Source organism: Acinetobacter halotolerans (assembly GCF_004208515.1).
GTDB classification, from domain to species: Bacteria; Pseudomonadota; Gammaproteobacteria; order Pseudomonadales; family Moraxellaceae; genus Acinetobacter; species Acinetobacter halotolerans.
The window spans coordinates 57,672-115,342 of sequence record NZ_SGIM01000003.1; the positions used below are offsets into that span (position 1 = coordinate 57,672).

Below are 57,671 nucleotides of genomic sequence, written 5' to 3' on the forward strand. Positions count from 1 at the left end.
ATATGCGGGCGGCTTATCCGCCAGAGTAATAAGACAAACGTTAAAACAATACCAATGATAAGTCCTGTCGAAATATCAATGCAGGTCACACCTAGAAAAGTCACCCACATCGCCAAACCATCAGCTTTTGAATAACGCCATGTGTCAATGAAAGGTGTCAGCGTCACAAGTTTCCATATTGAAACAAAAATGGTGGCAGCTAGAACGGCTAAAGGTAGATTTTCAAATAGACCCGTAAAGTATAAGCTTACGAGGATCATTAATAATGAAGAAAGAACACCTGAGATCGGTGTTTTTGCACCGGCATCTGCATTGACCACCGTTCTAGATAAACTGCCAGAAACCGCAAATCCTGAATTTATGCCTGCTGCAATATTTGCTAATCCTAATGCGATCAGCTCTTGGTTACTGTTTAAATCATCACGCTTTTGTAATGCTGTTGCTTGAGCAATTGCCAATGACTCAATAAAGCTAATCATTGCAATCATAAAAGCACTAGGTAGTAGTTGCTGAATTAAAGTCCAGTTCCATGTTGGAAAACTCAGGCTAGGTAAAGCTGAGGGAATGGCACCAACAGTTTTAATACCGTGGTGGTCTATCCCTAAAGCGGAAATAAATACAATGGATAAAAGTAATAGGAGTAGGGGAATAATTTTATTTATAAAATGGGATTGAATAAATTTAGGGAGTAAGACCAGTATGCCAATCGCTATGATTCCAAATCCAAGGTTTGTAAAACTAATGTTCTGGAGGTTTTGAGATAGGCTTACGAAGAATTCAGGAATATTGTTGGCTTGTAAGGGAATATCGAGTAAAAACTTGAATTGACCAAGTGCGATTAACAATGCGGATGCAATGATAAAGCTTTGAATAACTGGGTGGCTAATCAGCTGAATTAAAAAACCAAAACGAAAAACACCTAAAATGAGTGATATCACACCCACTAAGACAGCCAAAAGACAGGCAGCTTCTATATAGGCAGCTGAACCCACTGGGAATAGTGGATTTAAGGCTGCAAAAACCATCATAGAAATAATGGCAACAGGACCAATGGACAGCGTGGAGCTACTACCGGTAAAGGCATAGACAATCATAGGGAGTATACTTGCGTATATTCCCATGATTGGGGGTAAGCCCGCCAACATGGCATAGGCCATACCTTGAGGAACAAGCATCGCCAAAACAATTAAAGCAGCTGTTAAATCAGACCTAAAACTGGGGAGCTGATAGTTGCGTAACCATTTTCTTGCAGGAAATAGTACAGTGAGGCCTTGATTTAACTTTTTCATGTCTAACATTTTAAAGCATAAATTCGTATATATTATGCAGAAAAAATGCTAAAGAAACGAGTGTTTGTTCTCTTATGAGGGCTCTGTTTCAGAACAGTAATGCTCATACAATGTATTCAAGATGATATTTAGCTTTGGATCAAGAATTGAATAATAAATTTGTTTCCCGTCACGACGCGTAGAAACAACGTTACTTTTGCGTAGCATCATTAATTGTTGTGAAAGTGTCGGTTGAACGATGTTTGTGAGTTCAGCTATTTGTGTGACATTGAGTTCTTTTTGGGTCAAATGACACAAAATAATTAACCGATCGGTATTTGCTAGAGATTTAAGTACATTAACAACGCTACCTGCAGACGCTCTCATCGCCTCAATTTCAAGATTTTTTTGCATACTCTACCTGCTACCAGAAAACCGAACCAAGTATAAGATGGGTATTTAAAAGAATTGTTGTAAAACTGAATAATCACAATGGTTTTTAATGACATCGAATATCAGAAAAATTGATAACCATAAGCAATAATGATAATGTATTAACTATTTTTGTAATAAATGCAAACTGATTAACATTTGGTGTGGTGAGGGGTGAATAAAGCTATAAATTTATATTAATAAGCTATGATTTTTAAATTTTACTTCACAATAAAATTAAGTGGTTAATATAACTAATGAATATTAAAAAAATTAAAAAAATGGTTGTGCTTTGAATAAAAGTCTATAGAATTGCGGCTAGGACAGAATAATCTGTCTGCATAAAAAGGAACGGAAGTGTGAAAGCACAACCGCCAGAGGGTAATAATACTTATTATTTATTTACACTTAGACGCAAGCGTGAGCTAGAAAAAAAATTATAAATCACGCTTTATTTTTTTGGTCAATTACTTCATCACAATAGATAAAAAAAATCCCTTTATGTCTAAAGGGATCAGTTCGTTATACCTTTTTCTTAATAATTCATGCCCACTTTGTATTTTTCCTAGCAGGATAAACAAGAGGGTTCTATAAAAAATTTATTTAGGCAAGTGTCTGTTCAAAGCTGATCAGGTGTTCTACGCGCTTCCAATACTCGTTCATTTCAACCGAGTGCTTATTTACGTGTGCTTGAATCGTCATACCATCTAAGATACTAACAATCAAAGTTGCTAGGTGGATTGGCGTAGGAATACCTATATTTTGTAGTAAATCTTGCACTAAGGCAGTTAACCAAATTTTATATTGAGTTGCAGGTTCTAAAGTTGAAGGGTAGATTTTTATAACTTCTTCAAGCGCTTTTTGAAACATGCAACCATTAAAATCTTCGGTGTTAAACCATGCTGAGTACCATTCAAAAATTCTTTTCAACTGCCCCATATGATCATTTGGATCGCACTCAGTTAAAGCACTGTTTAGCGAAGCTTGTAGATTTTGGTTGCGTTGAATGAGACATTCTTGAATCAGTTTTTCCTTGGATGGAAAATATTTATAGAAAGTCATTTTTGCAACGTTTGACTCGCTGATAATTCGATCGACTCCAACCGAGTTGTAGCTATGCGAGTTAAATAGTCGTAATGCTGTGCTAATAATATCTTCTTTTTTTGACATATAACGCCTCGAGTTTGCTCTTCGCCAAGAGCATTTTTTGCATTTCATTATGCAATTTTGGCAAATATTTTACATGGTATTTGAGAAATATCATAGGGGTAAATAGCAATATTTATTTACTTGATTTTTAAATTAGCTCCCCATGTTCTCAGTTAAAATCAGCAGTATGAGTTTATATTTGTAATAAAAATCCGTTATAAAAATATTTGTAGTTATTAATCAGTATAAACTGCTTTGCGACAAACCTGATTTGAATAATCCTGTTGTTTTGACATTATCGTCATTTGACAAGTTTTTAAGTAATTAAAATTGATAATCATTTTCATATGATTGGTTGGGATTTTGATGGATGGAATGGTCAATTATCAATAAATAATAACTGACCAAATTTTATTTAAGTGGTTATTTAGGTTGTTGTTTCGGTAGGCTTGCAATGAGTCGAGCAAAGTTTTTGGAAAGTGTAGATGATTGTGTTGGTGTATATACTGAGCGTTGAATCATTCCTTTATCGGTTTCAATGGATAGCTCAACGTTTTTCGCGCTTCTCAATTCATAAAGAAACGAGCTTGGGAGAACAAAAGTATTGGCTGAGTGTTTAGGAATAAGCTTATTTATATATTTCTGTTGAGTTTTCTCAGTAGGACGGTAGTTAATTGACTTGCCATCAATTAAGAAAGTCATACCTGTTATATCGTAATATTGATAAGTACTTGTCAACGCAACATCAACTTTTAGCTGCTCTTTTTGTTGTTTATCCCATTCGACAATCACATTCGGGCAGATTTCATTACTCTTACAAATTAATGAACCTGCTGTAGCCAAATGGTCAAGAGTGGCCGTTGTTGTTGGCGAATTCTGCAAACTTGTACAACCAGCTGCCATTACAGCAATACTAAGTAAACACAGTGTTTTTTTCATATTTAAGTTCTCTAGTTGATTCTAAGTCTAGACGTTTATTAATGTGATGCTGAACCAAGAAATTCAAATGGTTTCGCTATTTTGAATTGATTGGTCGCATCACCGGCAAAGGTATTTTGCTGGTCTTTTCCAAGATCAAGTTTACGTGTAACACCATCTTTAAAATTGATTTTCTTTAAATCAATCCAAAAAACATTCGGGGATACAGCTGATTCAAAGAAATAAAGTTGTTGTTTGTGATCCGCAACTGTTCTCCAACGTGTTGATGAGATATTGGGTTCTTCGGCTGTATTTAAACCAAATGGTACGGATGCATTGCGAATAACGCTAAATACTGAGGCGATCGCTTCTTTCGGATTATTGTTTTTAGGAATGGCATTGATGTAAAAAGAGGCGCGTGCAAAGCGATCTGCGGCTCTATTGGTGCCTGGTAACATCACGGTGCCACCAATTTGCTGCCAGTAGGTGTTAAGTGCAAGTTGTTGATCAAAGGTTGGAGAATTCGTCATGACTTGATATTTTTTACTATGGTGAATGACCTGTTTGCCATTGATGTATTCAATGATTGCACTATCACCAGTTTTATCAGAAAGAGATAAGTGTAGTGTTGCTAAGCGTTGTTCACCGGGTACATTATCGGTAATGATGATAAAAGGTTCTTTTTCTAAGGCACGAACAGCTTCAGCAACAGTTGCATAATTATCAAGTACGTACTGTGCCCATGCTGAAATACTTAAATGGGGTTTGTTTGATTTTTTTGAGTCTGGATATTGAGACTCAACTAACCAAAGCACATTCGCGACAAGACCAACTTCGTTCATTCCATCTGTGGTGGAAACATCATAACCTGAAGCGATTACGCTGCCATATTTTGATTTCCATTTTAATGATTTTGGACCTGCATTACTATCTCGATCTGCGCCACTGGGCATGATCCATAGATTGCTACCGACATCGACTTTCCAGTCCATAGAGCGAGCAGTGATGACATGATTGTCATTGCCCAAATACACAGCTCTCGTGCAAGCTTGAACAGTTTGTAAGAATATAGAAGAAGCGATAAATGAACAGAATAATGTTTTTTTAAACATGTTTTGGCTCCGTTTTAAGTCAAAAATTTATTTAGAAGAAAGATATATTTTTAAATTATTAATAAGTAGTTTATAAATTTTTTATTGGTATTCAATCATTAAAATGTAATTGTTATAAAAATAATCACTTTGATATTTCCAAGTATAATTAAACAACTGTAGAGAAAAGATTAATTTAATATATTTTCACATATCAGCATTAATTAACTTGGAAGTATCAGTAAAAAGGATTAGTTCGGTGGTAATAACATCACAATCGCATTATTTAGCAGTTGAGCGATATCTTCTAACATTTCAGGTGCATTGAATTGCTCATCGAATATTAAGCTTTGCCCGTCAGCGATTTGCTTTAGGTGTCGTTCAAAAGCCGTTGATACACAGACGTTTTCACCGTTTGCCCAAAAGTCGAGAGATTCACCTAGTTGTCTATAAAGCAGTCTCGATGCTGGTTCAAGGATTAACTGGAATCCTGTCCCAATGATTTCAGTTAAATCATTGGCTTCAATTTCCTCTGGTTCTGGAATATTGTTTGGATAGTTCGATTCACTCATATAAGACATGATCGCTGCATCGAACTCAGGTGCTTGAGTGAGATAATCAAGTAGTTGTGTTTTTAAGTATGAAAACTCGGTACTGTTTACTTCACCCACTTGTGCTACCTGTTGGCGGGGAATATCCAGTAATGGTTTTTTGAGTATTTCATTTTCAGCAAACTTATCGCTGACTTGATCAATCATCTCTGATAGGTTTGGCATACGGAAGCCGAAAGAGAAGGTTAAACAATCATCTTCTGCGACCCCATAATGCGAAAGACCAGGTGGTACATATAATAAATCACCTGGAGCAAGCACTTCATCAAAATGAATATCCATTTCAGCTAATAATTTTAAAGGCTGGTCAGGAACAAAAGCTGTAGATTCATCACACATTTGACCGAGTTGCCAGCGGCGATGACCATGGCCTTGCACCAAGAAGACATCATAAAAATCAAAATGCTTACCGACTGAACCACCTTGTGGTGCATAAGACACCATGATGTCATCCCGACGCCATTGGGGAATAAAAGGAAATTTTTTCCAGAGTTCAGCGATATCAAATGAATAGTGATCAACCGCTTGAACCAATAATGTCCATAGATTCGGTAATTTTTGAAAATCACCTTTGGTGAGCGGAGAAGACTTTACATGCCATTCATTTGGATTTTTATTCTTTTGACGAATCAGGCGAGCAGTGACATCTTCTTCCAAAGCAAGTTCTTTCACATCGTCTGGCTCTAATAAGCCTATAATTTCAGGCATTGCGTTACGCACCAGCAAAGGTTTTTTTTGCCAATATTCTGTTAGAAATTGTTCTGCGGTGATACCGCCTAAAACCGTTAAAGATTGTTGAGACATAGGGAGCAAGCCAAAATATATAAATTTGTTGCGTATTGTCTATGGAGTTGAATATTGGCGCAAGTGTTCCGCGATGTAATCAGTATTGAAATAAATAATACGGGAATGTATTTAATCTTGATCAATTAGAAGCAGATTCGTTTACAGTCCTTTCAAAAAAACAGTATGCTTAGGATGCAAAAAGGGAGCATACATGTATCAAGTACTGGCAAGAAAATACCGTCCACGTAATTTCAATGAGTTAGTGGGGCAAAACCATGTTTCTCGTGCTTTAACGAGCGCATTAGAACGTGGACGTTTGCACCATGCTTACTTGTTTACAGGGACGCGTGGAGTCGGGAAGACGACGATTGCCCGTATTTTAGCCAAGTGTTTGAATTGTGAGACTGGGGTAACCTCAACGCCATGCGAAGTTTGCGCAACGTGTAAAGCTGTTAACGAAGGTCGCTTTATTGATTTAATCGAAATTGATGCTGCATCACGCACCAAGGTTGAGGACACACGAGAACTTCTTGATAATGTTCCTTATGCTCCCACTCAAGGACGGTTTAAGGTTTATCTGATCGATGAGGTTCATATGCTTTCAACGCATTCATTTAATGCGTTGTTAAAGACATTGGAAGAACCACCTGAACATGTAAAGTTTTTATTTGCGACCACGGATCCTCAGAAATTACCGATTACTGTAATTTCTCGTTGTTTGCAGTTCACCTTGCGTCCTCTGGCTGTTGATGAAATAACCACGCATCTCACTGAAATTTTAAAGAAAGAGCATATTGATGCTGATCAAGATGCTATTTGGCAAATTGCTGAATCTGCACAAGGCTCAGTGCGTGATGCGCTTTCCTTAACAGATCAAGCGATTGCGTATGGTCAGGGTGCTGTTCACCACCAAGATGTTAAAGACATGCTTGGATTGATTGACCGTACGATTATTTATGATTTGATTTTAGCGATTCATCAAAACCAACAAGCCCGAGTCAGCCAACTGCTTTTACAATTTAGACAACAAGCTTTAGATGTGTCTTTGGTCCTAGATCAGTTGGTTTCAACATTGCATGAATTGGCTTTGTTGCAGTATTTGCCAGATCTTGCATTGAAATACAGCGAAGAAATCAATCAAAAAATTCTGCAACTCTCAAAATTGGTTTCAGCTCAAGATTTGCAACTTTATTATCAAATCGCATGTAAAGGGCGTGCTGAACTGCAACTGGCGGTAACGCAAGAGCAAGGCTTTGAAATGTGCGTCTTACGTTTGCTCGCATTTAGACCTTTATCTGTGAGTGAGATCACGGTTGTTGAGGCAAACCCACATCATGTTGAGCTATCCCGAAAAGATGTGGTTTCGGCTGAAACAATCTCATCAGATACTCAGCAGTTGTCACAAGGTACTGTAGTTGAAGAGCCGCTTGCCGTTCAGCAAGAAATGGTTAGCGTTGAACCTGAACCTGAACCTGAACCTGAACCTGAACCTGAACCAATCGTGCAGGAAAATCGTGAGGTCATGGTTTTTGATGCAGCGGATGGGCAGCTTATCGGATTAGACAGTGTCTCAGATCAACAGGATTGTCAGTTGGATGTAGCTGCATCTGATGAAGTTCTCGTTTTCCCTGTAGAGTCAAAAGCGCAGACTGATCAAACTGTACATCAAGATATTGAACAGAATCGTTTACAGGTCGAGCCTGAGTTATTCGATGAAGTTGTTGCGGTCGAGCAAATAACGGCACAACCGGCCGAGATTTCGACAGATATTCAACAAGCTGCTGTTGAAGCAACGGATTTGATGCCACAAGACATTCTAAAACTTCATGAACAGGTGCTAGAGGGTGAGTGGAATTTGGAGAAGTGGGAGTATTGGTTTAGAACCAGTCAGCTTTCTCCAGCCGTTCAGGAGTTAGCCCAGCATGGAGTCATGCAAGGTGAGATAAATGGTGTATCAACTTTTCATATCCCTCAAGAATATGAAGGAATGCTATCGCAGTTACAACATGGTTTAGAGGATGCACTCAACTCACAATGGCCAAATACCCAGTTCAATGTGCAGTATGGTGAAGTGCACTCTAATACACCTTTGGCAATACAAAACAAGCGTAAAGAAAAAGCCTTTAATCGAGCAGTGGAATTATTGCAACAAGAACCAACTCTCAAAAGCTTGATCGAGACTTTTGATGCAGAACTACACAATATTCAATTGAAGTCCTGAGCGAGGACAAAGCAACGCTTTGTCCGAGCGCAAGACGAGAGCAAGGCTCGAGTGGCGGAATTAAACTTAGCTTTGGCCGAGCGCAAGACTCGAGTGGCGGAACTAAACTTAGCTTTGCCCGAGCGCAAGACGAGAGCAAGGCTCGAGTGGCGGAACTAAACTTAAAGCAACGCTTTAGTCTGTTAGCAGATATGCGGTAAGGACATCTCGCATTTGTTTGGGAATTGTCGTGCTTTTTCGATTTATACGATCTACAAAGACATGAACAAAATGTCCCTGTGCGGCGGCTTGCTGTTGGCCTTGTTTAAAAATCGCCAGTTCATAACGTAACGATGAATTGCCAATTTTTCCAATTGCTACACCCACTTCAATGGTTTCTGGAAATGATAGTTCTTGTAAAAAACTACAAGCTGAATCCACCACCAGACCGATCACGTCGCTGTGATGAATATCAAAACCTGTTTTTTGAATGAGCAATGAGTTAGCTGCGGTATCAAAATAACTATAGTAGGTCACATTATTGACATGGCCATAAATATCGTTGTCTGCCCAGCGAGTTTGTATATCCAAAAAGAATTTGAATTGCTCACGGTTTTTTAAAATCGGTTTACTCATGCATAAATCGCCTGATAAATCTGTAAAGCATCTTGTTCGGTCATTGCTCTTGGATTATTTTGCAATAATCGCGTTTGAAGCATGGCATCCTTCGCCAGTTGTGGCAATTTTGCTTCTGCAATATCTAAGTCTTTTAATTTAAGCGTTAGACCACTTTGATCTAAATGATTTTGCATATGATCAATAAAAAGATCACATAATCCATCCGTACAGCCTGTACTGCGTGGATCGAGCAACTGCATTAGCTCGGCGTAATAATGTTTAGCTTTTGGCACATTGAACTTTAATACTTCAACCAGCACCAAAGCATTGGTATGTCCATGTGAAAGATGGAAATGTCCACCCAGAGGATAAGCAAGAGCATGCACAGCGCCGACAGGTGCATTCGCAAAAGCTTGACCTGCCAACATGGATCCGATCAGCATATTTTGACGAGCATCTAAGTCGGCGCCATTTTTGAGTACTTTGGCTAAATTTTGATTGAGTAATTGAAGTGCATTCTTCGCTAATATATCGGCATAAAAGTTTTTTTTGATATTTGAGGTATAGGCTTCAATCGCATGTACCATCGCATCGATACCCGTTGCTGCTGTGATGTGCGCAGGCAGCCCTTCTGTAAATGTGGCATCTAAAATGGCAACATCAGCATATAAAATGGGAGATACAACACCCATTTTGGTTGTCGCACCTGTCGTGACGATTGAAATCGGCGTGACTTCAGAGCCTGTTCCAGCAGTCGTTGGAACTAAAATAAGCGGCAAGCGAGGGGCTTTCGCCTGATTTACACCATAGATTTCACTGAGGTGCTGTTGTTGCTTTGGGTGTGCGAGTAAAGCAATGATTTTAGCGACATCCATTGAACTGCCACCACCAAAACCGATAATCACATCAATCTTTTCTTGTTTAGCAAAATCAACTGCTTCTAATACGATATGTTCTGGTGGATCGGCTTGGATATCAGAGTAAATGATATAGTCGAGAGAGATTTGATTGAATATTTGTATGATAGGCTGATGTAGTTGATGTTGGATCATACCCGCATCTGTCACTAAAAGCGCTTTGTGATAATTATGTTGTGTTAAAACATGTTTAAGTTCTTGTATCGAACCTAGTCCCGTAATAATGTTCGGAACAGTTTGAAATTGAAATAGATTCATAGATACATCCTTATACTTGAACTTTATTTACATTTTATAAATCAATTGCGCGCTAAGCTAAAATATTTTCTCCCACAATCATAGGTGAAATGTTAATAAACCCTAATAAATACAACATTTTTATATAAAGTGACTATAGGTTTCATTGCTTAAATAAATTACCATAAGACGCTGTTAAAATGTGTAGCGTTGAGGTGATTATGCCGTCCCAAATGCCCTATAAGGTGTTATGTGTCTGTTTAGGAAATATTTGTCGCTCACCCACAGCTGAAGCGATTCTCAGACATTATTGTGATGCGCATGGTTTAGCGGTGTTGGTCGATTCAGCTGGAACAAGTAATTATCACCCCAGTAAAGCGCCAGATGCTCGTAGTCAGCAACATGCCATACAGCGCGGCTATGATCTGTCCACACAAAGAGCCAGACAATTGCGATTAGAAGACTTCATTGAGTTTGATCTTATTTTAGCAATGGATCATGAAAACTTTAATGATATTCAATCACTCATGACTAAAGCCGTTCGACAATTTGGGGCTGATCAAATCCGTGCAAAAATAGCATTGATGAGTGAACACGATCCGTTATTTACCCAACAAGCTGTTCCTGACCCTTATTACGGTGGGGCTGATGGTTTTGACCGAGTGCTTGATCAATGTGAGTCGAGTAGCCAAGCATGGGTGAATATTTTTAAACAGCAAATCAAAGCAGGGTAATAGGATCTCACTCAACATGTATGTACAACAGCAAGTTCAGCTTAAACATTTAAATACCTTAAACCTGAATGCGATCGCTTCACACTATGTTCAAATTCATCAGCCGCATGATGTCATTGAAGCTTTGGTATTTGCTGAACAACAAGGTTTAAATGTTTTGGTTTTATCTGGTGGCAGTAATTTATTGTTGCCGCAGCAACTTCAAGCGTTGGTAGTGCACCTCAATATTCAAGGCATTGATCTGCTTGCTGAAGATGAAAATACAGTGACTGTGAAGGTTGGCGCAGGTCAGGTGTGGCATGATTTTGTTTTATATAGCACACAGCAAAACTGGTTTGGTTTACAAAATTTAGCTTTGATTCCTGGTTTAGTGGGCGCTTCACCTGTACAAAATATTGGTGCCTATGGTGTTGAGGTCGGTGAGTTTATTGAATCTGTTCAAGTCTATGATCGCGAATTGAAGCAATTCGATTCAATTTTAGCTGAAGATTGTCATTTTGCTTATCGTCATAGCATTTTCAAAGATCAACCCAGTCGTTACATCATTGTCAGCGTAACTTTTAAATTGTTGAAACATGCAGATTTAAAGTTAAATTATGGCGATCTTAAGCAAGCAGTTGGCGATGAACTGACGGCAGAGAATCTACAAAATCAAGTGATTCATATTCGTCAGAGTAAATTGCCCGATCCGAAAGCATTTCCAAATGTGGGAAGTTTTTTTAAAAATCCAATTCTTACACAAAATGAATTTGACAAAATTGCTCAACAATTTCCAAACATTCCTCATTATCCACAAGCAAATAGCAATGTTAAAGTGGCAGCAGGTTGGTTGATTGATCAAAGCGGTTGGAAAGGTAAGCAGCTTGGATCAGTTGGTATGTTTCATAAACAGGCATTGGTGTTGGTGAATTATGCAGAAGCGACTTTAGCTGATGTTAAAAACACCTATAATGCAGTACAAAGTGATGTAAAACAAAAGTTTAGTATTCAATTGGAACCTGAACCTGTGTTATATAGTGAACAAGGTTTAATCCAAGCCCACAGTGAATGAGGAGATTTATGTCTAAAGTACATTGGATGGTCAGTTTAGTGCGCGTAATCACAATACTATTCGTGCTATTGGGCTGTTTTGTACTTTTTTTATATTCACCCTTTTACTCTCAACTGATGGTAAAGAGCTTAAATCACTTTGTTTCAGTGGATGTCAATGAGGTTGCGGCTCAAAGCCAAAAATCTGCTGCTTTAAGTGAACATGAAAATTTAGAGCCAGGTTCCAATTTATGGATTGCTCGACAGGCTTATCTCAAATTAATCGAAAAGCGCTTTCAACCAGAAGCAACTGAAGATTTAAAACTGATTCAAGCACGATATAAGTTATTACAACAGCTTATTGTTGAGGAACAAGAAAAAGAAAATGAACAGGAAAAAAAGCCAATTATTCCGTTAAGCAAGGAGCAAATGGAACAAGAGCGTGTCGCTGCTGCGAGCACACCTATTGATTTTCTACAATTTAATACACCTGATAATCAGGTACTAATGGAAAAGTATGTCGCCTTTCTAGAAACGTATCCGATTGAGTTACCGATTGTTGCGGAGCAAGAAGGACCAAGTAAAGAAGATTTAATTGAGCTTGAAAAAAATAAAGACGGGGCTGTTGAAGCAAAAAAAAGCACTGAGCCTTATGCGATTGTGGTCTTGGGCGGTGGTTTAACGCTTGGAGCAAATGGCAAAGATATCGTGGTAAATAATTACACGCGGTTACGCTTAGAGCGAACATTGCAAATTGAGAAGCAATATGATTTACCTATCGTACTTAGTGGTGTGGAAGCGCCGTATATGCAGGCATGGCTAGAAGAGCGTGGTATCGAAGCAAAATTACTTGAAAATAGAAGCATGAATACCTGTGAAAACTCTCGCTTTAGTTCACTTTTGCTTCAAAAGAAAGGTGGGGCACCTAAAGTCATCTTGATTACTGATGAATATCATATGCCTCGTACTCGACGTTTATTTGCATTGAATGGTATTGAGACTGTTCCTGTTGTTGCACCGATGCCAACCAGCTTAACGCGCTGGCGTCCAAGTGAGAAAAACTATGATCATAGTCGCCGTGCCAATTATGAGATGCTTGCCACGATTCGTGATGTGTTAGTTGGTTCAAGTGATTGTCGGGAGATACCATAATGTCCAATATTCCATTTTTAAATCCGACAATTTTAAAACAGCTTGATTTACCTATTCCAAATCGGGAAACTACGCCTCAAATCCTTGAAGCTTTGGATCTCGATAAGCCCTTTGAAGCACCGAAAGCATTACTTGCCTATCAAAAATTGTATGGATTGGACACACTGGAGTGTGATCAATGGCAAGGTTATGTAGAAATGCCATTGTTTCGTGTCCATGTACAAGTTTTTCAACCGAAGCAATCCGAAATACAAGGTAGCGTTTGCTTGCTACATGGGTATTTAGAACACAGTGGAATTTATCAGCCGATTATTAAAGAGATATTGGAGCAAGGGTTTAGTGTCATTACTTACGACTTGCCCGGGCATGGATTAAGCGATGGTTCAGCGGCAAGTATTCAAAACTTTGACCACTATCAACAGGTATTACATGCGGTTTATGATGCGGTTCGTGATGCAAAGCAATTGCCCAAACCATGGTTGGGAATAGGGCAAAGTACCGGTGGTGCGATTTGGATGCATCATTTATTGGAATTTGCACAGCGTAGGGAAGATCCGATCGTCAATCGGGTATTGTTATTGTCCCCTTTGATTCGACCTGCGAAAACAGCATGGTGGCATAACTCAGTGGGATTAGGCATTATTCGGCGCATTAAAAGCCAAGTGCCACGACATTTCCGCCGCAATAATCATAACCCTGAGTTCCTCCGTTTTATTCGACTTAAAGATCCTTTACAGCCTCGTATGATGGGGATGGATTGGATACTCGCAATGTCGAAATGGATGTTGGAAATGGAACAGCGACCAGCTTGTCGTATCCCTGTTTGGTTAGCACAGGGAGCGCTCGATCAAACTGTGGATTGGCGTTATAACATTGAATATATTAGACGTAAGTTTAGATTGCAGACTTTATTAATGCTAGAAGAAGGCTCGCATCAATTGATTAATGAGCGTGCCGATATTCGTGCTGCACTGACAGGGCTCATTCCTGCATTCTTACATGCCAAACCAAATCACCACTATTACTAGTGGTGATTGCTATTTAGCTTAATTTTTATTAAAACTTAGTGGCATCTGCCATTTTCCACATCCGATAGTAGAAATTCTCATCATCCTCTAAGTCACTCTGTAGCAATTCTTTTTCTTTGAGAAAGAAATGAATTTGTGCATAGTTTTTGATTTCTCGATCATTCATACGTTGTGCTAAATGATGGGCTTTGATCTCTGAAGGATGGCTTAAGCCTGCGGCTGCTATCATTTCAGATAATGCATGTAAGGTGTTTTTGTGAAAACTAAACACGCGTTCGGACTTACTTGGCACATCAATCGCTTTTTGGCGATCAGGGTCCTGTGTGGCGACTCCGACAGGACATTGGTTGGTATGACAGCTTTGCGCTTGAATACAACCAACTGCAAACATAAACCCTCGTGCGGAGTTGACCCAATCAGCGCCTAAAGCAAAAGTGCTGGCGATATCAAATGCACTGATGATCTTTCCACTTGCACCGATTTTGACTTGGCTGCGTAAACCAGCACCGGTCAAGGTGTTGTGTACGAAGCGTAAACCTTCTCTTAATGGTGTGCCGATGTAATCACTAAATTCAATCGGCGCAGCACCTGTACCACCTTCAGAACCATCTACTACCACAAAGTCAGGCACAATCTTTGTTTCGAGCATAGCCTTCACGATACTCATAAACTGCCAAGGCTGCCCAATACACAGCTTGAAACCAACAGGTTTACCACCAGACAGCTCTCTTAGTTGCTGAATGAAATGCATCATTTCAATTGGCGTGCTAAAGCTTGGGTGTTTAGATGGGGAAACGCAGTCATAATCTCTCGAAATACCGCGAATACGTGCAATCTCTTCCGTGATTTTATGCTTGGGTAAGATCCCGCCATGGCCAGGCTTAGCGCCTTGTGAAAGCTTGACTTCAATCATTTTAATTTGTGGATTTTTAGCTTGTAAAGCAAACTTCTCAGGATCAAAAAGTCCATCAGGCGTGCGACAGCCAAAATAGCCACTGGCAATTTGCCAAACAATATCACCGCCATTTTCTAAATGGTAAGGGCTCAAGCTGCCTTCACCTGTATCGTGATAAAAATGCCCCATTTTTGCGCCCAGATTCAATGCTCGAATTGCATTTGCGCTTAAACTTCCGAAACTCATTGCTGAGATATTCATAATGGAGGCACTGTAGGGTTGAAGACATTGAGCATTACCAATTTGAACACGAAAAGAGGCAGGATCAGCAGGTGGACATGGTGCGATGGAATGGACAATAAAACGATAGTTCGGCTCATATACATCGATAATTGAACCAAATGGTTTATCTGCATTTTCATTCTTGGCGCGTTGATAAACTAAGCTACGCTGCATTCGTGAAAAAGGTAATGCGTCTTGATCTGCTTCAATAAAATATTGACGAATTTCGGGACGTACGTCTTCAAAAATGAAACGAAAATGACCCAAAATTGGATAGTTTCTCAATATGGCATGTTTCTTTTGCAGCAAATCATATAATCCCACCAGACTGAGTAAGGTTGTTACCAGCCAAAGTCCATTGAGAATGGTGTCAGAAATAAAATAGTAAATGGTATGGGGAGTATAGGTTGCTTTGAACCAAGTAATACTTAAAGCGATAAAAATACAAAGAAACCAAACAGAATGTCTTGAAAAAAATGTGTTGAGTAATTTATGTCTTATAGCTTGTGCTGGACTAGCCATAGGCATGAGATTCCTATCATTAAACAATGAACAAACCATGCCAAGAACTAGTGATAACCACAAGTAACGAATTGTTATACTTGAGAATTATTCTCTTGAATTGGGGTGTGGGTTTTCATAAGAGTGTCTATATATATCATTATCTTGAATAAATTTTGTGGAAAAACAGATTTTAATATTTTTACATTTCAATAAGTCATTTTTTAGATTTTTTGCTCTTTATTTGCTGGATTATTCATGTTTTATTGTATTGAGACCATGGTCGGATTTAGATATAAACTTATTTATCGTTAAATCACGCTGACCCCGCAATATGGGGTGTTCGATTAAGCAGAGTAGAGTCCGTATAAATCGTGATAATTACACATAACATAATCAAATTATGTATTGCATAAATTTAATCTTTCTTGTAGCATGAATTTTAAGTTGGTAGCCAATACTTAAATACGTTTTTAGCGTTGTATTTGGTTTACTTAAGGAAAGGGAAAGGTTTTGACACGGATGCTTTTGATTGACATAGAGAAACGCCGTATACCTTTTCTGTTAACGCTTACACATGTTGTGATCTTTTAGGTCGGTTTAACGATGATAGTCATGGTTAAATGATTATCTATAGATCCATATCAGCGTGCTTAGCATTAAAACGGATGAATTTATCTCAATAAGGATAAGGGAAACTAGATGGACATTTTAGATAACCCATTAGAACTTTGTGGATTTGCTTTTATTGAGTTTGTTTCGACGGAAAATGGATTAGATCAAATTTTTGAGACAATTGGTTTTTCAAAAGTCGCAAAACACAAATCTAAAAAAGTGTATTTATGGCGTCAGGGTAATATCAATATCATTTTGAATTATCAACCTGAATCTTATGCTTCATTTTTCTTTAAAGAGCATGGTCCTTCAGCATGTGCAATGGGTTTTAGAACTCGTGATGCTGCAAAAGCCTTTAAGAAGGCAGTCGAGCTAGGTGCAGAACCGATGCATTCTCAATCAGGGCCAATGGAACTGAATATCCCAGCGATTAAAGGTATCGGTGGTATGCCGATTTTCCTCGTAGATCGTGATATTTATGAAAATGATTTCATTTTCTTTGATGATGTTGAGCGTAATCCACGCGGTGCTGGTTTAAATGAAATTGATCATTTAACCCATAATGTCTATAAAGGACGCATGGATTATTGGGCTAATTTCTACGAAAAAATCTTTAATTTCCAAGAAATTCGCTATTTTGATATCAAAGGTGAATATACAGGTTTGACCTCTAAAGCCTTAACTGCACCAGATGGTTTGATTCGTATTCCATTAAATGAAGATTCTGACAAAGGCAATGGTCAAATTGCTGAGTTCTTAGCAGATTTCAATGGTGAAGGCATTCAACATATTGCATTCATTACCGATGATCTTATTTCGACATGGGATAAATTGAAAGGCTTAGGACTTAAGTTTATGACGCCACCGCCAGAAACCTATTATGAAATGTTGAAAGAGCGTTTACCTGAACATGGTGAACCGACGGATGAATTACAAAAGCGCGGTATTTTATTAGACGGCAATACTAAGGATGGTCAGAAGAAGCTGTTGTTGCAGATTTTCTCTGAAAATATGCTTGGACCAGTTTTCTTTGAGTTCATTCAACGTAAAGATGATGATGGCTTTGGTGAAGGTAACTTCAAAGCATTATTTGAATCGATTGAACGTGATCAGATCCGTCGTGGTGTGTTAGAAACCAAATAAATATCTCGGAAATCTATACTAAAAAGCCAAGAATCGATTCTTGGCTTTTTTGATTTTTTAGGATGAAAAGATGATTTAAAAATTAACGCGTTTTAATGTACTGATTGATTGCTGCAACTTCACGTTTGAATAATTCGAGTTTTTCACTGCCTGCATGTACAGGTAGGAACATTTCACTATCCAAAGCAACAATACAAAATTCCATGGCATGTTGTGCATTAAAAATAGGTAGACCAACCGCATTAATGCCCACCAGCAGATCACCTTGTGCGATCGCCATGCCATGCTGTAGCGTGGTTTCTTTGAGTGCTAAGAATTCATCCCAGTTCGATGGTTTAATTGGATAGTGGTTTTGTGCCGCTTTTTCCCATTCGGCATACATCAACGGCTGAATCACAGCTTCAGGCAAATAAGATGCAAAAATACGACCTGCCGCAGAGTTGACCAAAGGCATGGTTGATCCGACTTTGGTCACAATTGAAATCGGGTGGTTTGATTCAATCGATTGTACGACTAACGGACCTTTAGGTGACCATTTACTGATCTGAATACCGCAGCCAATTTTACTCTGTAGGTCATAGATCAGATGCTGAACCAGTTGTAGAACATCAGTATGTTGAATACAGCTAAGCCCTAAACGCCAAGCTTGGTCGCCTAATGCATACTGACCACCTTCCAGTTGTTTTGCATAATTCATCCGGATCAAGCTGACCAGATAACGATGTACTTTGGCTGGATGCATATCAAGTTGACTGGACAGCTCTTTTAAAATAATCGGTTTATTATGTTCCAAAAGGGCATTGAGAACGGATAATCCCACCTCAAGTGATTGAACCCCACCAGATAACTTTTCTTCAATCATTCAATAACCCTTCATCTACAATTCATCTAGCAGTATTGGTTTGATCTTGGTATTCGATTTTACGAGTTCTGCACATAATGCCTGAGCATGCCGCAAAATAGAAATCATCTTTTTAAATGACTTAAATAGGTGAATCGTATAAGCATACATTTGTTTTCGCATGGAATTGCATTTCGTTTGTATCACTGCAGAATATGCCTCTCATTTATCAATTTGCCTATATTTAGATAATAAAAAATCGGCATTGAAGTAAATATATCTTCAATGCCGATTTATACATTGTTTATGCTATGCGTCTATGCTGAAAACGTGCCTTTTTACTGGCATTATCTTTCAGCATTGCATTTGCATAGCACATCTCTAAGCACCTAACTCATCTTCATGTAAGAAATGGGTATGATGCGGGGCACGTTTAGTACGGCTCCACTCGTCGAGCATTTCTAACTTCATTTCTTCGGTAATACGCGCAATTTTGGCATCGGCATGTATATCGTTATAAGTGAGTTCTAGCCGATGACCATTTGGATCAAAGAAATAAATTGAATGGAAAATACCGTGATTGGTCACACCTAGTACTTTCACATCATGGGCTTCAAGATGTGCTTTTGCATCTAATAAGGCATTGTGGTCTTCAACCTCAAAAGCGATATGTTGCACCCACTGTGGTGTATTTTCATCGCGGCCCATTTCAGGCTGCGTTGGCAGTTCAAAAAATGCCAAGACATTGCCTTGACCTGCATCGAGGAATAAATGCATATAAGGATCAAAGGCTTTAGTGGAAGGGACGTGATCTTCTGCAAAAGCTAAAATGAAGTCCATATTCAGCATGGTTTTATACCATTCCACGGTTTCTTTCGCATCTCGACAACGGTAGGCGACGTGGTGAATTTTTTTAATTGCAAAGCTCATCATAAAACTCCTTTTATCTTTATTCCCAATCTGGTTGTTGTTCTGGGGCTGCGTGCAAGAATGCAGGAAGCGTTAAACAGTGTTGATAAATGGATTCAATCTTTGGAAACGCAGCTAAATCAATTTTGAAACGTTTTGCGTTATAGACTTGAGGAATCAAACAACAGTCAGCAAATGTGGCTTGTGTACCAAAGCAAAACTGCCCATTAGAACCCTGAAGCTGTGCTTCTAAACTTTGAAAGCCGAGCAACATCCAATGCTGATACCAGTTACTTTTTTGCTGATCATTTAGCCCAAGATCCTGTTGTAAATACTTCAACACCCTTAAATTATTGAGTGGATGAATATCACAGGCGATGGCTTGAGCAAAGGCTCGAACTTTAGCTCGTTCAGCAATATTCTTTGGTAATAAAGCAACCTCAGGATAAGCTTCTTCCAAATATTCCAAAATACTGATGGATTGCAACAAGGTTTGATCCACATCAACTAGCGTCGGTACCAATTGGCTTGGATTCAGTGCTTGATAATCTGCCTGCTGCTGTTCATTTTTTACTAAATGAATCGGCTGAGTTTCATAGGCAAGCTGTTTTATATTCAACGCAATCCGTACGCGATATGCAGCGGAACTACGGAAATAGCTATACAGTTTCATAGCTCTCTTCCTCAGTTTGATTAAATTCAAACTTATGTGCTGCAAGGATGGTATTTTCGACTTGACCAAAACCAACCCGAATCCCATCTTTCTCACAATAACCTTTCATCACGACGCGATCGCCATCTTCTAAGAAACCACGTGTTTCACCATTTGAAAGGGTTAATGGTTTGGTGGTATTCCACGTTAGTTCAAGTAAGCTGCCGTACGAGTCTTCGGTTGGCCCTGAAATGGTACCTGAGCCCATCAGATCGCCAACTTGCACATTACAGCCTGCGATGGTGTGATGTGTCAGTTGTTGCGCCATCGACCAGTACATATATTTAAAATTGGTTTGGCAGATCACTTCTGATTTTTGCGATTGTGGAGTTTGTACTTCGACACTGAGATGAATGTCGTAGCTATTGGCTATATTTTCTTGTAAATAACGGAGTGGTTGTGGTTGCTGCGTCGGACCTTTGACTTTGAACGGTTCCAGTGCTTCCATCGTTACCACCCATGGAGAAATAGCGCTAGCAAAAGTTTTGGCATTGAATGGCCCTAACGGTACGTATTCCCACTGTTGGATATCACGTGCTGACCAGTCATTGAGTAAAACCATACCAAAAATATGATCTGATGCATCTTCTATCGAGATAGGCTGACCAAGCTCAGTCGCTTTGCCCACGATAAATGCAGTTTCCAATTCAAAATCGAGTTTGCGTGTTGCTGAGAATATTGGACGTTCGCTATTTGGGAGTTTGATTTGTCCAGAAGGGCGAACAATATCTGTACCACTAACGATGACTGAACTCGCCCGTCCATTGTATCCAACTGGAAGTTCGCTCCAGTTAGGAAGAAGGGCATTTTTAGGATCTCTAAACATGGTACCGACATTGGTGGCATGTTCTTTAGATGAATAGAAATCGGTATAGCCAGGTACATGGATCGGTAAGTGTAAAGTTACAGCATTTTGTGGGTGAAAAACCGAATGACGTAGTTCAGCATTATCACGTAGTGTTGGGTTATCTACAGATAATAAGTTTTGTAGGATTTGACGCACTTTTTGCCAGTTTTGTTTTCCTGACTCAATAAATGTATTCAATGTCGGCTGATTGAAATAGTTTTGATTTCCATCAAGTTGCAACAAGCCGTGTGTTTCTAATACCGCAAGATCAATCACCCAGTCGCCAATGGCAACACCGACGCGTTTATTAGCTTGAGCTATTTCACTAAAGATGCCATACGGCAAATTATGCATTGTGAAATCTGATTGAGGGTCAATCTCAAGAAAAGAAGTTAAATGCTGTGTCATGATTTTGCTTTCCTTGTCTTAATTTTTTCAGGGTTTACCTTTAAGCTTCTCACTTTGTTGATCAACTGATTGAAATATATAGATATATTTAAAATATTATAAGTTTCTTTCAGCTTGATCTCGCAAGAGGAGTGAACGTTATGATTTCTATCATACTGAAAATAAATAATTACGCAATACATAATTTAATTACATATAACATAATTATTGTTATTTGTTGAATTTTCTGCTTATATGCGCGGTTACGAGAAAAGTAAATTAATTATTTTTCGATCAACTATAGGCATTTTGGATTAATTTATGATATACGTAATTTAATACAAGAAAATTACGTGACAAGGATGAGAATAATCATATGTCAAAACAATCGCAAGGAAACCTGAAACATGGTTTGAGCAATCGGCACATCCAGCTTATCGCGCTAGGTGGTGCGATTGGTACAGGACTGTTTCTTGGTATTTCACAATCTATTAAGCTGGCAGGTCCGTCAGTGATTTTAGGTTATGCAATCGCAGGCTTAATTGCATTTCTAATGATGCGACAGTTAGGTGAGATGGTGGTTCAAGAGCCAGTTAGTGGCTCATTTAGTCATTTTGCGAATAAATACTGGGGTTCGTTTGCAGGTTTCATGTCTGGCTGGAATTATTGGGTACTCAATATTCTCGTCTGTATGGCTGAGCTAACAGCAATTGGACTCTATATTCAATATTGGTGGCCTGAAATCCCAACTTGGGCATCGGCATTGGCCTTTTTCCTCTTAATCAACGGCATTAACTTATTGCATGTGAAGCTGTTTGGAGAGATGGAGTTCTGGTTCTCTATCGTCAAAATTTTAGCCATCTTAGCCATGATTGGCTTCGGTTCTTATTTGCTTGCAACGGGCACGGCAGGTCCACAGGCTGGTATTAGTAACCTTTGGGCATTGGGTGGTTTCTTTCCATTTGGTGTTGAAGGCTTAATCATGGCGATGGCTGTGATTATTTTTGCATTTGGTGGGATCGAATTGTTTGGTATCACGGCAGCTGAAGCACGTGATCCTGATAAAACCTTACCTAAGGCTGTAAATCAAATTATTTACCGTATTTTGATTTTCTATATCGCAACGCTGTTCATCTTGTTTGCATTATTCCCTTGGAATCAAATGATCGAGGGTGGCAGTCCATTTGTGATGGTATTTGCGTCTTTAGATAGTCACGGTGTGGCAACCATGTTGAACTTTGTCATTTTGACAGCCGCAGTTTCTGTTTATAACGGAACAAGCTATTGCAGCAGTCGTATGTTGCTCGGTTTGGCAGAGCAGGGCAATGCACCAAAATTTTTAAAGCATATCAATAAACGTGGTATCCCAACCAATGCGGTTCTGGTATCTGCTTTCGTGACGGTCTTGTGTGTATTGATCAATTATCTATTTCCGCAAAAAGCCTTTGCCTTATTAATGATGTTGGTGGTTGCTGCGATTGTGATTAACTGGATCGTGATCTCATGGACACATCTTAAGTTCCGTAAAGCAATGCAAATGCAAGGGCAGACCACCAAGTTTCCAAGTATTGCTTATCCATTTAGTAATTATCTTTGTATCGTATTTATGCTGGGTATTCTTGTGGTGATGTCACTTTCACCAGATATGCGTATTGCGGTGATGATGATTCCTGCGTGGATCCTCTGCTTAATGTTGACTTATGTCTTTAAGCTGAGAAAATTGAAAAATGCAGAATCTAGTATGGCTTTAGGAACTGATGTCTAAAGACTATTTCTGAGTTTTTATATCAATAGGGTTGAATTCGTTTTCAGCCCTATTTTTTTGTAATGGCTAAAATGTAGCTACCAATGTTCGTAACAACAAATCGTCCATGCTTTGGTTGAAGTATTATTGTTTTATCTAAGCTAGAATTGTTGATTCATCAATCTAAAATAAGTTTGCATTTTTGGCTTGATATCACGTTGTTCATCAAAAGGCTTTTGAATTGTTTCCTTCTTTAAGTATTCAAACTCGATTGGGTGGTTTCTACCTATTTTATTATGCAATCGTTGGAACATTCATGCCTTATTGGAACCTGTATCTGCAAGATCAGGGCTTCAATTATCAAGAAATCGGTATTTTATCTTCTATTGCAATCATTACTCGTTTTTTTGCGCCGCTGATTTGGGGTTGGATTGCAGATAAATCAGGTAAACGAATGCTGTTGGTGCGTATTGCCACATGGATGGAAGCTTGTATCTGGTTTGCTATTTTTGTAATTCCAAATAGCTTTCAATCCGTGGCATTGCTGATGTTGATCTTCAGTTTTTTTCAAAATGCGATCTTGGCGCAGTTTGAAGGTGTGACGCTCTTTTGGTTAGGTGAAAAGCGCGCTGAATTGTACGGGAAAGTTCGTAAATGGGGTTCAGTCGGTTTTATTGTTGGGGTATTTGCAATAGGGGCACTATTAGAAATCATCCCCATCTCAATGCTACCTATTTTACTTTTAGCGATTTCATTTTTGGCTTTTCTATGGTCATTCAGTATTAAAGAACCTGAGCATGCACCAAGTTCTCAGAAAAAATTAGAACCTTTATGGCCAGTTTTAAAAAAACCACTGGTTGCAGCGTTCTTTACAATTGAATTTATTCTGCTATTTTCTCTTGCGCCATTTTATAGTTTCTATAGCAATTTTCTCAAAGAAATCGGGTTTAGCACAACTCAGATAGGCAGCCTATGGGCAATGGGTGTTATCGCTGAAATTGTGATGTTTGCGGTGGCACAAAGACTATTTTTCACTCGTTTTTCATGGCGGAACTTGGTGGTTATTTGTCTTTTATTTACCAGTCTTCGCTGGTTTCTTGTGGGAATATTAGACACCAATTTCATCGGGCAACTTTTAGCACAATGTTTGCATGCCTTTAGTTTTGGATTATTTCATTTGATTGCGATGAAAGTGATTTTCCAAAACTTTTCAGCTGAGCAACAAGGTCGAGGTCAAGCGTTGTACAGCACGATGTGGGGATTGGGCGTTGCTTCGGGAAGTTTGTTGGCAGGATATTATTGGCAGATTCTTTCAGGTCCGACCATTTTCTTCTGTGCAAGTGCAGTTGTATTAGTTGGTTTAGGTCTGGTGATGTGGCTGCCGAATCAGGTAGAAACGGCAGCGAAAAGTTAGATTAGAGTTGAATGTTTTTATACTGTGGCATCCACGGTTGTTCTTGCTCAAGTTGTGCGGCGAGCTGCAGCAAACGATCTTCACATCCAAAAGGTGCGATAAATTGACTGCCTAATGGCATACCTTTTTTATTCCAATATAGCGGTACGGACATGGCTGGTAAGCCTGTGACATTGGCTAATTGTGTGAAGGGTACCCAACTTAAATTATCTTGCACCATTTTCTCGACTAGTTTGCCTTGTGCGAGATAATGCGCTTTTCCAACTTTTAATAAAGCTTTCAAAATGGGCTTTTGCCAAGCAGGTGTGGCAACTTCACCATTTTTAGGCGCGACCGATGCAGTTGTTGGGGTTAGGTATAGGTCGTATTTTTCAAAGAAAATATTCATTTGGGTGCTATACAGTCCCCAATTGTTGAGTGTGTGAATATATTCGGTTGCAGTTGTTTTTGCACCAAAGGCAGCTAAGGCTAATGAATCAAGTTCGAAATCAGCATCTGTTGCGCCTGACATATGTTTAATTTGTGCTTGCATATAAGCGAACTGACTAAACCATGTCGTGACAAAATCTTTTGCCAACTCCAAGCCATCTATTTTTGGTCGATCTTCGACCACGATATGTCCTAAAGATTCTAAAAGTTTAGCTGTTTGTTGAACAGCTTCAACGGCATTTTTTGAAACTTGAGTGCCAATCGGTGATTGGGTACTGAATGCAATTTTAAGTTTTCTTGGTGCTTGTTGGATCACATCCAAATATTTTTGTCGGGGTGCTTCGATTCTAAAAAGCGAGCTTTGTTCAGGACCTTGAACCGCATCTAGCATAGCCGCACTATCGCGTACGGATTTACATAACACATGCTGCATCGCTGCGCCATGCATGACTTCACCTGATTGAGGTCCCCAAGGTGTGCGACCACGGCTTGGTTTTAGTCCAAATAAGCCACAATACGATGCAGGAATACGAATTGATCCGCCACCATCACCAGCACCAGCGATCGGGACGAGACCCGCAGCGACGGCTGAGGCAGAACCACCTGATGAACCACCACTATTGTGTTTTAAATTCCAAGGGTTGTGACATGAACCCCAAGCATCAGGTTCAGTAATGCCTTTAATTCCAAATTCTGGGGTATTGGTTCGCCCAAAAGTCATAATCCCTGTTTGTTCCCAGCGATTGACGATTTCCGCATTAAAGTCAGGGGTATAATTGATTTTTTTAAGGGCATGGCTGCCAAAAGAAGTGGGAATACCTTGATATTCTTGAAATAAATCTTTTACTAAAAATGGCACACCCGCGAATTGACCTGTAAGTTGTTGTTGTGAGCGTTGTTTAGCGTGCTCATACATAGGAATAATGATAGCGTTCAGTTTAGGGTTGATTTGTGCAGTGCGTTGTAATGCGATCTCGAGTAGCTCTGAGGGGTGAACTTGTTTATCTTTGACTAATTGAGCTAAACCCAAACCATCATATTGAAGGTATTCTGAAAATTTCATGGCTTTGATCCCTAAAGCTAAACTTTTATAAATTAAAAACTAAATATCTGTAATCAATAAGAATACCTTAAAAAACTGATAGAACAATCAAATAAATTTCAGCACAAAAATATTGTGTTGATATGGTTATGATTCAGTGTTTTTACTCAAAAATATGCTAAGTTAAGGTCAAGGAATGTTTAGATGACAACTTAAATTAAATCTATGAAAAATATTTATATTATTGGATTCTTATGCGCTTGTTCGACATGGACATTGGCTGAAACTACAGCGAATCATAATGTTGTAACAGCACCCCAAATGGCAACAGCGAATAATATACGTGTCACCAATCGTCCCGAGATCATGGGGCTATGGGGAATGGAAATACCCAATAATAAAAAATGTGTTGAATACTATAATTTTCGTGGGATGAATGAGGTTGTGGTGAAAAGCGGCAAAGAATGGTCGTATGGCATGTATGACTATCAACCCTCAGAGGATCATAAAGAGCGTTTGCCTGCACTGATTCTACAGATTAAATATGATAATAATGAAGTTGATTGTTCAGGACAGCAAGTCGATCAAACTGGGGAAGTTTCTCAATATTTTGTAAAATGGTCGAATCCACATACCATTGACTTTTGTGCGAATGAGCAAGGTGAAAAGTGCTTTGCAACATTGCGTCGTGTATTACCGTAAATCGGGCTACTCAATAAAAAACCTCTTATAATTTATAAGAGGTTTTTTATTGCAGCTTTTTTCTAAGCCTTTTCAGCTTTAGGTTCCAGCTGTTTCAGTAAATGCTTTTCAAGATAATGAATATCCATTGCTTGTTCACAGAAATTCTTATCTTTCAAGATCAAGTCTTTGTGCAACGGAATATTGGTTTTGATACCTGTCAAAATCATTTCATCTAATGCCTGACGCATACGTGCCAAAGATGTTTCGCGATCTTTGCCGTGTGCAATGAGTTTAGCAATCATTGAATCATAGTAGGGTGGAATACTATAACCTTGATAGATATGAGAATCTAAACGGATACCTGCACCACCCGGTGCATAGAAGTTGTCAATTTTACCTGGAGATGGCAAGAAATTGGTTGGATCTTCAGCATTGATACGACACTCGATCGCATGGCCTTTGACTTCAATTTCATCTTGTTGAAGCGCTAAACCTAAACCACCGGCAATACGAAGTTGCTGCTCAATAATATCAACCCCCGTCACCATTTCTGTGACAGGATGTTCAACTTGAACACGCGTATTCATTTCAATAAAGAAGAACTCGCCGTCTTCAAATAAAAACTCGAAAGTACCAGCACCACGATACTGCATTAGCTTACAAGCATTGACACAAGCTTCTAGAATATCTGCACGTGCTTGCTCAGGTAGATTAGGCGCAGGCGCTTCTTCTAATACCTTTTGATGGCGACGCTGTAATGAACAGTCACGATCATATAAATGAATCGCATGCCCATTACCATCTCCGAGAATTTGTACTTCGACGTGACGAGGTTTCTGTAAGAAACGTTCCATATAGACGGTATCGTCACCGAACCACATTTCTGCATCACGTTGTGCAGCTTGAACAGATTCAAGCAGCGTATCCACACGTTCAACAATACGCATGCCACGACCACCACCACCTGAGGCAGCTTTTACGATCAGTGGGAAGCCAATTTCTTTAGCTTCAGCAAGTGCATTGTGAATCGTGACAGCATGGTCACAGCCGGGTACAGTTGGTACACCAGCCTTTTTCATTGCAATGATTGCAGAAACCTTATTACCCATCAGACGGATATGTTCAGGACGAGGACCGATAAAGGTAAAACCTGAATTTTCAATGATTTCAGCAAACTCTGCATTCTCAGATAGAAAGCCATAACCCGGATGGATCGCATCCGCACCAGTGATTTCTGCGGCAGTAATAATTGCAGGAATATTTAAATAACTTTCACTTGTCGTACCTGGTCCAATACACACGGCTTCATCTACAAAGCGTAAATGCATTAGATCTTTGTCAGCATCAGAATAAATACCAACGGTTTTAATACCAAGTGTTTTGCAAGCCCGAGTAATTCGTAAAGCGATTTCACCACGGTTTGCAATTAATACTTTTTGCAACATAGAAATCCCCAGATTTATTAGGCGCGGTAGCGGAATAGTGGTTGACCGAATTGAATGACGTCACCGTTTTTCACTAAGATTTCTTCGATTACACCGCTTTGAGTTGCCTCAATTGGGTTCATGATCTTCATTGCTTCAATGATCCCTAAAGTCTCACCTGCAGATACTGTTTGTCCGATTTTGACAAACGGTGCTTCACCAGGACTTGGTGCAGCATAGAACACGCCAACCATTGGGGAAGTTTCAACTGCGCCACGAGGGGTTTTAACAACTGGCGCTGCTGGAGTCGATGCAGCTGGTGCAGCAGCGACAGATGCATAAACAGGTGTTGGGCGAGTCAACGAGATGGATTGATCACCTTCCTTAACTTCAATCGCTTGTAAGTCAGATTCAATCATCAGGTCGATGAGTTTCTTGATTTTACGGATATCCATGAGTGAGCATTCCTGAAATGTTTAAATTAATTAGTAGATTGAATTTTTTCGATAGCGTAATCGAGTGCAAGAGAATAACCCTTCGCACCTAAGCCACAAATCACGCCAATGGCTTTATCGGATAGATATGAGTGATGACGGAATGTTTCACGTGCGTGAACATTTGACAAATGAACCTCAATAAATGGAATTGCAACACCAAGCAAGGCATCGCGTAAAGCAACTGAAGTGTGGGTTAGGGCAGCGGGGTTGATAATGATCAATTGAACCCCTTCAATTTGTGCCTGATGGATGCGATCAACAATCGCACCTTCCCAGTTGCTTTGGAAAGTATCTAGTGTAAGTGACGCATCTTGAGCTTGGGCGGTGAGTTGTTGGTCAATATCACTTAAAGTGAGATGTCCATAAACTTCTGGTTCACGCTTTCCTAGCAAGTTTAAATTCGGTCCGTGAATCACCAAAATGGTTGAGCTCATTCAGCCTGCTCCAATTCTAAAACTGCAAATGTGTTTTGCAAGATGTCTGCAAAGTTTGCTTATTATGGCACAAAATTCTGCAATTTTTTTATAATTTCTTTTCATCAATTAAGAAATTTGCATACCAAGCATGGTGCATATAATGAAAACTTTGCAAGGAAATGGCAATGTTAAAAAATGACAAAATTCACCTTATTTTATTTTTTAATATTCTAAACTGAATTACACTAATTGGTTCATGGGATTTGTGTAACTCATCAGTCAATATTGATCAATTATACTGATTTTTAATTCATTTAATCTTTACAGACAAATATAACACCCCCATGTTTAAAAACAGGAAATCAGCTTGAATAATATTAATTATCCCATTGTTTTTGTTTGGTTTAATGGGTTTTATTAAATGCAGTATTATCATATTTATTTATATCTTTTTATATATAAGTGTTTAGCTTAATACATGATATTGCTAAATAGGCAGCTATATTTAGCTGAATATGTCAAGGTGATGGTTTGTTGGGCAACACACGGCATCAATGAATTGGCAAAAGTGATGCATTTCTATATTTTGGATGGCAGTTAATGACATGAAAATGTCCGAAAAAGATAAGCTTTATTTGAGTAATATCACTATCACTTAAGAGACTGCTTTGATTGGCGTAGTCTCTTTTGGGTCTTTCAGAGCTGCCTTTGTATTTAAAGGCAGCTTTTTTTATGCTAAAACTTTATCGTTTCATTTAATGCGGCAGAGTAAATGTCTAATAACAGGCAGTTTTGTGCTGGATCTGTAATTGTGACTGTCTTGATAGTTGGACTATGCCATTTTTGCATTTGTTGAAATAACCATACAAAGTCTTTTTGCTTGGGTTCGGCATCATCTTGAATGAAGTTTCGTATGATATTTTGAATATTAAAATACTTTTCAACATGAACCTCGGGTGAGCAGTGGAATTGAATCACTTCAAATTCGATTAGAAGCTGCCAGACGGGTGCAAAATCTTCTATTTCTCGTAATTCTCGCTGCGCTCTAATAATGGCACTGGTTAAAGCGATCAGTGTATTAGGATGCTGCTGCGCCCAGTCTTGGGTAACGGCCAATACTTTATCTGCAACGTTTGGAATAATATCTTGGCTTGAACAAACAATATGGCTTAATCCAAGCAATTCAGGTTGAGTATTCCATGGCTCTCCGACACAAAAACCATCGATTAAATGATTGTTAAGCGCTTCAGCCATATAAGGCGGTGGAAGCGTTTTTACCTGAATGGAGTGTGCTAATTCTGCATCGGCCAAGGCTAACCATTCTCTCAAACAATAGTGGTGAATAGAGTGTTGAAATACATGTGCTAAAGAAACAGTGTTATTTGCTTTTATTTTTTGCACCAATTTTTGTGCAGAAGTCTCAGCTGAATCTTGTTTTTGAATATTTAATTCATAACAAAGTTTTTGACTTAAACTGATAAATGCACGATTTTCACTCAAAACTAAAGGGGTTTGTAGTGGGATGCCGATTTGATCAGCTGCCACAGCTGCGGCGGGTAGCATTGCAGATAAGCAATGAGCAGCATCAAGTAAACCGAAAGCAAGCCGATCACGTAGGCTTGCCCAAGAGGCTTCTTGTACTAAGCTAATATCTAAGCCCACATCTTCAAAGAAACCACGTTGTTTTGCCCAAAGTAATGCTACACAGTCAAGTAAAGGGATATATCCAAGCTGTAATTTGTTTTTTTCTAAATGGCCCATCTATTCATCCTTTAATTGGTTGTTTAATAGTTGTTGCGCATCGAGTAAACGACGAGCCATTTCACCAATAGTCATACGATGACTCATGGCATTTTTTCTCAGCAACTGAAAGGCAGTATCTTCACTTAAACCGTGCAATTTCATTAACAACACTTTGGCTTTGTCTATATCTTTACGGTCTGCGAGCTTGGTTTTTGCATCTTTAAGATCACCTTCAAGTTTTTTATGCTTTTTGTATTGCTCAATGGAGATTTCTAAAATCGTGTGTAAACGTGAGGGGTCAATACCATCAACGATATATGCTGTAATCCCCGCATCAATCGCTTGTTTAATAGTGTCCTTATCCGTGTTTTTGGTAAAGAGCACCGTAGGTAAGTCAAAGCTGCTGACACAGTTCTCGATCACATCACGATGCGGGTGATCCATATCAAGCAGAATGACATCAGCTTGAAGGTGTTCGAGCTTAAAAATATTGAGATGATCTAAGGTAAAGCAAGCGACTACATCAAAGTCATGTTCTGTTAAACAGGTTTTAATGTATTCCGCCCGATCCTGATCATCGTCAATAAGTACGATTTTGAGTTTTGGCATAAGTATTAAAGTCAAACTGTCGGTATATGCACATTCTGAATAAAGTGCTGTGAGTAGGGGCTGTTGAAATGCTAATAGACCCTATTATTTTTTTAAGCAAAATTAATGCCATAAGAAAATTTCTTATTCGGTGCAAGTGTTCCCGAAGTAGATAGTTTATGCGCTTTATTGTATCGCTGCTTGTTTATTTGAAAAAATGAAATCTGTTTTTTTAGTGTTAAAAATTCAAAGATGCGCATTTTTGGTGCGTAAAAAGTGTTGTTATGAAGCAAGTTGAATAGTGCTTTAAAACAGGTCATCCATCTTTTAGGGGGTAAAAGATGTAATTCACTTATGCAGATAATATGTTTGAAATTGTAAAAAATACATATAAAACAATGTCTAATGGTACATTTGTTATTTGTTTTAATTTATTGGCATAGTATTTGCTGATTACTTAGTGAGTCAAAGACGACTTTTCAAAAAAAATTGTAAGACGGCCAACGATGTCCGATCTGATCGGTTTGTTTACACAGTGCTTGTGTCAACAACACAGTATACGTTCAGCTGAGGAGATGGCAATGTCTTTAGATTTATCGGCCAAAAAAGCCACATCAATTAAGTTATTCAACTTTTCCGCACCAGCGATGCGTGCCTTCCACATGAGCTGGCTTGCATTCTTCGTTTGTTTCTTTGCTTGGTTCGCTTGTGCTCCTTTGATGCCAGTCATTGCAGGTGAGTTCAATTTAACTATAGATCAAATTGCCAATATCAATATTGCAGCTGTCGCGATCACGATTTTAGTTCGTCTTATTGTTGGCCCACTGTGTGATAAATACGGTCCACGTAAAACCTATACCGCTTTATTGCTAATCGGGAGCATTCCTGTATTTGGTGTTGCTTCAGCAAATAGTTATGAATCTTTCTTATTTTTCCGTTTATTGATTGGTGCGATTGGTGCCAGTTTTGTGATTACGCAATACCACACTAGCATTATGTTTGCGCCGAATGTGGTGGGGACTGCTAATGCTGCTTCTGCTGGTTGGGGTAATGCTGGTGGCGGTGCGACTCAAGTTTTGATGCCATTGATGCTTGCAGCGTTGGTGATGTTTGGCGTTGAACAAGCAATGGGGTGGAGAATCGCACTACTTGTTCCTGGTCTGTTGATGGTCATTGTCGGGGTGCTTTACTGGAAATACACCCAAGATTGTCCACAAGGCAACTTTAAAGAGCTTCGTGCACAAGGTATCTCAGTTGGTAGTGATAAAAAAGGTGGGATGGCGATTTTGATGCACGCGGCGCGTAACTATCGTGTGTGGATCCTATTTGTCTCGTATGCAGCTTGTTTTGGTATTGAGATCTTCATCCATAACATCATTGCAATGTATTACGTCACACATTTTGATTTTGGTTTAAAAGAAGCTGGTTTAGCGGCAGGTATCTTTGGTTTGTTGGCATTATTCGCTCGTGCTTTAGGCGGCATGGTTTCAGACAAAGTCGCATTGAAGCGTGGTTTGGATGGGCGTACCAAGATTCTATTTTTACTGATTTTAGGTGAGGGGCTGTTCTTGATTCTTTTCTCTCAAATGAACAGCGTTACTTTAGCAATTTTGAGCATGACCATCTTCGCATTGTTTACTCACATGGCATGTGGAGCAACCTACGCACTGGTCCCATTTATTGATCGTGAAGCTTTAGGTGGTGTGGCAGGTATTATCGGTGCAGGCGGTAACGTTGGTGCTGTTGCAGCAGGATTTTTATTGAAAGGTATGTTGGATATCCAAACATGTTTAATGGTTTTAGGCGGCTTAGTTGTGATCACTGCGGGTTCTGTGATGTTCATTCGATTCTCGGTAGAGCATAAAGAAAAAGAACAACGCTTATTTGAACAAGCTCTTGTAGAACGCCACGCAGAACAAAACAGCGCAGCTTAATCGAAATCAGATTTTAGGAGAAACACAATGAAATTAGTGATGATTGGTCACGGCATGGTAGGTCATAAATTCATCGAAGCCATTTTAGAGAAAGCTGATGATGAGTTGGAAATCACCATTCTTGCAGAAGAACCACGTATTGCTTATGACCGTGTACATTTGACTGAGTACTTCTCTGGTAAATCGGCAAAAGACTTGTCACTTGCACGTTTTGATTTTGCCGATGCACATGGTATCGATTTACGCTTAAACACCAAAGCAACTGCAATCGATACTATTGAACAAACAGTGACGACGAATCATGGGGAAGTGATTCACTACGACAAGTTGGTGTTGGCAACAGGTTCATATGCTTTTGTTCCGCCAATATCAGGTAATGATCGTGAAAATTGTTTTGTCTATCGCACCATTGAAGATTTGGATGCGATTCGAGCAGCGAGTTTAAATGCCAAAACTGGTGTTGTGATTGGTGGTGGCTTACTTGGTTTGGAAGCAGCGAAAGCATTACGTGATCTAAACTTAGAAACACATGTTGTTGAATTTGCACCGCGCTTGATGGCAGTCCAAATTGATGATTTAGGCGGTAAAGTATTACGTCGTAAAATTGAAAATCTTGGGGTGAAAGTTCACACCCAAAAAGCAACCTCGTCTATTGAAGCAGGTGCAGAAGCAACGCATGTGATGAAGTTTGCTGATGGCAGCGAGCTTGAAACCGATATTATTTTATTCTCAGCAGGTATTCGTCCGCGTGATGAATTGGCTCGTTCGAGTGGTTTAGTCCTCGGTGAGCGTGGTGGTATTAAAATCAACGATTACTGCCAAACCTCAAATGAAAACATTTATGCGATTGGTGAATGTGCGCTGTGGGATAACAAAATTTATGGTCTAGTTGCACCTGGCTATGACATGGCACGTATTGCAGCAAAACATATTCTGGTCGAAGAAACACATTGCTTTGCAGGTGCTGATATGAGCACCAAGCTAAAGTTGATGGGTGTGGATGTTGCATCAGTCGGTGATGCTCATGGTATGACTCCAAACTCTCTTAGCTATTTTTATGCTGATGAAGATGCATTGGTTTATAAAAAGATCGTGGTCGATGCTGATAAAACCAAACTGCTTGGCGCGGTTTTGGTGGGTGATGCAGCCGAATATAACGATTTATTGCAAATGATGTTGAATGGCTTGGCATTACCTGAAACGCCTGAAAGTTTAATTATGCCGGGCTTCTCTGACACAGGCGCGAAAGCTGGTGGGAGTGGTGTTGACTTACTACCTGACAGTGCAACCATCTGTTCATGTAATAACGTGTCTAAGGCAGATATTTGCCAAGCAATTTGTGATGGTTCAACCTCACTCGGTGCTTTGAAAAAATGTACAAAAGCAGCAACTGCTTGTGGTGGTTGTGCGCCACTCGTGACACAAGTATTGAAATCAGAATTACAACGCCAAGGTGTTACGGTTAATAACCACATTTGCGAACACTTTCCGTACTCACGCCAAGAGTTGTATCACTTGGTCCGTGTCAATGAAATCAAAACTTTTGATGATTTGATTCATCAACATGGTCATGGCTTAGGCTGTGATATTTGTAAGCCAACGGCTGCCAATATTTTGGCATCATGCTGGAATGATTTTGTACTTGAACCAAGTCATGCTGGTTTGCAAGACAGTAATGATTACTACTTGGGTAATATCCAAAAAGATGGTTCTTATTCTGTTGTACCACGTATGGCTGGCGGTGAAGTTACACCAGATGGATTGATTGCGGTCGGTCAAATTGCCAAGAAATATAATTTGTATACCAAAATCACTGGCGGTCAACGTGTCGACTTATTCGGTGCGCAAATCCATGAACTTCCATTCATTTGGGAAGAGCTCAACGCGGCTGGCTTTGAGTCTGGTCACGCTTACGGTAAATCATTACGTACTGTGAAATCTTGTGTGGGTAGCACATGGTGTCGTTATGGCGTCGATGACTCTGTAGGCTTAGCTATTGAACTTGAGAATCGTTACAAAGGTTTACGTTCACCACATAAATTGAAAATGGCGGTTTCGGGTTGTACGCGTGAGTGTGCCGAAGCGCAAGGTAAAGATGTGGGTGTCATTGCAACTGAGAAAGGCTGGAACTTATATGTCTGTGGTAACGGCGGTATGAAACCTCGCCATGCTGAGTTACTGGCATCAGATTTAGATACCCAAACATTGATCCGTTATATTGACCGCTTCTTTATGTTCTATATCCAAACAGCTGATCGTTTACAACGTACCAGTGTATGGCGTGACAACATGGAAGGTGGTTTAGATTACTTGAAAGCTGTAATTGTCGATGATTCATTGGGTCTAGCAGAAGAACTTGAAAATCGTATGAGTCATGTGATTGGTACGTATCAAGATGAATGGCGTACTGCGGTGGAAAATCCTGAAATCCGCAAACGCTTCCAAACTTATATTAATGCAAGTGCAGATAAACAAGCTGATCCACACATTCAGTTTACCCAAGTACGTGATCAAATCCGCCCGTTGAATGATGCTGAGCGTTCAGTTGATCGTATTCCAATGGTTGAAGCATAAGGAGAATTAAAAATGACGAACTTAAAAGATTTAAATATGCTTCCTGAAGATCAATGGGTCGATGTGTGTGCTTTAAATGACATTACACCCAATACCGGTGTAGGGGCATTGGTGGGTGAGCAAGCGGTTGCTTTATTCCGAGTCGGTCATGAAAAACGTATTTATGCATTGAGCAATAAAGATCCGTTTAGCCAAGCAAATGTGATGTGTCGTGGCATTATTGGTGATTTGCAAGGTGAACGTGTGATTGCATCGCCAATCTATAAGCAGCATTTCAGTTTAGCAACAGGGCGATGTTTAGAAGATAAGGATCAAAAGCTGTTAGTATTCCCAACTAAAATTGAAGATGGTCGGGTGTGGGTGAGTCCTGTTCCGCAAAAAACTTACATTACCAATAACGGTCCGTCGCAAGAAAAGTTAAAACTTGTGCTTATCGGCAATGGTTTGGCTGGGATGCGCTGTCTTGAAGATTTACTCGATATGGCGCCTGATCGCTATGAAGTAACCGTGATTGGCGAAGAACCTTGGGGTAACTACAACCGCATTATGTTGTCGCCTGTACTTTCAGGTGAGAAAACCATCGATGATATTATGCTGCATCCACACGCATGGTACAGCGATAAAGGCATCAAGTTTATTGCTGATGATCCTGCGGTAAAGATTGATCGTACACGTAAAACAGTACATACCCAAAAAGGTGAAAGTGTTGATTATGATCGTCTGATTATTGCGACAGGATCGTCGCCATTCATTCCGCCAGTTCAAGGTGTTGATCTCAAAGGTGTGATCAGCTTCCGTGATATTTACGATGTAAATACCATGATCCAATACGCTGAAAGTAAGAAGAATGCAGTGGTGATTGGTGGTGGTTTACTTGGCTTAGAAGCCGCGTATGGTCTGGTGCAACGCGGAATGAATGTCACAGTATTGCATCTAATGGATCGTATTATGGAGCGCCAGCTTGATGGTCGAGCAAGTGCAATGCTGCGTCATAGTATTGAACAAAAAGGTATCAATATTATTACTGAGGCAAATACGGAAGCGTTGATTGCTGATGAAAATAGCCACGTTAAACAAGTTCGTTTAAAAGATGGAACTGTCTTAGATGCTGATCTTGTGATCTTTGCCGTCGGTATTCGTCCGAATATTGCTTTGGCGCAAAGTGCAGGATTACGTTGTAATCGTGGTATCTTGGTGAATGACACCATGCAAACCTTTGACCCAAGTATCTATGCGGTGGGTGAATGTATTGAGCATCGTAATCAAACCTTTGGTCTGGTTGAACCACTATGGGGGCAAGCATTTATCTGTGCTACCCATTTGGCAGAGCATGGTAGTTTGACCTTCAAATCACCAACTGTTCCAACACAATTAAAAGTCAGTGGTGTCGACGTCTTCTCAGCAGGGAATTTTGAGCCGAAGGAAGATTTTGAAGACATCATTTTGAATGATGAGAAACGTCAAATTTACAAACGTATCATCATTCAAAAAGACAAAGTGATCGGTGCCGTTTTATTTGGTGATACCGAAGATGGTATGTGGTACGCCGAACTGATTGCAGATCAAACACCAGTGTCGACATTTAGAAATAAATTGTTATTTGGTAAAGATTTTGCAATGAAAAAAGCTGGGTAATCCTCTTTGGCTTAGGAGGAGGTTCCTCCTAAGCTGAAAATAGAATGTGAAATGTTGGCAGAAATGAATTAGGTAAAGGGGCAGTCATGAACAGTATTCAAAATTTAGAACACAGTCGCTCCGATCATGTAGAAACAATCATTACAAAAACAACTTGTCCATATTGTGGTGTGGGCTGTGGTGTCAATGTGGAAGTGCAACACAAAACGCACAGCACCGCAGTGCAAGTCTCTGGTGATACAGAACATCCAGCAAACTTTGGTCGACTGTGTATTAAAGGTAGCCGTCTAGCAGATACCCTCGGCTTAGAAACCCGTGTTTTGAATCCTATGTTTGGGCGTAAAAATCACCGTACAGTTACTACTTGGGACGCTGCAGTAGAAAAAATAGCAGATCAGTTTCAGGCCTGTATCGACCAATATGGTCGAGACAGCGTTGCATTTTATGTGTCGGGACAGTTATTGACTGAAGACTATTATGTAGTCAATAAATTCGTTAAAGGGTATTTGGGTACAGCCAATATCGATACCAACTCACGTCTATGTATGTCCTCTGCTGTCGCCGCACATAAGCGTGCCTTTGGTGAGGATATCGTTCCTGCAAGTTATGAAGACTTTGAACATGCAGATATGGTGGTCTTAGTCGGTTCAAATACGGCATGGTGTCATCCAGTTTTGTATCAACGTATCATGCAGGCAAAAATAAAAAATCCAGATTTATTTGTGGTTGTGGTTGACCCACGTTTTACTAGTACCTGTGAACAAGCGGATTTGCATTTACCTATTTTACCAGGGCAAGACGTTGCGTTATTCAATGGTTTATTCCAACACCTATATCAAAATGATTATGTAGATCATCATTTTGTTGAATCCTATACAGAAGGTTTACAAGCGCTTTTAGACGCCAGTCAGAGTGAACAAGATTTTAATGCCTTGGTCAAACGTACAGGGATTTCAGCAGAAAAATTACAACTGTTTTTTGATCAGTTCGCCAATACTGAAAAAGTTGTCACTTTATTCTCGATGGGAGTAAATCAGTCTTCTCAAGGGGTGAATAAAGCCAATAGCATTATCAATTGCCATTTATTGACAGGAAAAATTGGTAAGTTGGGGGCAGCGCCGTTCTCAATGACGGGTCAACCGAATGCAATGGGTGGGCGTGAAGTAGGTGGCTTGGCGAACATGTTGGCAGCACATATGGATGTGGATAATGCCGCACATCAAAATTTAGTACAAAGCTTCTGGAATAGCCCAGTTATCGCCAATCAAGCAGGCTTGAAAGCGGTGGATTTATTCCAAGCGGTAGAAAGTGGCAAGATCAAAGCGATTTGGATTATGGCGACCAATCCAGTAGTGAGCCTTCCAGATGCTGATCAAGTGAAACGTGCTTTGGAAAAATGTGAGTTTGTGGTTGTTTCTGACATCTGTGCCAATACCGATACGACGGCTTATGCAGATGTATTATTACCTGCCTTAGGTTGGGGTGAGAAAGATGGCACTGTCACTAACTCAGAACGACGTATTTCACGTCAGCGTGCCTTTCTACCTGCACCTAAACAAACCAAAGCAGATTGGTGGGCAGTGTGCGAAGTAGCGAAAAAGCTTGGATTTAGTGGTTTTGATTTCAAAAATGCCTGTGATATTTTTAACGAACATGCCGCTTTGTCTGCCTATGAAAATGCAAGCTTAGATCAGCGTGATCTGGTTGAAAACTTCCGTTATTTCAACTTAAAAGGTTTAATGAATTTAAGCATAGATGAATATAACCAATTACAACCTATTCAATGGCCTGTTTGGGAAAAAGGACAGAGTATTGCGGTTGAGCAACTTTTTGATCATGGACGCTTTAGCCATAAAAATAGCAAGGCTAAATTAATCCCAACAGTCGCGATTGATCCTGTCAATACGATCTCTGAAGATTATCCGTTGATATTGAACACAGGACGTATCCGTGACCAATGGCATACTATGACACGGACAGGTTTATCAGAGAATTTGACCACTCACCGAGCTGAGCCATTTTGTGAGATTCATCCTAATGATGCCTTAAAATTCGGTATTCGTGATAAAGCTTTGGTTGAAGTCCGTTCAAGCTGGGGGAGCTGTGTATTACGTGTAACGTTGGCTCAAGGTGTCCGCCGTGGTCAAATCTTTGCACCGATTCATTGGACTGAGCAAGTAGCTTCAGATGCCAGAATTGGTAAAGTTGTCAATCCAGTGGTAGATGCCATTTCAGGTGAGCCTGAATTTAAACACACACCTGTGGCGATTCAACCTTTCCATACTACTTGGCAAGGGGTGTTATATGTTCGAGAGGGATTTGAATCTCATATCAAAAACTCGCTTGAAACCTGTGCTTGGTGGGCCAAGATTAAAACAGCCAAAGCAATGCGTTATGAGATTGCAGACCGTCATAACTTTGATCAAACTCAAAGGAATCTTAAAAACTTCTTACCTTTTGTCGATGAAACCTATGAATGGTTAAGTTTGGACGATGTTTCAGCGCAACTGAGCCATAGTGTTATATTGAAAGATGGCATTCTTATCGCGAGCTTATATATTGCACCCCCAGAGTTGTTGCCTGATCGTGACTGGGTCGCTACGCTATTTAAACGCGAACGTTTAAGTGCATTACATCGTAAAGCTTTGCTGGCTGGTATGCCGATGTCAGCGGCGAACAACGATGGGCCTTTGGTGTGTAGTTGCTTTAAAGTAGGTAAAAATAAAATCATTGAAGCCATTAAAACCCAAAATATTATCCATGAAAAGCAAGTCACCGCATGTTTAAAAGCAGGTGGCAATTGTGGTTCATGTTTACCAGAGATTCGTGGCTTGATCAAAACCTGTCAGTTGGAGGCAGAAGTATGAATATAGAATTTCCCGCTACAGATCTGGTGATCTTGGCGGGAGGGCAAGCGCGCCGTATGAACGGTATGAACAAATTATTACAACAATTTGATGACCAAGTGCAACTCTCAAAGATTTGCCAAAATTTTAAAACTGAAGTGCAAAATATTTGGGTCAACAGTCATCGAGATAACTCGATTTACAAGCATATCGAGCCTGACATTCAGTGCTATGCAGATGATCAAAGTGGTTTCCTAGGTCCTTTAATGGGAATGAAAAGTGCTTGGTCACACGTGCAATCAGACTATGTTCTATTCGTCCCGTGTGATGTGACTTATATCCCCAGTCAGGTGTTGGCAAAACTTCATCGAGCTTTACAGAAAAATGCTCAGGCGCAAGTGGCTTATGTCATGATCAATGGTGATGCTTTATACCCATTTTGTTTGTTGAAAAGAGTGAGTTTGCCAATATTAGAGCAACAAATAGCCGCTGATCGATTGAGCTTACGAGCGTGTTTTAAACTTTTACATGCACAAAATGTCTCATTTCAGAAGCAAAGTTTATTTTGTCATAGCATTAATTCATTAGATGAATTGCAGCAATATCAACAAATCAAAGCGTTCAAGCAGTTGCTCATTTCGAATTAATTATTTTGTTTTATTTGTAAAGTGATTTTGTTGTCACCTTGAGATTTTCGTAGTAGATTGAAATAAGGTTATGAGTCATTTAATAACGTAGTGAATGGGTGATGCATGGAAGAATCTGAGCACTCGTTCTATACTGGTATATTTTAATTTATTGATTTTGTTTTGAAAAAATTATTGTCATAAAATAGTCACAATCTCGTAGCATAGTGCATACGATTTCATAAATAGTTTATATCGAGAAGAGTCTAATGTCTTTAAGAGTTGGTATTGCTGCTTTCGGGTTATTGTTCAGTGGTTCAGTTTTTTCAGCGGTTACCATCACTGCACCTGAGGAAATTGTGATTCTTGCTGTAAATGGGCAAGAAGTGAATTCAGGATTACTTCCTTCAAGTAAGAATAACTATCAAGTTGATGCCGGTGACTTAACGGTTAATGTTCGTTACCGTGAATATTTTGAACATTTAACGGGTGAGCATGACATCGTCAAATCTGGTGTAGTCACCATTCAAGCCCAAAACTTAAAAGATAATCAAAGTTACAGTTTAGGTTTGGTCAATGCTCCAAAAAACTTTGATGCAGCAAAAAAATATGCTGAACAGCCAACTGTTGCCTTATATGATCAAAATAAACAACTTGTGGTACAACAAACGGGTGCAAATAATGAAGCAAAGCCTTGGTTCTCGGGCAATAGTTTATTGAGTCGCACTTTAGATCTTACCCAAAAAAATAAGAACAATACGGCAAATCAACCAGCACCAGTTACGGGTAAAACACAAGTTGCAGTTGCTAGTGCACCAGTCGCTGTAACTACAGCTGCCTCAGTGGGTGCAGTAAAAACGACAGATCAACAAATGGCTGAACTGTGGCAAAAAGCCTCTAAAGCGGAACGTCAGAAATTTATGGCTTGGTTGGCGGGCCAAAGTAATTAATAAATGAAATGATGGTGATTAAACCGATGTTATCATCGGTTTTTTATTGAGTGCATGAAATAGAAATGTCTTTAAATATTAGAAAAGTAAAAAATGATGACTTAGATCAGCTTGTAGCATTAATTAACATCGCCTATAGAAGCGAATCAAGTCGTAGCTGGACAACAGAAAAATATTTTATTGCTGGTCATCGCATTACCAAACAACAATTAAATTACGAATTAGAACAGTCTTTATTTGAGTTGTTTGTTGCTGAAAATGAACTTGGAGAGATTATTGCCTGTATAGGGTTAACTTTTGATAAAACGAGTGTTGAAATTGGCACCTTTGCGATAGATACGACAGTGCAAAACTTAGGATATGGACGTGAGATGCTTCACTTTATTGAGGGATACGTGGTTAGATATTATCCTGTAATTACCAGATTAATAATGTATGTATTAGATGTTCGTTCTGAGTTAATTGCTTATTATCAGCGACGTGGATATCAAGTGACTGGACGAAAGGAATCTTATCCGATAGAGGCAGGTGTTGGGCAACCCCTCGTAGCAACACAATTGATTGAATTGGAAAAAGTAATAACTAGAAATATATACGAAAAATCATCAAGAAAATTTTAACGATTCAAATGTTTTGATAGGATGTCTGTTAAAAATCATTCCATTGTAATGACAATATGGTGGTGTTTAGACGTGCGTGAAATATTTTTAAAGATTACTTGGGAATTTATATCAAAAAAAGGAAGCAAATTTGCTTCCTTTTTTATGATCTTGAAGAATTAATTACCGATCCAAAGAAAGTAACCTAAAACCATTAAGGGCCATGCGATATAAGGACTGAATAACCATTTCCACAACCAGAATCTTGGTATAAACCCAACGCCATGAATGAAGCCCCCTGAGATACCAATCATCACCAACATGAGTAAGCTATGATTATAGTGTCCGTTCGCATCGAGCATCAGTGATGGATGTACCAATAAAATAGTAGCAAGGGGCAATGCCAACAAAAACGAAACGGTCATTGCAAGCACTTGAGCTTTACTATTCTTCGGTGTTGCCATTGCTTTCGCCATTCTATTATTCCTCATCTAAATTTTGATGATGTTCGATATATAGTGCGCTGAGCACCCCTGCGAAACATGCCATCAAAATGCCTAGAATCCACGCAAAATACCACATTTCACATCTCCTCGATTAGTACAAACTATGTGAGTTTTCTTCAACGTGTTTGTTGGTGATGACACCCCACATTTTGTAATAAGACCAAGAGGTGTAAATCAAAATGAGAGGAACAAAAATACATGCAGCAATAGTCATTACACCTAATGTCTTATGACTCGAAACCGCATCCCACATTGTCAAGCTTGCAACTGGATCTATGTTCGATGGTAATAAGAATGGAAATAATGCAAAGCCCGCAGTTAAGATTGCACCCACAATCATCAGGCTAGTACCTGTAAAACTTAAGGCTGCTTTATGTTTGGTTGCACTGAGAATCACCAATACGGCACCTAGAATTGCTGCAATTGGTGCAGCAATTGTGATTGGAAAAATCGTATAGTTATTCAGCCAACCGTGATTGGCATTGGTCAGCACTTCTTTTGCAAGCGGGTTCAGAGCAATATTCGTATCGACCACTGTAGCATAGCTATATCCTTCAATATTTCCGAAGAATAACCAAGCACCAGCAGCTAAGAAGCAAATAAGGAAGACGATTGCCATCATGCGAGTGGCTTTTGCAGAGCGTTGATATAAAGCTCCATCTGTTCGTAGCATCAACCAAGCACCACCGTGAGCACACAGCATAGACAAGCTTACAACCCCACAAATCAAAGCAAATGGGTTGAGTAATGCAAAGAAGCTACCCGTGTATTGCGAACGTAAAGTGCCATCTAAACCAAATGGGAGGCCTAGAAAAAGATTCCCAAATGCAACACCAAAGACGAGTGCAGGTACAGCACCACCAATACATAGCCCCCAGTCCCAAGAGTTACGCCATTGGGTGTTTTCCAACTTGGAGCGATAGTCAAATCCTACAGGTCTTAAGAAGAGGGCAAAAAGTACCAGTAACAGCGCCCAATACATGCCTGAGAAGGCAACCGCATAGACCATTGGCCATGCAGCAAAAAGTGCACCCCCAGCAGTAATAAACCAGACTTGGTTACCATCCCAGTGTGGTGCAATGGTATTGATCGCAGCGCGGCGCTCAGAATCTGTTTTACCTACAAATGGCATCAGTGCCATAGAGCCCATATCAAAGCCATCCGTTAGGGCAAAGCCGATCAATAAGACACCAACCAATACCCACCAGATAATTTTTAGTAGTTCGTACTCGATCATGGCTGAGCCTCCACTGTTTTCGCTTCGTGTTTTTCAAAGTGATATTTACCAGTATGTAAAGAGCTTGGGCCTAGACGCGCAAATTTGATCATTAAGTACATTTCAATAATAAGCAGTACGGTATAGAACGCCGCAAGCGCGATAATTGAACCCCAGACATCACCAGCACTAACACTCGAAGCCGATAGATGGGTTGGTAAAATTTCGCCAATTGACCATGGTTGACGACCACCTTCAGCGACATACCAACCTGTTTGTGCTGCAATCCATGGGAGTGGAAGCGAGAGTAATGCAAATTTGAGTAACCACGGTTTTTCTTCAGCATTTCGTTTAACAACCGCCCAAGTTGCTAAAAGGAAGAGTAATAGCATCAGGAAGCCAGAGGCGACCATGGCGCGGAAAGAGAAGAAAAGTGCGGCTACATTCGGAATGGTATCTTTAGTCGCAGATTGGATCTGTGCTTCGGTTGCATCAACTACATTTGGAGAGTATTTCTTCAATAAAAGACCATAACCTAAGTCTTTTTGATTTTTTTCAAATGAGGCAAGAAGTTCAGGTGAGCGATCACCCGCACGAAGTTTTTCTAACTCACTATATGCCACCATACCATTGCGAATACGGACTTCATGTTCTTTCATCAAGTCATGTAAGCCAGTGACTTCTTTATCTGTTGATCGAGTTGCGATAAGCCCCATTGCATAAGGAATCTTAATCGCATAGTCGGTACGCATTTCTTTTTGGTTAGGAATACCAAATAAGGTAAATGCTGCTGGGGCTGGTTCAGTGTGCCATTCTGCTTCAATTGCAGCGAGTTTGGTTTTTTGAACATCACCCAACTCATAACCTGATTCATCACCCAGTAAAATAACAGAGAATGTTGATGCCAAACCAAAGATTGCTGCAATCGCGAAAGAGCGACGTGCAAAGGGTAAGTCACGTTTCTTTAACAAGTAATAGCTTGAGATTGCGAGAACAAAGATCGCGCCAGTAACATAGCCAGCTGAAACGGTATGCACAAATTTGACTTGCGCCACAGGGTTGAATATCAACGCACCGAAATCCACCAATTCCATTCGCATGGTTTCATAGTTAAATGCTGCACCGACTGGGTTTTGCATCCAAGCATTCGCAATCAGGATCCACAAGGCTGACATATTTGAACCAATTGCAACCAGCCAAGTCACGCCTAAATGCTGAAATTTAGAAAGTCGATCCCAACCAAAAAAGAACAAACCAATAAAAGTGGATTCAAGGAAGAATGCCATTAAGCCTTCAATTGCGAGGGGTGCACCGAAGATATCGCCGACATAATGCGAATAATAAGCCCAGTTAGTACCGAACTGGAATTCCATGGTTAAACCAGTGGTGACACCCAAAGCGAAGTTAATCCCAAAGAGTTTTCCCCAAAACTTAGTCATGTCTTTATAAATTTCTTTGCCTGAAATCACATAGGTGGTTTCCATAATGGCAAGAATAAATGCAAGACCTAAGGTAAGTGGAACGAAAAGAAAGTGATACATCGCAGTCATTGCAAACTGGAACCGCGAAAGATCAACCACGCTTTCTGAAATCATCAACGTGTCTCCTGAGTGTTAGATATGTTGCCAGCAATACGCTCGGCAACTTGATTGTCAAAATCTTTTGGAATTGTTGGTGCATCAAACCAAATATGTTTAATGACCAAGAGAAGGATTACTTTAATAATAAGAATGATCGTGATTTCATGAATTAATCGCCGATTTTGATCTTTAGAACTTATGTTCATAGAACCACATTTCATATTAATGGGGAGATAGTATTTATTATTAAATAAAATGCATTGAAAATAAACTTTATGGGATTTTTAACTATTTATTTTAAATAAAATATTTGAAAACAATGGTATACATTTATTATATTATTATTTTTATATTAACCAACTAAAATGGTTTGATTTTGTTTTTAAATCCGACTAAAATGCTTATAATTAAAAAATGAAAACCAATTAAAATGATATGAATTATTTTACTGCTGATAGGCATTAAGTCTATTAAAATGGTATGAATTAAAAATATATAATATTTACATGAGGTTGTGAGGGCTGGTGCGTAAATAGACGAGGATAAAAATAAAATACTTTGATACCCTAGTATTTCAGTATAGATTTTTAAATAGAAATAAGATGTATTTCCATTTAGTCTTTTGGATTTGATCGGGGAATTGGGTTAGAAGATAGAAAAGCTATTTTTTAGTAAATTTATTGTATCATTTTGTAAAAAATGCATTGTATGAATGTAATAATCAAGATTAAAGGTTAATCAGGAGTAAATAATTTATTTGAGATTGATATTTTTTTCGCCAAATAATATGCATTTGATTTTTGGCTGATGAGAAGAACTTGAGACTGCAATTCTAATTCGCCATATTCAGGTTCGACTTGTACATAATACAATTGACCAAATTCATCACGTACACGCGCTTGTGCGGAGAAACCAGGACGAGCATTTCCGGTGGAGATCGTTGCTAAACGACCCACGAGATTGGCATGAGTGTGATTGACTTTTGGCTTAATCACTTGATCTAGGCAATGGATCATAAACACTGTAAAGAATATGTCGATGATTAATGCAGGTATAAAGAGGTAGTAAGGAGAAATGAAATAATGCTGAATAGCAAAAAAAGAGAGTTCGAGAAAATATCCAGCAAAACTAAAATTAATCAGCAGAAAAACAACGATTAAATATTTAGAAAATTTCACGTCTAATAAAGGTGAATTTAAAATCCACTCAGGGGTGAGTTTCTTGACCAAATAACTTGGACGTAAACCAATAAAAATTCCAATCGTTTCTGCAATGCTGAGCAAAATCAAAGCAACCACGCTCATGTGAAATGGCATAAGGTAGTAATTAAAGAAAAACTCAGTCATCGCAGAATTCTAGCTTAGGTATCAATCAATGATATAAATACCACCATCGGAGTGGACTTCCAAGTTTACTTTTTCAAGGAAGTCACCCAGACATGGTCCAGAAATACATTCGCCCGTTTCAACAGAAAACAAGGCACCATGAGTAGAGCATTGAATATATTCACGATCTTGATCTAAAAACTGATTTTCTAAATACTCAAGCTCTGTTTGCAAATGCGGACAAACATTTTGATAGGCATAAAAATTGCCATCTTTTTGAGTAACGAAAATGGTTGTTCCTTTCAAAGTATCGTATGCACGAGACTCACGTTCAGGGACTTCCTCAGTCATGCAAATCTTTTCCATGTTAAGCACATTCCTGTTGCGATGTTTTAAATTGCTCAAATAGTTTAGCGTAGTTTTCGACGGCTAAACGAGGTCCAAATTGGGCAACAACTTCACTCGAAATCAGAATGGCGAGTTGAGCTGCAGCCTCTAAGCTTAAATCAGCATTAATTGCATATAAAAATGCACCAGCAAAGGCATCGCCAGCACCATTGGCATCCACAGCTTCAACATGACGACCAGCAACATGAAATTGCTGTGCAGGGTCAATAATCATTGCGCCATTTGCACCTTGGGTAATAACGATATGTTGATTATTTAATTTTAATATTTCAATTGCAGCATCAAGATTTTCAGTGTTCGTAAACATCAATGCTTCTTGTTCGTTACAGAACAATAAATCAACGCCATCATCCAACAACTCTTCTAAACCTTGACGTGCGTATTGCACCATCGCAGGATCGGAAAGCGATAGTGCTATTTTTACACCGTGTGCTTTGGCTATTTCACGGGCTTGCTTTACTGCTTTGCGAGCAGTATCACTAGTAGATAAATAACCCTCAATGTAGAGCCATTTTGCTGTTTTTAATGGTTCAAAATCGATTTGTTCAGCTGTTAGTTCAGCGGTGATGCCGAGATAGGTGTGCATGGTGCGTTCTGAGTCTGGGCTAATCAGGACCATACATGTTCCCGTTACACCTTCACTGATAGATCGTTTGGTCGTTTTGATTCCAGCATCATTTAAACCTTTTAGGTAAATTGAACCAAGTTCATCGTTTCCAACGCGACACCCATAAAAAGCTGTACTTCCTAATGCACTGAATGCAACCGTTGTATTAGCTGCTGAACCACCACTGGCTTGACCTTTATAGGTCTGTGTATCTTGTAATTTTTGATATAAAGCCGCTTGGGTATCACCATCAGCCAACTGCATCGTACCTTTTTGCAATGCTTGTTGAGTTAAAAACTCATTTGAAACTTTAAATTCTTGGTCAATGAGCGCATTTCCAATTGCAAAAAGATCAACAGTCGCCATGTTTGTCATCACAGTAAAATCAAAAACTAAAGTTTACACCAATGCTCAGGATTACTGTAGTTTGTTGAAAAAAATTCAGGTGTTAAGTTCATTGACGTAAACAGAAGATCGAATTAAACGCTTACCACTCGCTGAATTTTTCTACAAAAATAGACTAATTTACATGGATATCCATAGGTATTCTTCGGTAGACTCTCTACTATCAATCGTCGTTAATTAAATAGATAAATTGGAGATCACATGACTGTAGATGTTTCTGAAAGCATTACTCAAACTATTCACCCTGCGTTTCAGCTATTACGTCAACACCATGTAGAAGCACTCGATATTCATGTTTCAGAATATAAGCATAAAGTGACAGGTGCCGTTCATTATCACTTGGCAACAGAGCATGATGAAAATGTATTCTTAGTCGCTTTTAGAACACAACCCATGGATTCAAAAGGCGCGGCACATATTTTAGAGCACACCGCTTTGTGTGGCTCTGAAAAGTTTCCAGTACGTGATCCATTCTTTTTAATGATCCGCCGTTCACTCAATACGTTTATGAATGCGTTTACCGCTGCAGATTGGACTGCGTATCCGTTTGCGACTCAGAATAAGAAAGATTTTCAAAACTTATTGTCTGTGTATTTAGATGCGGCATTTGCTGCGAATCTGAACCCTTTAGATTTTGCTCAGGAAGGTATACGTATAGAGCTTGAAAATGATCAAGCCGTTTACAAAGGTGTGGTGTTTAATGAAATGAAAGGGGCAATGAGTTCTCCGACAGATCAGCTTTACCACCAACTTGCACACCATCTATTCCCAAAAACGACTTATCACTATAACTCTGGTGGTGATCCGAAAGATATTCCTGATCTGAGTTATGAGCAGCTTGTTGATTTCTATAAAACGCATTATCACCCAAGTAATGCAGTATTTATGACTTTTGGTAATCAAAGTGCTTATGATTTACAAGAGCAGTTCGAAAAATTAGCATTGCATAAGTTTTCTCAGGGTACGACCTTATATTCAACGCCAGAGCAACGCTTAGCTGCGCCAGTTGAAGTCACTGAAAGCTATGCTGTTGATAGTGAAGATTTAAAAGATAAAACCTATCATGTTATGTCATGGTTGTTGCCTGAAACCAGTGATATCAAACTTCGTTTAGGGATGCGTTTAGTTGAAGGGATTTTATTAGAAAACTCGGCATCGCCATTACGACATTACTTAGAAACCTGTGGTTATGCACAATCAACAGGCCCAATTATGGGTGTAGATGATAGTAACTTTGAAATGACCTTCTATTGTGGCGTTCAAGGATCAAATGCTGAGCATGCTGAAACCTTTAAAAATGGTGTATTAAATATTCTAAAAGATGTTGCATCCAAACCAGTAAATACTGATTTGGTCGATGCTATTCTTCATCAAATTGAATTGCATCAACGTGAAATCAATGGAGATGGAACGCCTTATGGTCTAAGTCTAATTTTGAATGGTTTGGGTTGTGCAATTCATCATTCCGATCCAATTCATGTCTGGGATGTGGATGCAGCGATTGAACAGGTGAAGGAAGAGTTGAAAGACCCAATGTGGTTGTCCAACTTGATTCAAACACATTTGTTAGATAATCCTCATCGTGTGCAAATGACACTAGTGCCTGACGCAACTAAATCAGTAAAAGAGCAAGAAGCTGAACAAGCACGGTTAGCTGAAATCACTGCAAATCTAACAGATGCTCAGAAAATTGAAATTCAAGAGAAAACTGAAGCGCTGAAAAAACGCCAAGATACGCCAGATGATTTGGAGTTGTTACCTAAAGTTGGTTTAGAAGATGTACCTGCTGATTTACAGATTGTGCAAGGTCAGTTACGAGAAATTATCTGTAATCGTTTAGATACACCATTGAATCTATATCATGCTGGTACGAACGGAATTTATTATCAACAAGTCTTGATACAAGTGCCTGATGAAATCGTACACTCACCTTATTTCAACTTGCTCTCTATTTTGATGGGTGAGGTTGGTGCTGGCGAATATAACTATCTCGAGTTCCAACAAATTCAAACTGCGGTCAGTGGTGGTTTAGGCATGGGCGCATCTTTGCGTAGCAAGGTTGATGATAAAGATCGTATCAGTGCTTGGTTAACTTTAACGACTAAATCGCTCACCCAAAAACTCGATACGATTCAGCTATTGAAGCTTGCTTTTGAAAAACTACGTTTCGATGAGAAAGATCGAATCATTGAGTTGTTGCAACAACGTAAAACGCGTTGGCAGTCGCGTTTGTCGGGTTCTGGTCACAGTTATGCAATGCAAGCTGCTTCGCGTCAAATGAGTGCTTTAGCACGCCGTGACTATCATAATACAGGTCTAGGTGCGTTAAATTGGCTCAGTGATTTAGTCACTAAAATTGATCAAGATGACACGGCTTATCAAGCGTTAATTGAAGAATTGAAAGCTATTCATCGTAAGCTTTTGCAAGCACCGAAACAGTTCTTATTGGTCTGTGAAGAACATCAGTCTGATCGTTTGGTTGAAGAAATCCAAAATGTTTGGGATAAGTTAGAGGTTGATCAGACACCAGTCACTTTAACTCAAGTTGAACAAGTAAATACCAGCACTGATGAGGCGTGGTTGATTCAAGCCAATGTACAGTTCTGTGCATCTGCTTATCAAGCCGTGGATGTGGCACACCCTGATGCAGCGCCATTAATGGTCTTGGCAGCGTATCTCCGTAATGGATTCTTACACAGTGCAATCCGTGAAAAAGGGGGAGCATACGGTGGTGGTTCAAGTTACGATGGCAATGCTTGTTCATTCCGTTTCTTTAGCTATCGTGATCCGCGTTTGGCAGAAACATTTAATGATTTTGAAGCAAGTGTGCAATGGTTATTTAATACTGAACAGCAATCATATCAATTAGAAGAGGCGATTTTAGGTTTGGTTGCAAGTATGGATAAACCTGGCTCACCTGCTGGCGAAGCGATTACTGCATGTTATTCGTGGTTGCATGGTCGAACACCGAAATTCCGAAAGTTGTTACGTGAACGTTTACTCAATGTGACTTTCGAAGATTTACAACGTGTAGCGAAACAATATTTGCTTGAGCAAACACCAGTGAAAGCAGTCGTTGCCCCGTTCGCTAAGCGCGAGGAATTGCAGAAACTTGGATTTGAGATTCAACAGGTCAATTAAAAAATAAAGACTGGAGATATGTATGGCGTTCAAATCTTTTGAGCGTGGCTATTTTGAGCCAAGTATATTTGTAATACTTGGTTCTTTGACCGCTTCGTTCGCAAACGCGCAAGAGTTTGCTCCAATAAGCCCAGCCACAGCTGAGGCGTGTGTTGCTTTAGCCTCGAATGCTGATCGTTTAGCTTGCTATGACCAACTTTTTAAATCACCCACACTGATTCAGTCACAAGCGGCGATTGCTGAGCCTGAACCTATGACAGTTACAAAATCAGTGGTGGTTGAGCGTGAGAGTGAAGCCAGCCAACCTGAGTCATTAAGAGATAAAGTGGTTCAAAAGGTGAGTGACTTACATATCTTAGGTGCTGCGCCAAAGTTTGACCCAAATGTTTCTTTATTAGATCGTCGTTGGGAACTTTCTGAAGAAAGTAAATTAGGTGTCTGGAATATCCGAGCCTATCAGCCAGTCTATTTACTGCCCGTTTTCTGGACCAGTAATAAAAACGAATTTCCAAATAGTCCAAATCCACAAAACACGGTGGAAGAGAAACAGGACTTAACGTCAGCAGAGGCTAAGTTTCAAATCTCATTAAAGACCAAAGCTTGGGAAAATATTTTTGGTAACAATGGTGATCTTTGGGTGGGATATACTCAGTCTTCACGTTGGCAGGTTTATAACTCAGAGGAGTCTAGACCGTTCCGTGAGACTAATTATGAGCCTGAAGCAAGCCTCATGTTTAGGACCAATTACAATGTATTGGGTTTAAACGCAAGGTTACTGGGTGTGACATTAAATCATCAATCAAATGGTCGTTCTGATCCATTATCTCGTAGTTGGAATCGTGTGATTTTTAATTTCGGATTTGAAAAGGATAATTTTGCATTGATGTTGCGCCCTTGGTACCGTGTCGAAGAAGATGCTAAAGATGATAATAATCCAGATATTAAGGATTACATCGGACGTGGTGATTTAACTGCTTTTTATCGACATAAACAAAATGATTTTTCTTTGATGTTACGTCATTCACTGAAGGGTGGTGATCGTTCCAATGGTGCGGTGCAGTTTGACTGGGCATTTCCGATCAAAGATAAACTGCGCGGACATTTTCAGATTTTCGACGGTTATGGTGAGAGCCTGATTGATTATAACCATCGTGCAACGTATGTAGGTTTAGGCGTATCCTTGATGAACTTGTATTAAGTTAATTTAAGTCTAAAAAAAAGCAGATGAAATCATCTGCTTTTTTTTATTATCCAATTTGAATGTTGGCAGGAGGGTGTTTTAAACGGCTCTTCTTCGGTGTTGCAATTAAATAGGCTAAAGTCAGTGGCCCAAGCCGCCCCGTAAACATGAGCAAACACAGCATTAATAAACTACCATCTTGTAGTTCACCCGTCACACCTCTGGAAAGTCCAACAGTACAAGCAGCGGATAAGACCTCAAACATCAGATCTAGAACATCTAACTCAGGTTCTAGGATAAGTATGATAAAGCCACCTATAAAAATTAACATGCCTGTAATAGAGGCGACAGCTAATGCTTTATATGTTGTTTCTGGAGAAATAGCATGGTTGAAGACGCGGATTTCATCATTACGCCTCAAGAACGCTACAACACATAAAACCAAGATCACAAACGTGCCAATCTTAATCCCACCTGCTGTACTGAGTGAGCCACCACCAATAAACATGAGTAACATGGTTAATAATGTGGTGCTGTTATTCATCGAGCCTGTATCAAGCGTATTAAAGCCTGAAGAACGTGGGACAGTTGCTTGAAACCATGAGTTAACGGCTTGTTCACCCAAACTCATATTACCTAAAGTCATCGGATTGCGCGCTTCAAGTAACCAAATCGCGATAAAAGCAATAATATTGATAATGATGATTGTGCTGATTACTAACTTACTGTTGGGGCTAAGTTTTCGCCATTTCTTATTCTGTTTTATGTCCATTAAAACCAAAAAACCAATTCCACCACAAATATAAAGCAGGCTAACAACCATACAAATAAAATAATTGCTATAAAAGTTCATCAAGCTATTATCAAATAATGAAAATCCTGCATTATTGAAAGCGGAGATACTATAAAAGATGGAATAATAGATTCCTTTGGGGATCCCGTAGAGTGGAATAAACGTGGTAGCTAATAGAATAGCCCCAATTAACTCAAAGAAAACTGTATAAGCAACAACCCCTTTAGCAATAAAGGTCACTTTAGATAAGCTGGTTTGACCTAAACTTTCTTGTGCCATCATTTGTTGTCGCAAGCCAACTTTTGGAGACAAACTGAGCGCAGCTAATATCGCAAAGGTCATAAAACCAAGTCCACCAGACTGAATCATTAATAAAATGATCAATTGCCCAAAATGTGTATATGATTCGCCTACATTGACAACAGACAGGCCCGTGATGGTTACTGCTGAAGTTGCGGTGAAGAACGCATCCATCCAAGAGACTTGTCCTGTATGTGCGAAAGGAAGTTTGAGTAGAATCGTCCCAATCACGATGAAGCTTAAGAAGCCAATCGCGAGTAAGGAGGGTGGGCTCAGATTAAAAATCCTTTGTTTTTGTACTTGTGTATTCGTTGTCATTTTATTGGAAGCACTCAGACAGTTTTTTTAGATTTGGCAATAGTCCCTCAAGGATAAGTACATCGCCTCTATGTAAGGTAAAATTGCAATCTGTCTCGTAAAAAATTTGTTGATTCCGTTTGACCAATAAAAGTTTGACATGAGGCGCAAGCTGCATCAGTCCTGATAAGTTAATGCCATGTAATTTGTCAATAATTGGAACTTTAATAATAAAGTGATCATCATCCAATGCCATATAGCGGCTTACCATTGGGTAATTAAGCGCCTGTGCTACCCGAACCCCCATATCTTCTTCAGGATGGATAATTTTATTGATATTTAAATGTGACAGAATCGTATGGTGGGCTTTGGTTTTTGCTTTCACCCAAATTTTATCAATTCCTAAATTTTTTAGGCTCAGCACACAAAGGATACTGGCCTCAATGTCTTCACCAATCGCGACCACAACAGCATCACAGTTTTGTACGTTTAGTTCATCAAGAACGTGCTCATCAGTTGCATCTGCGATAACTGCATGTGTAATTTGATTAGCGAGATTCTCGACATTCCGCTTTTGGATGTCGATACCAATAACATCATGATTCAGTTTAGTCAGCTCTAAGGCAACTGTTGCACCAAAACTCCCTAAGCCAATAATTGCAAACTGTGCCATGCGTACCCCTAAACCAATGATCAGAAAATATTTTTATTCATTTTATTGAGAATTAAGAAGGGTGTGTGTAATTTTTTTTAGAAAAATAAAATTATCGGTATTTTGGGAGGCAAAAAAAGGATTGAGCTCGGTAATATAGAGCTCAATCCTTTTGGTCGAGTTGTTTTATTTCAAGAAACGTTGATATCCAATGTTATTGGTAATCTCCGCATATGGATAAGTAATTTGTTCTAAGGTTTCAATCAGTCCATCTGGGTTTTGCTTCGCATCAGTGGCTTGTAAAGCAACCAGTACTCGACCTTCGGCAGCGCCGTGATTACGATAGTGAAATAGCGTAATGTTATGGGTTGGGCCTAAACGCTCTAAAAAGGTGAGCAGAGCACCTGGACGTTCAGGGAATTCGACACGGAATAAACGTTCATTTTCCAGATTTGCATGGCCACCAATTAAATAACGGATATGTAGCTTTGCGACCTCATCATCAGATAAATCATCGACTTCATATTGTTGTTTGAGCAACTCATGAATCTCATGGCGTTCGATTTCACCACCTTTTAAGCTAATCCCAACAAATACCTGAGCTAGACCGCTATTGCTGGCACGATAGTTAAACTCAGTAATATTGCGACCTTGTAAAGCGCGACAGAATTTTAAAAATGCGCCTTTTAGCTCAGGAATCGTCACTGCATAAATGGCTTCTTTGCGCTCACCTAATTCGGTTCGCTCAGCAATATAGCGGAGGCGATCAAAATTCATGTTTGCACCACAAACAATCGACACCATATTTTTATTCGTCAAATGATGTTGCGCCACATATTTCTTGATCCCTGCTAATGCCATTGCACCAGAAGGTTCAACAATACTGCGGTTCTCGTCATAGGTGTCTTTAATTGCTGCACAGATTTCATCTGTATCGACGGTCACTACATCGGGTTCAACAATTGGACCTGAATTGTCAGATTTACGCAGTTTGACCATTTCAAATGGTAACTCACCAATCTGTGCTACCGCCGTGCCATCTGCAAATAAACCGACATGCGGTAAAATCACACGTTCATTGGATTCAAGTGCAGCTTTTAAACAAGCCGATTCTTCATATTCCACGCCTATAACTTTGACGTGAGGTGCGACTTCACCTAAATATGCTGCAACACCTGCGATTAAACCGCCACCGCCAACAGCAACAAAAACATATTCAACATCACGCCATTGACGAAGTAATTCATTGGCAATGGTGCCTTGTCCAGCGATAACGAGTTCATCATCATATGGAGGAATAAAAACTAAACCTTCCGTTTCCGCGCGTTGTTTGGCGTATTTATTGGCAACATCAAAGCTATCGCCATGTAAAACCACTTGACCACCTAAACTTTTAACTGCCTGAACCTTAATATCAGGTGTTGTGCTTGGCATCACAATAATAGCAGGAATACCGAGTTTTTTACCTGATAAAGCAACACCTTGAGCATGGTTGCCAGCAGAAGCGCAGATTACGCCTCGATCTAACTGATCTTTAGGAAGTTGGCTGATGCGGTTATAGGCGCCACGCAGTTTAAAAGAAAATACAGGTTGTAAGTCTTCGCGTTTAAAGCGAATGTTATTATTAATTTTTTGACTAATTCGGGGAGCTGCTTCAAGCGGTGTTTCAATCGCAACATCATAAACCGTTGCTTGTAAAATTTGTCGTACCACACGAGACAGCATGTTCATCTTCCCTATAACAGTTTAAAATAGGGGATCATTGTAGCAAACCCCTGTACATTTGCGCTGTTTTCTTGCAGCAAATGTCAAAATAGTTGAGTGAAGTCATGAGTCTATATGCAACCCAAGATGAAAAAAAACAAGCAGCCGCAAAAGCCGCTTTAAAACATTTACCTAAAGGCGGCATTTTAGGCGTGGGAACTGGAAGTACGGTTAACTTTCTCATTGATTTATTGCCTGAGTTACAACTTGAAGCGGCTGTTGCAAGTTCCAATGCAACTGCAGAGCGATTAAAAAAACTTGGAATTGACGTTGTTGATATGAACTCAGTTGGGGGCTTAGATGCTTATGTAGATGGTGCTGATGAAATTGACCGTCACATGCATATGATTAAAGGTGGTGGAGCTGCATTGACTCGTGAAAAAATTGTTGCCTCAATTGCAAAGAAATTCGTATGTATTGTCGATGACTCTAAATGGGTAGATCAATTGGGGAGAGATTTCCCATTACCTGTTGAAGTTATTCCAATGGCACGTTCAGCTGTTGCTCGTAAAATCGTCGCTTTGGGTGGTGATCCTGCTTATCGTGAAGGTGTAGTGACTGATAATGGAAATGTCATCTTAGATGTATTTAATTTAAATATCTTAAATGCCATTGATGTAGAAAAAACCATTAATAATATTCCAGGCGTAGTAACGAATGGTATTTTTGCATTAAACCCAGCGAGCATTGCAATTGTTGCAACAGACAATGGTATTGAAGAGCGTACTGCTCAATAATGCAGTCAGTTTCTTTGCAAGCATTGTTACCTGAAGTAAAAGTTGTTCGACATGCAAGGGCGAGAAATTTGCGTTTGCGTGTTGAGCCAACGGGTATACGTCTCACTGTTCCTCCATTTTGTACTAAAACTCAAATTCACCAATTTTTAAAACAGTCAGAACAATGGTTGATCGATACTTGGTCGAAACAGCAGCAACAGTTAAATCAAACGAATACTTTACCTCAAGAATTGTATTTATTCCGTCATTCGCAACCTTTTCATGTTATTCAACAGCAACAACGTTATATTTTTAGGTTTGATTGGGATCAGCA

Annotated in this window: 50 protein-coding genes (2 of these 50 cut by a window edge); 20 read left to right on the top strand and 30 right to left on the bottom strand. The window is 39.5% G+C overall.

Annotated features, from left to right (window positions below):
- From EXE30_RS04465 to EXE30_RS04490, 6 genes are all read right to left on the bottom strand, one after another.
- On the bottom strand, positions 1–1,289 hold the 5' portion of the coding sequence (locus EXE30_RS04465) for a SulP family inorganic anion transporter (RefSeq protein ID WP_130161368.1). Its footprint begins 424 nt before the window's first position; the window shows 1,289 of its 1,713 coding nt (coding positions 1–1,289); the start codon lies at positions 1,287–1,289; its stop codon lies beyond the left edge, outside the window.
- 72 nt (positions 1,290–1,361) lie between these two features.
- Positions 1,362–1,682 carry an ArsR/SmtB family transcription factor gene (locus tag EXE30_RS04470; RefSeq protein WP_130161369.1) on the bottom strand — a complete coding sequence of 107 codons (321 nt, stop codon included), beginning with the start codon at positions 1,680–1,682 and terminating at the stop codon, positions 1,362–1,364.
- A gap of 621 nt (positions 1,683–2,303) precedes the next feature.
- Positions 2,304–2,870: a TetR/AcrR family transcriptional regulator gene (locus EXE30_RS04475; protein WP_130161370.1), complete on the bottom strand. Its 567-nt coding sequence runs from the start codon at positions 2,868–2,870 to the stop codon at positions 2,304–2,306.
- A 402-nt stretch (positions 2,871–3,272) separates the two neighbouring features.
- Complete coding sequence (locus EXE30_RS04480) at positions 3,273–3,788, bottom strand: hypothetical protein (protein ID WP_130161371.1); 516 nt, start codon at positions 3,786–3,788, stop codon at positions 3,273–3,275.
- Between the two features lie 38 nt (positions 3,789–3,826).
- On the bottom strand, positions 3,827–4,879 hold the full coding sequence (locus EXE30_RS04485; protein WP_130161372.1) for a linear amide C-N hydrolase: 1,053 nt from the start codon (positions 4,877–4,879) through the stop codon (positions 3,827–3,829).
- Positions 4,880–5,109: 230 nt separating this feature from the next.
- A complete protein-coding gene (locus EXE30_RS04490; protein WP_130161373.1) occupies positions 5,110–6,273 on the bottom strand; it encodes a ribosomal protein uL16 3-hydroxylase in 1,164 nt (387 codons plus the stop codon).
- A gap of 193 nt (positions 6,274–6,466) precedes the next feature.
- Here EXE30_RS04490 and dnaX point away from each other — a divergent pair, with 193 nt between their 5' ends.
- The gene (gene dnaX, locus EXE30_RS04495; RefSeq protein ID WP_130161374.1) at positions 6,467–8,476 is read left to right on the top strand and encodes a DNA polymerase III subunit gamma/tau; all 2,010 of its coding nucleotides are present in this window, start codon (positions 6,467–6,469) and stop codon (positions 8,474–8,476) included.
- A gap of 174 nt (positions 8,477–8,650) precedes the next feature.
- Here dnaX and EXE30_RS04500 read toward each other — a convergent pair whose 3' ends face one another.
- Together EXE30_RS04500 and EXE30_RS04505 are read right to left on the bottom strand one after the other, a co-directional pair.
- Positions 8,651–9,091, bottom strand: a complete 441-nt coding sequence (locus EXE30_RS04500; RefSeq protein ID WP_130161375.1) for an acyl-CoA thioesterase — start codon at positions 9,089–9,091, stop codon at positions 8,651–8,653.
- Entirely contained in the window at positions 9,088–10,248 is a 1,161-nt protein-coding gene (locus tag EXE30_RS04505) for an iron-containing alcohol dehydrogenase (RefSeq protein ID WP_130161376.1), read from the bottom strand. The genes EXE30_RS04500 and EXE30_RS04505 overlap by 4 nt, the downstream gene beginning before the upstream one ends.
- 200 nt (positions 10,249–10,448) lie before the next feature.
- On the opposite strand from EXE30_RS04505, the gene EXE30_RS04510 reads away from it, so the two are divergent.
- The 4 genes from EXE30_RS04510 to EXE30_RS04525 are packed head-to-tail and all read left to right on the top strand — an operon-like array spanning position 10,449 to position 14,170.
- Entirely contained in the window at positions 10,449–10,961 is a 513-nt protein-coding gene (locus EXE30_RS04510) for a low molecular weight protein-tyrosine-phosphatase (protein ID WP_130161377.1), read from the top strand.
- A gap of 16 nt (positions 10,962–10,977) precedes the next feature.
- Positions 10,978–12,012 carry a UDP-N-acetylmuramate dehydrogenase gene (murB, locus tag EXE30_RS04515; protein ID WP_130161378.1) on the top strand — a complete coding sequence of 345 codons (1,035 nt, stop codon included), beginning with the start codon at positions 10,978–10,980 and terminating at the stop codon, positions 12,010–12,012.
- 8 nt (positions 12,013–12,020) lie between these two features.
- Positions 12,021–13,142, top strand: coding sequence for a YdcF family protein (locus EXE30_RS04520; RefSeq protein ID WP_130161379.1), 1,122 nt, complete (start codon positions 12,021–12,023; stop codon positions 13,140–13,142).
- Positions 13,142–14,170, top strand: coding sequence for an alpha/beta hydrolase (locus EXE30_RS04525; RefSeq protein WP_121929250.1), 1,029 nt, complete (start codon positions 13,142–13,144; stop codon positions 14,168–14,170). Before EXE30_RS04520 ends, EXE30_RS04525 begins: the two co-directional genes overlap by 1 nt.
- A gap of 28 nt (positions 14,171–14,198) precedes the next feature.
- On the opposite strand, the gene EXE30_RS04530 is transcribed toward EXE30_RS04525, so the two are convergent.
- Positions 14,199–15,869, bottom strand: a complete 1,671-nt coding sequence (locus tag EXE30_RS04530) for an FMN-binding glutamate synthase family protein (RefSeq protein WP_130161380.1) — start codon at positions 15,867–15,869, stop codon at positions 14,199–14,201.
- Positions 15,870–16,550: 681 nt separating this feature from the next.
- Between EXE30_RS04530 and hppD the strand changes: the two genes are divergently transcribed.
- Entirely contained in the window at positions 16,551–17,606 is a 1,056-nt protein-coding gene (gene hppD / locus EXE30_RS04535) for a 4-hydroxyphenylpyruvate dioxygenase (protein ID WP_130161381.1), read from the top strand.
- Between the two features lie 82 nt (positions 17,607–17,688).
- Here the strand turns inward: hppD and EXE30_RS04540 are convergent, their stop codons facing one another.
- The 4 genes from EXE30_RS04540 to fahA form a co-directional block, all read right to left on the bottom strand.
- Positions 17,689–18,468, bottom strand: coding sequence for an IclR family transcriptional regulator (locus EXE30_RS04540; RefSeq protein ID WP_005196748.1), 780 nt, complete (start codon positions 18,466–18,468; stop codon positions 17,689–17,691).
- A 360-nt stretch (positions 18,469–18,828) separates the two neighbouring features.
- Positions 18,829–19,377 (bottom strand): VOC family protein, encoded by a 549-nt coding sequence (locus tag EXE30_RS04545; protein ID WP_130161382.1) that lies wholly within the window; start codon positions 19,375–19,377, stop codon positions 18,829–18,831.
- Positions 19,378–19,396: 19 nt separating this feature from the next.
- Complete coding sequence (maiA, locus tag EXE30_RS04550) at positions 19,397–20,029, bottom strand: maleylacetoacetate isomerase (RefSeq protein ID WP_130161383.1); 633 nt, start codon at positions 20,027–20,029, stop codon at positions 19,397–19,399.
- Positions 20,016–21,323, bottom strand: coding sequence for a fumarylacetoacetase (fahA, locus tag EXE30_RS04555; RefSeq protein WP_130161384.1), 1,308 nt, complete (start codon positions 21,321–21,323; stop codon positions 20,016–20,018). Before fahA ends, maiA begins: the two co-directional genes overlap by 14 nt.
- A 355-nt stretch (positions 21,324–21,678) precedes the next feature.
- Here fahA and EXE30_RS04560 point away from each other — a divergent pair, with 355 nt between their 5' ends.
- Positions 21,679–23,067, top strand: coding sequence for an amino acid permease (locus EXE30_RS04560; protein WP_130161385.1), 1,389 nt, complete (start codon positions 21,679–21,681; stop codon positions 23,065–23,067).
- A gap of 220 nt (positions 23,068–23,287) precedes the next feature.
- The gene (locus EXE30_RS04565) at positions 23,288–24,460 is read left to right on the top strand and encodes an MFS transporter (RefSeq protein WP_213072740.1); all 1,173 of its coding nucleotides are present in this window, start codon (positions 23,288–23,290) and stop codon (positions 24,458–24,460) included.
- A gap of 1 nt (position 24,461) precedes the next feature.
- Here the strand turns inward: EXE30_RS04565 and EXE30_RS04570 are convergent, their stop codons facing one another.
- Positions 24,462–25,952 (bottom strand): amidase, encoded by a 1,491-nt coding sequence (locus EXE30_RS04570; protein ID WP_130161386.1) that lies wholly within the window; start codon positions 25,950–25,952, stop codon positions 24,462–24,464.
- 204 nt (positions 25,953–26,156) lie between these two features.
- Here EXE30_RS04570 and EXE30_RS04575 point away from each other — a divergent pair, with 204 nt between their 5' ends.
- Entirely contained in the window at positions 26,157–26,633 is a 477-nt protein-coding gene (locus EXE30_RS04575) for a hypothetical protein (RefSeq protein ID WP_130161387.1), read from the top strand.
- Positions 26,634–26,695: 62 nt separating this feature from the next.
- On the opposite strand, the gene accC is transcribed toward EXE30_RS04575, so the two are convergent.
- From accC to EXE30_RS04600, 5 genes are all read right to left on the bottom strand, one after another.
- Positions 26,696–28,060 (bottom strand): acetyl-CoA carboxylase biotin carboxylase subunit, encoded by a 1,365-nt coding sequence (gene accC / locus EXE30_RS04580; RefSeq protein ID WP_130161388.1) that lies wholly within the window; start codon positions 28,058–28,060, stop codon positions 26,696–26,698.
- 17 nt (positions 28,061–28,077) lie between these two features.
- On the bottom strand, positions 28,078–28,494 hold the full coding sequence (accB, locus tag EXE30_RS04585; RefSeq protein ID WP_130161389.1) for an acetyl-CoA carboxylase biotin carboxyl carrier protein: 417 nt from the start codon (positions 28,492–28,494) through the stop codon (positions 28,078–28,080).
- A 26-nt stretch (positions 28,495–28,520) separates the two neighbouring features.
- Positions 28,521–28,970 carry a type II 3-dehydroquinate dehydratase gene (aroQ, locus tag EXE30_RS04590; protein ID WP_130161390.1) on the bottom strand — a complete coding sequence of 150 codons (450 nt, stop codon included), beginning with the start codon at positions 28,968–28,970 and terminating at the stop codon, positions 28,521–28,523.
- A 717-nt stretch (positions 28,971–29,687) separates the two neighbouring features.
- Entirely contained in the window at positions 29,688–30,713 is a 1,026-nt protein-coding gene (locus tag EXE30_RS04595; RefSeq protein WP_130161391.1) for an ABC transporter substrate-binding protein, read from the bottom strand.
- Entirely contained in the window at positions 30,714–31,304 is a 591-nt protein-coding gene (locus EXE30_RS04600; RefSeq protein ID WP_130161392.1) for an ANTAR domain-containing response regulator, read from the bottom strand.
- A 560-nt stretch (positions 31,305–31,864) separates the two neighbouring features.
- Between EXE30_RS04600 and EXE30_RS04605 the strand changes: the two genes are divergently transcribed.
- From EXE30_RS04605 to EXE30_RS04635, 7 genes are all read left to right on the top strand, one after another.
- A complete protein-coding gene (locus EXE30_RS04605; RefSeq protein WP_130161393.1) occupies positions 31,865–33,217 on the top strand; it encodes an MFS transporter in 1,353 nt (450 codons plus the stop codon).
- A gap of 27 nt (positions 33,218–33,244) precedes the next feature.
- Complete coding sequence (nirB, locus tag EXE30_RS04610) at positions 33,245–35,791, top strand: nitrite reductase large subunit NirB (protein WP_130161394.1); 2,547 nt, start codon at positions 33,245–33,247, stop codon at positions 35,789–35,791.
- Positions 35,792–35,803: 12 nt separating this feature from the next.
- Complete coding sequence (nirD, locus tag EXE30_RS04615) at positions 35,804–37,426, top strand: nitrite reductase small subunit NirD (RefSeq protein WP_130161395.1); 1,623 nt, start codon at positions 35,804–35,806, stop codon at positions 37,424–37,426.
- 86 nt (positions 37,427–37,512) lie between these two features.
- Positions 37,513–40,293, top strand: a complete 2,781-nt coding sequence (locus EXE30_RS04620) for a nitrate reductase (RefSeq protein WP_130161396.1) — start codon at positions 37,513–37,515, stop codon at positions 40,291–40,293.
- Positions 40,290–40,919, top strand: coding sequence for a molybdenum cofactor guanylyltransferase (mobA, locus tag EXE30_RS04625; protein WP_130161397.1), 630 nt, complete (start codon positions 40,290–40,292; stop codon positions 40,917–40,919). The genes EXE30_RS04620 and mobA overlap by 4 nt, the downstream gene beginning before the upstream one ends.
- A gap of 248 nt (positions 40,920–41,167) precedes the next feature.
- Positions 41,168–41,848, top strand: coding sequence for a YccT family protein (locus EXE30_RS04630; protein WP_130161398.1), 681 nt, complete (start codon positions 41,168–41,170; stop codon positions 41,846–41,848).
- Between the two features lie 65 nt (positions 41,849–41,913).
- On the top strand, positions 41,914–42,468 hold the full coding sequence (locus EXE30_RS04635) for a GNAT family N-acetyltransferase (protein ID WP_130161399.1): 555 nt from the start codon (positions 41,914–41,916) through the stop codon (positions 42,466–42,468).
- A 158-nt stretch (positions 42,469–42,626) separates the two neighbouring features.
- On the opposite strand, the gene EXE30_RS04640 is transcribed toward EXE30_RS04635, so the two are convergent.
- The 8 genes from EXE30_RS04640 to EXE30_RS04675 all read right to left on the bottom strand — a co-directional run bounded on the left by EXE30_RS04640 (position 42,627) and on the right by EXE30_RS04675 (position 48,455).
- Complete coding sequence (locus EXE30_RS04640) at positions 42,627–42,923, bottom strand: cyd operon YbgE family protein (RefSeq protein ID WP_130161400.1); 297 nt, start codon at positions 42,921–42,923, stop codon at positions 42,627–42,629.
- Between the two features lie 4 nt (positions 42,924–42,927).
- Positions 42,928–43,029 carry a cytochrome bd-I oxidase subunit CydX gene (cydX, locus tag EXE30_RS04645; protein ID WP_000270276.1) on the bottom strand — a complete coding sequence of 34 codons (102 nt, stop codon included), beginning with the start codon at positions 43,027–43,029 and terminating at the stop codon, positions 42,928–42,930.
- Between the two features lie 15 nt (positions 43,030–43,044).
- Positions 43,045–44,190 (bottom strand): cytochrome d ubiquinol oxidase subunit II, encoded by a 1,146-nt coding sequence (gene cydB, locus EXE30_RS04650; protein WP_130161401.1) that lies wholly within the window; start codon positions 44,188–44,190, stop codon positions 43,045–43,047.
- Positions 44,187–45,764 (bottom strand): cytochrome ubiquinol oxidase subunit I, encoded by a 1,578-nt coding sequence (locus EXE30_RS04655; RefSeq protein WP_130161402.1) that lies wholly within the window; start codon positions 45,762–45,764, stop codon positions 44,187–44,189. Before EXE30_RS04655 ends, cydB begins: the two co-directional genes overlap by 4 nt.
- A complete protein-coding gene (gene cydP / locus EXE30_RS04660; RefSeq protein WP_130161403.1) occupies positions 45,764–45,955 on the bottom strand; it encodes a cytochrome oxidase putative small subunit CydP in 192 nt (63 codons plus the stop codon). The genes EXE30_RS04655 and cydP overlap by 1 nt, the downstream gene beginning before the upstream one ends.
- Positions 45,956–46,483: 528 nt before the next feature.
- Positions 46,484–47,095, bottom strand: a complete 612-nt coding sequence (locus EXE30_RS04665) for an OB-fold-containig protein (protein ID WP_130161404.1) — start codon at positions 47,093–47,095, stop codon at positions 46,484–46,486.
- A gap of 21 nt (positions 47,096–47,116) precedes the next feature.
- The gene (locus EXE30_RS04670; RefSeq protein ID WP_121930323.1) at positions 47,117–47,425 is read right to left on the bottom strand and encodes a Rieske (2Fe-2S) protein; all 309 of its coding nucleotides are present in this window, start codon (positions 47,423–47,425) and stop codon (positions 47,117–47,119) included.
- A gap of 16 nt (positions 47,426–47,441) precedes the next feature.
- A complete protein-coding gene (locus tag EXE30_RS04675; protein WP_130161405.1) occupies positions 47,442–48,455 on the bottom strand; it encodes an adenosine kinase in 1,014 nt (337 codons plus the stop codon).
- 240 nt (positions 48,456–48,695) lie between these two features.
- Here EXE30_RS04675 and EXE30_RS04680 point away from each other — a divergent pair, with 240 nt between their 5' ends.
- Together EXE30_RS04680 and EXE30_RS04685 are read left to right on the top strand one after the other, a co-directional pair.
- A complete protein-coding gene (locus EXE30_RS04680; RefSeq protein WP_130161406.1) occupies positions 48,696–51,635 on the top strand; it encodes an insulinase family protein in 2,940 nt (979 codons plus the stop codon).
- 22 nt (positions 51,636–51,657) lie between these two features.
- On the top strand, positions 51,658–52,833 hold the full coding sequence (locus EXE30_RS04685) for a phospholipase A (protein WP_130161407.1): 1,176 nt from the start codon (positions 51,658–51,660) through the stop codon (positions 52,831–52,833).
- Positions 52,834–52,882: 49 nt separating this feature from the next.
- Here the strand turns inward: EXE30_RS04685 and EXE30_RS04690 are convergent, their stop codons facing one another.
- The 3 genes from EXE30_RS04690 to ilvA all read right to left on the bottom strand — a co-directional run bounded on the left by EXE30_RS04690 (position 52,883) and on the right by ilvA (position 56,588).
- The gene (locus EXE30_RS04690; protein WP_130161408.1) at positions 52,883–54,226 is read right to left on the bottom strand and encodes a TrkH family potassium uptake protein; all 1,344 of its coding nucleotides are present in this window, start codon (positions 54,224–54,226) and stop codon (positions 52,883–52,885) included.
- A gap of 1 nt (position 54,227) precedes the next feature.
- Entirely contained in the window at positions 54,228–54,878 is a 651-nt protein-coding gene (locus EXE30_RS04695; RefSeq protein WP_130161409.1) for a potassium channel family protein, read from the bottom strand.
- Positions 54,879–55,043: 165 nt separating this feature from the next.
- Positions 55,044–56,588, bottom strand: coding sequence for a threonine ammonia-lyase, biosynthetic (ilvA, locus tag EXE30_RS04700; RefSeq protein WP_171457324.1), 1,545 nt, complete (start codon positions 56,586–56,588; stop codon positions 55,044–55,046).
- 98 nt (positions 56,589–56,686) lie between these two features.
- Between ilvA and rpiA the strand changes: the two genes are divergently transcribed.
- Together rpiA and EXE30_RS04710 are read left to right on the top strand one after the other, a co-directional pair.
- Positions 56,687–57,358, top strand: coding sequence for a ribose-5-phosphate isomerase RpiA (gene rpiA / locus EXE30_RS04705; RefSeq protein ID WP_130161411.1), 672 nt, complete (start codon positions 56,687–56,689; stop codon positions 57,356–57,358).
- Positions 57,358–57,671, top strand: the start of a protein-coding gene (locus EXE30_RS04710; RefSeq protein WP_130161412.1) for a YgjP family zinc-dependent metalloprotease. The gene runs 382 nt beyond the window's last position; 314 of the gene's 696 nt are visible here — the first part of the coding sequence; it begins with the start codon at positions 57,358–57,360; its stop codon lies beyond the right edge, outside the window. The genes rpiA and EXE30_RS04710 overlap by 1 nt, the downstream gene beginning before the upstream one ends.

Excerpts from the sequence above, each read along its gene's own strand:
- EXE30_RS04470 (WP_130161369.1), bottom strand. The coding sequence starts at position 1,682 with ATGCAAAAAAATCTTGAAATTGAGGCGATGAGAGCGTCTGCAGGTAGC.
- EXE30_RS04475 (WP_130161370.1), bottom strand. The coding sequence starts at position 2,870 with ATGTCAAAAAAAGAAGATATTATTAGCACAGCATTACGACTATTTAAC.
- EXE30_RS04480 (WP_130161371.1), bottom strand. The coding sequence starts at position 3,788 with ATGAAAAAAACACTGTGTTTACTTAGTATTGCTGTAATGGCAGCTGGT.
- EXE30_RS04485 (WP_130161372.1), bottom strand. The coding sequence starts at position 4,879 with ATGTTTAAAAAAACATTATTCTGTTCATTTATCGCTTCTTCTATATTC.
- EXE30_RS04490 (WP_130161373.1), bottom strand. The coding sequence starts at position 6,273 with ATGTCTCAACAATCTTTAACGGTTTTAGGCGGTATCACCGCAGAACAA.
- dnaX (WP_130161374.1), top strand. The coding sequence starts at position 6,467 with ATGTATCAAGTACTGGCAAGAAAATACCGTCCACGTAATTTCAATGAG.
- EXE30_RS04500 (WP_130161375.1), bottom strand. The coding sequence starts at position 9,091 with ATGAGTAAACCGATTTTAAAAAACCGTGAGCAATTCAAATTCTTTTTG.
- EXE30_RS04505 (WP_130161376.1), bottom strand. The coding sequence starts at position 10,248 with ATGAATCTATTTCAATTTCAAACTGTTCCGAACATTATTACGGGACTA.
- EXE30_RS04510 (WP_130161377.1), top strand. The coding sequence starts at position 10,449 with ATGCCGTCCCAAATGCCCTATAAGGTGTTATGTGTCTGTTTAGGAAAT.
- murB (WP_130161378.1), top strand. The coding sequence starts at position 10,978 with ATGTATGTACAACAGCAAGTTCAGCTTAAACATTTAAATACCTTAAAC.
- EXE30_RS04520 (WP_130161379.1), top strand. The coding sequence starts at position 12,021 with ATGTCTAAAGTACATTGGATGGTCAGTTTAGTGCGCGTAATCACAATA.
- EXE30_RS04525 (WP_121929250.1), top strand. The coding sequence starts at position 13,142 with ATGTCCAATATTCCATTTTTAAATCCGACAATTTTAAAACAGCTTGAT.
- EXE30_RS04530 (WP_130161380.1), bottom strand. The coding sequence starts at position 15,869 with ATGGCTAGTCCAGCACAAGCTATAAGACATAAATTACTCAACACATTT.
- hppD (WP_130161381.1), top strand. The coding sequence starts at position 16,551 with ATGGACATTTTAGATAACCCATTAGAACTTTGTGGATTTGCTTTTATT.
- EXE30_RS04540 (WP_005196748.1), bottom strand. The coding sequence starts at position 18,468 with ATGATTGAAGAAAAGTTATCTGGTGGGGTTCAATCACTTGAGGTGGGA.
- EXE30_RS04545 (WP_130161382.1), bottom strand. The coding sequence starts at position 19,377 with ATGAGCTTTGCAATTAAAAAAATTCACCACGTCGCCTACCGTTGTCGA.
- maiA (WP_130161383.1), bottom strand. The coding sequence starts at position 20,029 with ATGAAACTGTATAGCTATTTCCGTAGTTCCGCTGCATATCGCGTACGG.
- fahA (WP_130161384.1), bottom strand. The coding sequence starts at position 21,323 with ATGACACAGCATTTAACTTCTTTTCTTGAGATTGACCCTCAATCAGAT.
- EXE30_RS04560 (WP_130161385.1), top strand. The coding sequence starts at position 21,679 with ATGTCAAAACAATCGCAAGGAAACCTGAAACATGGTTTGAGCAATCGG.
- EXE30_RS04570 (WP_130161386.1), bottom strand. The coding sequence starts at position 25,952 with ATGAAATTTTCAGAATACCTTCAATATGATGGTTTGGGTTTAGCTCAA.
- EXE30_RS04575 (WP_130161387.1), top strand. The coding sequence starts at position 26,157 with ATGAAAAATATTTATATTATTGGATTCTTATGCGCTTGTTCGACATGG.
- accC (WP_130161388.1), bottom strand. The coding sequence starts at position 28,060 with ATGTTGCAAAAAGTATTAATTGCAAACCGTGGTGAAATCGCTTTACGA.
- accB (WP_130161389.1), bottom strand. The coding sequence starts at position 28,494 with ATGGATATCCGTAAAATCAAGAAACTCATCGACCTGATGATTGAATCT.
- aroQ (WP_130161390.1), bottom strand. The coding sequence starts at position 28,970 with ATGAGCTCAACCATTTTGGTGATTCACGGACCGAATTTAAACTTGCTA.
- EXE30_RS04595 (WP_130161391.1), bottom strand. The coding sequence starts at position 30,713 with ATGGGCCATTTAGAAAAAAACAAATTACAGCTTGGATATATCCCTTTA.
- EXE30_RS04600 (WP_130161392.1), bottom strand. The coding sequence starts at position 31,304 with ATGCCAAAACTCAAAATCGTACTTATTGACGATGATCAGGATCGGGCG.
- EXE30_RS04605 (WP_130161393.1), top strand. The coding sequence starts at position 31,865 with ATGTCTTTAGATTTATCGGCCAAAAAAGCCACATCAATTAAGTTATTC.
- nirB (WP_130161394.1), top strand. The coding sequence starts at position 33,245 with ATGAAATTAGTGATGATTGGTCACGGCATGGTAGGTCATAAATTCATC.
- nirD (WP_130161395.1), top strand. The coding sequence starts at position 35,804 with ATGACGAACTTAAAAGATTTAAATATGCTTCCTGAAGATCAATGGGTC.
- EXE30_RS04620 (WP_130161396.1), top strand. The coding sequence starts at position 37,513 with ATGAACAGTATTCAAAATTTAGAACACAGTCGCTCCGATCATGTAGAA.
- mobA (WP_130161397.1), top strand. The coding sequence starts at position 40,290 with ATGAATATAGAATTTCCCGCTACAGATCTGGTGATCTTGGCGGGAGGG.
- EXE30_RS04630 (WP_130161398.1), top strand. The coding sequence starts at position 41,168 with ATGTCTTTAAGAGTTGGTATTGCTGCTTTCGGGTTATTGTTCAGTGGT.
- EXE30_RS04635 (WP_130161399.1), top strand. The coding sequence starts at position 41,914 with ATGTCTTTAAATATTAGAAAAGTAAAAAATGATGACTTAGATCAGCTT.
- EXE30_RS04640 (WP_130161400.1), bottom strand. The coding sequence starts at position 42,923 with ATGGCGAAAGCAATGGCAACACCGAAGAATAGTAAAGCTCAAGTGCTT.
- cydX (WP_000270276.1), bottom strand. The coding sequence starts at position 43,029 with ATGTGGTATTTTGCGTGGATTCTAGGCATTTTGATGGCATGTTTCGCA.
- cydB (WP_130161401.1), bottom strand. The coding sequence starts at position 44,190 with ATGATCGAGTACGAACTACTAAAAATTATCTGGTGGGTATTGGTTGGT.
- EXE30_RS04655 (WP_130161402.1), bottom strand. The coding sequence starts at position 45,764 with ATGATTTCAGAAAGCGTGGTTGATCTTTCGCGGTTCCAGTTTGCAATG.
- cydP (WP_130161403.1), bottom strand. The coding sequence starts at position 45,955 with ATGAACATAAGTTCTAAAGATCAAAATCGGCGATTAATTCATGAAATC.
- EXE30_RS04665 (WP_130161404.1), bottom strand. The coding sequence starts at position 47,095 with ATGACTGAGTTTTTCTTTAATTACTACCTTATGCCATTTCACATGAGC.
- EXE30_RS04670 (WP_121930323.1), bottom strand. The coding sequence starts at position 47,425 with ATGACTGAGGAAGTCCCTGAACGTGAGTCTCGTGCATACGATACTTTG.
- EXE30_RS04675 (WP_130161405.1), bottom strand. The coding sequence starts at position 48,455 with ATGGCGACTGTTGATCTTTTTGCAATTGGAAATGCGCTCATTGACCAA.
- EXE30_RS04680 (WP_130161406.1), top strand. The coding sequence starts at position 48,696 with ATGACTGTAGATGTTTCTGAAAGCATTACTCAAACTATTCACCCTGCG.
- EXE30_RS04685 (WP_130161407.1), top strand. The coding sequence starts at position 51,658 with ATGGCGTTCAAATCTTTTGAGCGTGGCTATTTTGAGCCAAGTATATTT.
- EXE30_RS04690 (WP_130161408.1), bottom strand. The coding sequence starts at position 54,226 with ATGACAACGAATACACAAGTACAAAAACAAAGGATTTTTAATCTGAGC.
- EXE30_RS04695 (WP_130161409.1), bottom strand. The coding sequence starts at position 54,878 with ATGGCACAGTTTGCAATTATTGGCTTAGGGAGTTTTGGTGCAACAGTT.
- ilvA (WP_171457324.1), bottom strand. The coding sequence starts at position 56,588 with ATGAACATGCTGTCTCGTGTGGTACGACAAATTTTACAAGCAACGGTT.
- rpiA (WP_130161411.1), top strand. The coding sequence starts at position 56,687 with ATGAGTCTATATGCAACCCAAGATGAAAAAAAACAAGCAGCCGCAAAA.